Source organism: Virgisporangium aliadipatigenens (assembly GCF_016863615.1).
GTDB classification, from domain to species: Bacteria; Actinomycetota; Actinomycetes; order Mycobacteriales; family Micromonosporaceae; genus Virgisporangium; species Virgisporangium aliadipatigenens.
Map to the genome: position 1 here is coordinate 115,344 of NZ_BOPF01000020.1, position 57,671 is coordinate 173,014.

Consider the following 57,671-nt stretch of genomic DNA (forward strand, 5'->3'; position numbering starts at 1 on the left):
CCGGAGGCGGCCGGGCAGCGGTGGTTCCGGACGCTGGCCGCGGAACAAGCCCCGCCGGACGCCGCCGCGGCCCACCACGCGGCGCTGCTGCTCGCCGCGCCGATCGCCGCCGAGCGCACCGGCCGGCAGCGCACGGCCGAACGGGTGCGCGCCGCGGAGGCCGCACGGCAGCGGCAGTTCGCGCGGGAACGCTCGATCGACGAACTGTCGGCGCGGTTCGCGCTGGTGTGCGCGATGCTGGCGCTGGTGCCGCTGCTGGGCTACGTGGCCGCGCCGGCGGCGCTGTATCTGGGGTACCGCGGCCGGCGGGGCGGCGAGGTGGCGTCGTCGACCCTGACGTTCGCGCTCGCCGTGGTGGGCCTGGTCTGCAACGCCTTTTACGCCCGCGTTTACCTCGGCATAACGGCTGATTCCCTCTGACGACACGCCCATGTAAGCATCGAGACTCCTCAACGTGGAGGGATTTCGATGGACATCAGTCGTCGTATGTTCCTGGCCGGTGGGGCCGCCGCCACGGGTGGCACGCTCTTCGCCTCGGCCATCCTCTCCGGCATCGACTCCGCCGCCGCCGCGTCGACGCCCCCGCGCACCGGTGCCGACCCCGACGGCTACACCGGGGGCTACGGGCCGCTGCGGCCGGTCGCCGCGGCCGACGAGCCGGGCGCCGAGTACTTCGCCCTGCCGGCCGGGTTCAGCTACGTCGTGTTCGGCAAGACCGGCACGCCGATGGTCAGCGACCCGTCGCAACGCAACCCGAGCAGCCACGACGGGATGGCCGCGTTCCACGGGCCCGGGCCCACGATCCGGCTGACCCGCAACCAGGAGGACCGCAACGCACCCGGCGAGGGCACCGTCGGCGGGCCGTCCGCGACCCGGTACGACCCGCTCGCGGGCGGCGGCGTGACCGTGCTCGACTACGACCCGCGCACCCGCCGCGTGGTGCGCGACTTCATCGGCGTCAACGGCACCCACGTCAACTGCGCGGGCGGGATCGCCTGGCGGCACGCCGGCTGGCTCACCTGCGAGGAGACGGTCGCCGGCCCCGCCGACGGCTACGGCCGAAAACACGGCTACGTCTTCCTCGTCCCGATCGGCGCCCGCGCCACCGCCCGGGCCGAGCCGCTCACCGCCATGGGCCGCTTCTCGCACGAGGCCGTCGCGACCGACCGTCGCACCGGCGTCGTGTACCTCACCGAGGACGCCGGATCCGGTCGCGGCAGCGGCTTCTACCGGTTCCTGCCCAGGGACCCGGCCCGGCTCTCGCGCGGCGGACGGTTGCAGATCCTGTCGCTCAAGGGACGTCCCCGGACCGATCTGAGGGAACGCCAGAAGCCCGGCCGCTGGCTCCCCGTGGTGTGGCGGGACATCGACGACCCCGATCCGGATCCCGTCATCGAGGCCGAACTGCCCGGCGCCACAAGCGTCTTCGCGCAGGGCTGGGCGGCCGGCGGGGCCAAGTTCAACCGGCTGGAGGGCGTCTGGGCCGCCGAGCGCAGCTTCTTCATCGCCTCGACCAGCGGCGGCGACGCCAAGAACGGCGACGTCAACGCCGACGGGTACGCCGAGGGCTACGGCCAGATCTGGGAGTACGCGCCGGGCGAGCACGACGGCGACGGCGGGCAGTTGCGGCTGGCGTTCGAGTCGCCGGGCGGCTCGGTGCTCGACAGCCCGGACAACCTCACCGTCAGCCCCCAGGGCAACCTGCTGATCTGCGAGGACGACGCCGGCAGCGTGGACGGCGACACGCATCCGCTGGCGCCCGGGCTGGTCGACGTCAACCGGCTCATCGGGTTGACCCGCTCGGGGCGCACCTTCGAGTTCCTGGTCAACCGCTTCAGCACCAGCGAGCTGGCCGGTGCGTGCTTCAGCCCCGACGGCCAGACCCTGTTCGTGAACGTCTACGGCACCGCGGACGCGGGCAGCGGCTTCACGGCGGCGATCACCGGGCCGTGGCGGCGCGGCGTGCTGTGAACCCTCCCAGAAATCCGGCAGGGGGCACACAGCCGGCTCCCAGGTAGCGGGTCGAGCCTGACGGCATGGGACCACGTTACGAGGGGCGCCCCCTGCCCCGGCCGGATGCGGAACCGGTCGACCAGGGGCTGGCGTTCGATCTCGGCACCCTGGTCGACCGGCGGCGGGTGCTGCGGATGTTCGGGCTCGGCGTCGCCGTGGCGGGGCTCGCGGCGTGCACCGACGACCCCTCGGCGGGAGGCTCTTCTTCCGGCGGGTCCACCTCGGCTGCGGGCGAGATCCCCGAGGAGACGGCCGGCCCCTACCCCGGCGACGGGTCCAACGGGCCGGATGTGCTGGAGCGCAGCGGCATCATCCGCGGCGACATCCGGTCGAGCTTCGACGGCGCGCCGGGCACGGCCGAGGGGGTCCTCCTGACCCTCGAACTGTCCATTGTGGACATGGCGGGCGGGAAGCCGTTCGACGGAACGGCCGTGTATGTCTGGCACTGCGACCGCGAGGGCCGGTACTCGATGTACTCCGACGGCGTCCGGGACCGCAACTACCTGCGCGGCGTGCAGGTCGCGGACACCGCGGGGAAGGTCAGCTTCACCAGCGTCTTCCCGGGCTGCTACACCGGCCGCTGGCCGCACGTGCACTTCGAGGTGTACCCCGACGCGGCGAGCATCACCGACGCCACCAGGGCGATCGCGACGTCGCAGGTGGCGCTGCCGAAGGAGGCCTGCGACGCGGTCTACGCCCGGCCGGGCTACGAACGTTCCGGGCCGGCCCTGGCGCGGGTGAGCCTGGGCGGCGACGGCGTCTTCGGCGACGACGGCGGCGCGGCGCAGCTCGGCACGGCGACCGGTGACGTCGGCGGCGGGTACACGGTGGCGCTCACGGTGAACGTCGACACCCGCACCGCGCCCGGCCGAGGATGACTCCGCGTAGGTAAGTCCGGCTCTGACCAAATGGGCAGAGGACTTCTGTTCGCCGCGACACAACTTTTGTTCGCGGCGAACATGTCGTACGGTGGGCCAACCAATAGACGAATGCACATGAACGAAAGTCGCACTCCGGCGCATCCGCGTGGCCCGCCATCGACGCCGATCGCTCAACGCTGCCACGCGTCCGCGTCGTCCCAACCGACTGGAGGCAGTGCAGCATGGCCCAAGACCGTCAACCGTCCATGACCCGACGCGGGGTCCTCGCCGCGGGAGCCGCCACTGCCGCGGTGGCCGTGACCACCGCGTCTCCGGCCTCGGCCGGCGTTCCACAGCCCGACGGCGGACCGGGCGGCAATCCGCACCGGGTGCCGCGCGACAAGATCAGCGTTCAGCTGTACACCCTGCGCAACCAGCTGCAGATCGATCTCGACGGCAGCCTCCGCGAACTGCGCCGCATCGGCTACACCCGGGTCGAGCACGCCGGCTTCGTCGGCCGCACCGCGCAGCAGTTCCGCGCCGCGCTCGACGCCGCCGGGCTCAAGGCGACCTCCGGGCACGTCGGCATCCCGCAGCCGTTCGACGCCGCCACCTGGCAGCGCGCGCTCGAGGACGCCAACATCGTCGGCAACAAGTACATCGTGCACCCGTACTTCGGTACCGACGCCAACGGGCCGATCCGCAACGGCGCCGTCTACCGGGCGTTCGCCAAGGATCTCAACCGCGCCGGCGAACTGGCCCGCCGGGCCGGCCTCGACTTCGGCTACCACAACCACCACAACGAGTTCCTGCGCCAGGACGGCGGCAACCGCACCGGGTTCGACATCCTGACCGCCGAGACCGACCCGCGGTTCGTGCACCTGGAGGTGGACCTCTTCTGGGCGTGGCGCGGCACGGCCGACCCGGTGGACCTGATCCAGAAGCACCGCGGCCGGATCCGCCAGGTGCACGTCAAGGACTACGACACCAACGCGAGCTTCGCCGACCCGGGCTCGGGTCTGATCGACTTCGGCCGCATCTTCCGGCACGCGCGCGAGGCCGGCCTGGTCGAGTACATCGTCGAACGCGACGACGCGGGCAGCCCGCCACGCACCCCCGCACAGGCGCTGGAGACCGCCCAGAACGGTTTCCGCTACCTCGACACCCTGCGCTTCTAGGGGGTATCCGATGAGGCGTCTCGCGTTCCTCGCCGCCCTGTCCACTGTGGTCGGTTCGATCGTGGTGGCCACCCCCGCCGTGGCCGCACCGCAGGCGGACCCGCCCTCCGACGGCCAGTTCCAGAAGGTCACCCTCAACGACTTCCCCGGCGAGCCGATGAGCCTCGCCGTCCTGCCCGACCGGCGCGTGCTGCACACGGCGCGCACCGGCGAGGTCCGCATCCACGACCCGCGCACCGGCACCAACCGGCTCGCGGCCGACGTGCCCGTCTACGAGCACGACGAGGAGGGGCTGCAGGGCATCGCCATCGACCCGGACTTCGGGCGCAACCACTGGGTCTACCTGTACTACTCCCCGCCGCTGAACACGCCCACCGACGACCCGTCGACGCCGAACGTCAACGAGGGCGACGCGCCGCTCAACGGCACCGAGGCCGACTGGGCGCGCTTCCGGGGCTACCTCCAGCTGTCCCGCTTCAAGCTGCGCGGCGACACGCTCGACCTGACCAGCGAGCAGAAGATCATCCAGGTCGACACCGACCGCGGCATCTGCTGCCACGTCGGCGGCCAGATCGACTTCGACAGCAAGGGCAACCTGTACCTGTCGACCGGCGACGACAGCAACCCGTTCGCGTCGAACGGGTATGTGCCGATCGACGAGCGGCCGGACCGCAATCCCGCCTACGACGCCCAGCGCACCAGCGCCAACACGAACGACCTGCGCGGCAAGCTGCTGCGCATCACGGTCGGGCGGGACGGCGGCTACACGGTGCCCGAGGGCAACCTGTTCCGGCCGGGCGCCCCGAAGACCCGTCCCGAGATCTACGCGATGGGGCTGCGCAACCCGTTCCGCTTCGCGGTCGACCGGCGCACCGACACGGTGTACGTCGGCGACTACTCGCCGGACGCCAACGCTGCCAACCCGGCGCGCGGGCCGGCCGGCCACGGCCGCTGGCTCTCGATCGAACGCCCGGCAAACTACGGCTGGCCGTACTGCGTCAGCCCGTCGCAGCCGTACATCGACTACGACTTCGCGACCGGCACGTCGGGGGCGCCGTTCAACTGCGCGGCGCCGGTGAACAACTCGCCGCGCAACACCGGCCGGACCAACCTGCCGCCGGTGGCCGAGCCCGAGATCGCGTACACCTACGCGGCCTCGACGCAGTGGCCGGAGCTGGAGAGCGGTGGGATCGGCCCGATGGGCGGGCCGGCGTACCGGTTCGACCGGAACAACCCGTCGCCGACGAAGTGGCCCCAGTACTACGACGGCAAGCCGCTGTTCTACGAGTGGACGCGGGACTACGTGAAGGAGTTCCAGCTCGACCGGCGCGGTGACGTGAAGGCCATCCGGCCGGTGCTCGACTCGCTCGTCTTCGACAACCCGATGGACCTGGAGTTCGGCCCCGACGGTGCGCTCTACGTGCTCGAGTACGGCGACGGCTACTTCGCCGAGAACCCGGACGCGCAACTGTCCCGGTTCGACTTCGTGCGCGGCAACCGCACGCCGATCCCGAAGATCTCCGCGAACCCGACGATCGGCCTGGCCCCGCTGACGGTGCAGTTCTCCAGCGCCGGCACGACGGATCCGGACGGCGACCGGCTGCGCTACGCGTGGGACTTCGACTCCAACGGCACCGTCGACTCGCGCGATCCCAACCCGAGCTGGACGTACACCGCCAACGGCCGCTACACGCCGACGGTCAACGTCACGGACAGCACGGGCAGATCCGCGGCGGCGCAGATGCAGTTGCTCGTCGGGCCGCGCGCGCCGGTGGTGACGTTCGTCAGACCCGTTACGGGACAAGCGTTCCAGTTCGGTGACACGGTCCAGTTCGAGGTGCAGGTGGTCGACGACGAGCCGATCGACTGCGCGCGCGTCACGGTCACCTACATCCTGGGCCATGACGAGCACGGCCATCCGCTGTCCGAGGCGCACGGCTGCACCGGAAGCATCCCGACGTTCCTGGATCCGGGGCACGGCGGCGCGGACGACCTGACCGCGGTGTTCGTGGCGGAGTACACGGACGCGCCGAGCGATCCGGGCACGCCGCCGCAGAGCGGTCGGGCCGAAGTGGTGCTCGAACCGTCCGACGGCTGACCGACTGAGGCAGGCGCCTCCGGTCCGCACCAGGGACCGGAGGCGCTTCAGCGGCTCTGCGACTCGCGCAACGCGATCTGGTAGCCGAGCTGGAACGTGGTGTGCGCCCGGTAATCCTTCTTCAGCCGGGTGATCCGCTTGGCGAACGTGCGGTCGCTGATACCCAGCCGCCGCGCGATCACCCGCCCCGTCTCGCCGTCGACCAGCATCCGGATGATGAGCTTCTGCACCGGCGTCGTGATGTTCTGCGTGGCGTGCGGGAGGTAGGGATCGGCGCGCTGCCACGCGCGGTCGAACAGGTCGGCGAAATAGCCGACGAGCGCCGGATGCCGGATGTGCGCGACGGTGGGGCGTTCGGCGTCGACGGCGAGGAACGCCACGTCGCGGTCGACGACGATGAGCCGCCCGGGGAACTCGTCGATGGTGCGCACCTCGGCGCCGGCGGCGGTCGCCTCCTTGACGTACGCCGCGACGCCCTGGTCGTGCCGGGCGGTGTGCTGGTACAGGACCCGCGTCACGGCGCCGCGGCCCACGGTGCGCCCCGGAACGGGATCGTCGGCGCCGGGCATCGCGTCGGCCTGCGCGACGAGCACCTCCTTGCGGCAGCGCCGCACGGCTTCGTCGACGCGGCGGTCGCACATCGTTCCCTCGAAGATCTCGACGGTCGCCGGCTCCGCACCCGCGCCCGGACGCATCTCCGCCGGGAGCCGCCAGCCGGGCGGAGCGGCGGACGGGACCCGGCGGGAGCGCGGACGCACGTGCGGCAGCACTAATCCGATGTCGTCCTGGTCCGCGCCGTCGCCGCCCGGCCCACCGGGAGCGACCTGTCCACCTTGACCGACCACGAAAACCGTGCCCATCTGTTTCCCCCGTGTCATGGATATCAGTGCGCGGGTGCGCGATTGCGTGCGGCCGCACGGCCGCGGGGTCCGGCCGTCACGCCATGGCGACCAGGATTCGACGCGCTCCGGTAAAGGGCTGTCGCCCATGCGCCATCAACATGTTGTTGATAACCATGATGTCGCCAGGTTGCCACGGCAGCGCGAGACTGACCTCGTCGTAGACGGCCCCGATCTCCTTGATCACCTCGTCCGGGATGGGTGAACCGTCGGCGAGGTAGGCGTTGCGCGGCAGGTCCTCCTCGGCGTACAGCGCGGTGAGCGCCTCCCGCACCTCGGGTTCGAGGGCGGCGACGTGGAACAGGTTGGCCTGGTTGAACCACACTTCGGCGCCGGTGTGCGGCTCGGTGGCGAACGCCGGGCGCGGGTGGCGGGTGCGCAGCCCGTCCTCGGTCCACTCGAACCGGAAGCCGTGCGTGCGGCAGTACTCCTCGACGGCGGCCCGGTCCTCGGTCTGGAACGACTCCTGCCAGCTGAGCCCGAGCCCCTCGCGGAACGTGCGCGAATAGACGATCCCGGGCGCGAACAACTCACGCGTGCGGTCGGAGATCCGGCGCAACACCTGGCGGCTGTCGGCGATCGGCGTCGCCCCACCGGTCTGCGCGGCGGTGTGACAGAAGAAGAACAGCAGGTCCGGCCAGGCGCTGGCGTAGGAGTTCTCGTTGTGCATCGGAATGGACTGGTCGGCCGGATATTCGGTCGAGGTGTAGATGTTGCCGCTCAGCGCGGTGCGCGGCGTGGAGCGCTCGGTGTATTCGAGCGGATCGCCGCCCACGATGAGCACGATTTCCCGGAACGCGTCGACGTCGATCGGAAATCCGCGCAGCAGGTAGGCGCCGTGCTCCTCGAGCCCTTTCCGCAGCTCGGCCCGGTGTTCCCGGACCCATTCCTTCGAATCCTCACAGTTTTCCTTGAGGTCGAGAATTCGAATCGACGTGTAGCCATTTCCGGCCACGCGTTCGGGAACGCCGTCGAGAATTCGCGCAGCCTCCATCGAACCGGTCATCGAAAAGATTCCTCCCGTGTCGGCGAAGCGATCAAGCACGCTCCGCGACCACTGTAGCCACGGAGGGAGGCGTCGTCACCACTGTAAATATGCGGTCAAAATCGGGCACACTGCGCCGTCTCGCCGGAAAGTGCACGCCGGTCGCCGTTCTGACGGGACGGGACACTGAACCGCTAAATCGCAGGCCACCTAAATGGTTGGCAGCCCCGGATGTTAACTACGCGACACGCCACAAGCGGCCACGGGGGACAGGAAAGTGCACGTGCACAAAATTGACCCCTGTCCTTCTGTCGACGCTGCGCCAAAGCGGGTGGAACCATCGGGTCACCGCGCTGATCTTCCGCACCGGAACTTAACCGCGCGGTTCACCCGGAATCAGGGACCTCGGGTCCACGGGCATCCACACGCCCGTTTCCGCCGGTGAGCGGAGCCCGCTGGATCCACGGACAGGAACGGGGCAGCGTGAGACCACTTCTGATCATCGTCTACGACCTGGGCGCGGCCGGCCCGGCCGACCTGGTCGCGGCGGCGCGCGACGTGTGCGACGTCGTGTTCGTCGCCGACCCGCGCAGCCGGCACGTCGCCGACAACCTCGCCGTGCTGCGCGCCGCCGCACCGGTCGTCGAGGCGCCGCCCGACCCGCGCGCCGTCGCCGACGCGGTGAAGGTGCTGCGGCCGGCCGGCGTCACGACGTTCAGCGAGTCGCGGATCGGGCTCACCGCGGCAGTGGCCGACCTGCTCGGACTCCCCTACCACGCACCGGCCACCGCGGCGGCCCTCGCCGACAAGGCCGCGCAGCGCGAGGCGTTGGCGCGGGCGGGTGTGCCGAGCGCGCGGCACCGGGCGATCGCCGGCCGCGAGGGGTTCCTCGACGCGGTGGCGGCCGTCGGGTTGCCCGCCGTGCTCAAGCCCCGGCAGGGCGCGGGCAGCGTCGACGTGCGACGGCTGGACACCCTCCAGGACTGCACCCGGGCCGCGAACGACCTCGGCGCCGGGTACGTCCTGGAGGAGCTGCTCGTCGGCGATCCGACCGCCGCCGGACCCGGCTTCGGCGACTACGTCTCTGTCGAGTCGGTCGTGCACGACGGGGAGATCCGTCATGTGGCCGTCACCGGCAAGTTCCCGCTCGCGGCGGGGTTCCGGGAGACGGGGCAGTTCCTGCCCGCGACGCTCGCGCCGGCGCTCGCCGACCGGGTGACCGCCACGGCCGGGCACGCCCTGCGCGCGCTCGACGTGCGCGACGGCGTCACCCACACCGAGCTGAAGCTGACCCCGTCCGGGCCACGGATCATCGAGGTCAACGGCCGGGCCGGCGGCTACGTGTCGGACCTGCTGCGCCGCTGCACCGGCTACGACCTGCTGGGCGCCGCGATGCGCAGCGCGGTCGGCCGCGCGCCGGAGACGACGGTCGGGCCGCCGCGGCAGGTGGCCTTCCGCCGCTATCTCGCGGCACCGCCCGGGCGGGTGGTGCTGACCGCACTCGACGGGCCGGACCGGGTGGCCGCGCTGCCCGGGGTGACACACGTCGAGATCCGGGCCGGCATCGGCCAGGTGCTCGACTCCCGCAACGGCACCCAGGACTGCCTCGGCGTGGTGTACGGGCGGGCCACGGACCACGACGCGCTGCGGCGCCTGGTCGAGGAGATGGACGCACTGGTGGACGCGCGGTACGAGCACGTGTCCGCCCCGCTCCAGCCGACGGGGGTGTGAGCGTGGACGAGAACGTGACCCGCGGGATCCCCTTCGCCCACGCCCGCCGCCCCGAAGCGCCGGGCCGCCTTACCGGGACCCCGGCTCGGATCCGGATCGCCGCCGGGCTGCCGGAGGGGGCGGACGCCGACGCGGTGGCGCCCGCGCTCCTCGCTCTGCTGCGCAAGTACTCCGGCAACCCGACCGCCGAGATCGACTACGCCGGCCGCGGACCGCTGCGCGTCACCATGGCCCCGGAGCGGACCCTCGGCGCACACGCCGACGCCGTGGCCGACGCGATCCGCCGGGTCGCCGGCCCGGTCGGCGGCACGGGCATCGCCCTGTTCACCGGCCCGGCGCCGGCCGAAACGCCCGGCACACCGACCGCCGAGACGCCGGACCCGCCGACCGCCGGGCCCGGCGAGCCGGGTGCGCCGGCCGGCGACGCGGGCAGCACCGCCGGCTACGAGCTGGTGCTGCGCGTCGCGCACGGGGACGCCGGCCCGACGCTGCACCTCGACGCGGACGCGGGCGTTCTGGACCGGGCGGACGCCGCTCGGATCCGCGGGCATCTCCTGCACCTGATCCGGCTGCTGCGCACCGCCCCGGAGCTGCGGCTCGACGAGGTGGACCTGCTCAAGGCAGCCGAACGCAAGCAGATCGACGCCTGGTCGACCGGCACCGCGCGGCCCTACCCCAGGGACAGCGCCATCTACCCGCTCTTCGCCGAGCAGGTGGCCGCCCGGCCGGACGCGCCCGCCGTCGTGCACGGCGACACCGTGCTGACCTATCGGGAGTTGGACGCCCGCGCGACCGAACTCGCCGCCGCGCTCGCCGCGCACGGGGTGGTGCCGGGCGACCGGGTCGGGTTGATGTTCGGCAAGGTGCCGGAGTGGGTCGTGGCGACGCTGGCCGTCCTGCGCGCCGGGGCGGCGTACGTGCCGGTCGACCCGGACTTCCCCGCCGACCGACGGGAGTTCATCCTCGCCGACAGCGGGAGCCGGGTGCTGGTCACCGCCGACATGGTCGACGCGCGCACCACCGCCGCCGCCCCCGACGTCGCGACGCGCGCCACCGACGGCGCCTATGTCATGTACACCTCCGGCACGACGGGCCGGCCGAAGGGCGTTCTGATCAACCAGCGGGCCGTCGTGCGCCTCGTGAAGAACAGCACCTTCGCCACCCTGAACGCCGACACGAGGATCCTGCAGACCGGGGCGATCGGCTTCGACGCGGCGACGTTCGAGCTGTGGGGGGCGCTGCTCAACGGCGGCACGCTGGTCCTCGTCCCCGAATCCACCATCCTGGACGCCGCGAAGCTGGGCCACGCGATCGGGCACCACGGCATCACGTGCATGTGGCTGACCGCGCCGCTGTTCCACCAGCTGGTCGACCAGGACGCGACGGCGTTCCGAGGGCTGGCGGAGGTGCTGGTCGGCGGCGACGTGCTCTCCCACCCGCACATCGCGCGGGCGATGCGCGCCTGTCCCGGGCTGCGGGTGATCAACGGGTACGGGCCGACGGAGAACACCACCTTCTCGGCCACGCACCTGATCACCGCCCCACCGGTGGAGCGCATCCCGATCGGCACGCCGGTCACCAACTCCACCGCCTTCGTGCTCGACTGCGACGGCCGGCCGCAGCCCGTGGGCGTTCCCGGAGAACTGCTCGTGGGTGGCGACGGCCTGAGCGACGGCTACCTCAACCGCCCGGAACTCGAGGCAGAACGCTTCGTCACCCACGGGAACGGACGCCTGTACCGCACCGGCGACCTGGTGGCCTGGCGTCCCGACGGCACGCTCGACTTCCTCGGCCGGGTCGACCAGCAGGTGAAGATCCGCGGTTTCCGGGTGGAGCCGGGCGAGGTGGAGAACCACCTGATCGCCCTGCCCTACATCCGCGAGGCGGCCGTCCTGGCGCGGACCCGCCCGGACGGCGTGGAGAAGTACCTGTGCGCCTACGTCACCGCCGAGCGGAACCTGGCGCCGGGCGAGGTGGCCGGCGCGCTGCGCGCCCGCGTGCCGGCCTACCTGGTGCCGGCCGTGGTGGTGCAGGTGCCCGCGATGCCGTTGAACCGCAACGGAAAGGTCGACCGCGGTGTGCTCGCGGCGCTGCCGGAGACCGGCCCGCAGGCGCGCACCGATCTGGTGGCGCCGCGCGACGAGGTGGAGCGCGCGCTCGCCGACCTGTGGGAGCGGGTGCTCGGCGACACGGCCGTCGGCGTCACCGACGACATCGTGGAGCTGGGCGTGACGTCGCTGACCGCGGCGGTGTTCGCGGCCCGGGCGCAGCACCGTTTCGGCGCCTGGCTGGACACCGCGGAGGTGTTGACGCATCGCACGGTCGAGGCGCTGGCCCGCCGCATCGACGGGCACACCGGCGAGGACGAGGCGGCCCCGGCCCTCACGCCGGCGCCGCACCGGGCGCTGTACCCGATCACGCCGCAGCAGCACGGCATCTACGTCGAGCAGGTCAAGGATCCGGGGGCAACGCACTACAACATCCCCGTTCTGGTGGAGACGTCCGCACCGATCGACGCGGGCCGTCTCCAGCACGCCGTCGACGTTCTGGTCGAACGCCATGAGAGCCTGCGGACCACGTTCGTGCACCTGTCCGGGACGACCTATCAGCGGGTGCACGACGCGATGCCGGTGCCGGTCGAGGAGCTGCCGGCGGCGCTGCGCGACTTCGTGCGGCCGTTCGACCTGGTGGAGGGGCCGCTGCTGCGCGTCGGGCGGCGCGGCGGGCGGCTCATGCTGGACGTGCACCACATCGTGGCCGACGGCGTCGCCGTGGACGTTCTGCTCGACGAGCTGAGCACGGCGTACGACGGCGGCGCCCTGGATCCGGTCGCCGTGCGCTACCGGGACTACGCGGTGTGGCGCGTCGAGGCGGCCGACGCCTGGATCGAACGCCACCAGAAGCCCTTCTGGGCAAGGGATTTCGCCGCCGTGCGGCCGGACCTGCCGACCGACCTGCCCCGCCCGCCGTTGCGCGGCACCGCGGGTGCCCGGTGGGAGTTCGACGTCGGCGCCGGGCGCACGGCCGCCCTGAGCGAACTGGCCCGCCGCAGCGGCGCGACGCCGTTCCACGCGCTCGCCTCGGTGCACGCGCTCTTCCTCGCCGAGGCGACCGGTGGCGACGAGGTGTCGTTCGGGACGCCGGCCGGCGGGCGCACGCTGCCCGGCACCGAACGGGTCGTCGGCATGTTCGCCAACACCCTGTGCCTGTCGGTGCCGATCGTGCCGGCGGAGCCGTTCACCGAGCTGGTGCGCCGCGCCGGCGAACAGGTGCTCGGGGCGCTGCGCAACCAGGACCACCCGTTCGACCGCCTGGTGCAGGAGTCGAACGCACCACGCGACTACAGCCGCAATCCCCTGTTCGACGCGATGCTCGGCTTCCAGGACACGTCGGCCACCGATGCCCGGCAGGTCCTCGGCGGGCACGCGCGGGCGCTCGATTCCGCCAACCGGCACACCATGTTCGACCTGAACCTGCAGATCTACGACGACGGCGGGAGCTGGCGGGGGGTGTGGGCGTACCGCACCGACCTGTTCCTGGACGACACGGTGCGGGCGTTCGCGGATCGCCTGCTGGCGCTCATCGACGCCGTCGTCGCCGCACCCGACACACCCGTAGGCGAACTCATCGGCCGAACCCGGGTCTTCGCCACGACCGTTCCCATCGACTTCGACTTCGCCCACGAGAGCTGACGGAGCACACATGCGTACCCTCGGAGAACTGAAGTTCGAGGCGGCCCGCCGCCCACTGGAGACCGCGTACTGGCACAGCCGGTTCCCGAACGGCTGGACCCGCACGGGATTCCCGGCCGACCGCACGCCCGGCCCGGAGGCGCCGCCGCAACCGTCCACAGTGGACGGGACGGTGGAGCCGGCGACCACGAAGGCGCTGGCGGCGCTGAGCCGGGGCGCCGACGCCGCGCTGCACGCCCTGCTGACCGCCGGCGTCGTCGCCCTGCTGCACCGCTACACCGGTGCCGACTCGGTGGTGGTCGGCACCCCGGTCCTCGCGGCGAACACGGAGCCGCTCTCCCCGGCGCTGCCGCTGTCCGTGGAACCCGCGCCGGAGCGGACGTTCCAGCAACTGGCCCAGGGCGTGGCGGCGGCGGTGACGGAGGCGAACGCGCACGGCGACTACCCGCTGAAGGTCCTCGCCGACCAGCTCGGGCTGCCCGCCGACGCCGGCACCAACCCGTTCTTCGACGTGGCGGTGGCGCTCGACGGGCTGCACGCGGCCATCCCCTACGAGACCGTGCCGGTGCCGCTGACCTTCCGCTTCGCGCGCGACGGCGACGGGCTCACGCTGCGGCTGCGCTACGACGGCGGCCGCTTCGAACGGGCCACCGCCGACCGGCTGGTGCGCCACCTCCTGCTGGCGCTGAACCGGCTGGTTGCCGCGCCGGGTGCGCCGCTTGCCGACCTGTCGCTGCGGGACGCCTCGGACGACGCGTGGCTCGACAAGATCACCGACGCGGCGGTGCCGTTCGACGAGGAGGTGCGCCTGCACGAGCTCTTCGCCCGCAGGGCCGCCGCCCATCCGGACGCGGTCGCCGTGCGCACCCGCGACAAGAGCGTCACCTACCGGGAACTGGACGAGCGCAGCAACGCCCTGGCCCGCACGCTGCGCCGGCACGGGGTCGGATCGGACCGCCTCGTCGGTGTGCTGGCGGACCGCTCCTACGAGATGATCGTGGCCGTCCTGGCGATCCTGAAGGCGGGCGGCGGTTACGTGCCGGTCGACCCCGCCTACCCGGCCGCACGCGTCGCGTATCTGCTGACGGACAGCCGGGTTCCGGTCGTTCTCGGGCAGGCGCGTCACCTGACCGCGCTGCCGGACGGGATCGTCTGCCTCGACCTCGACGACGCCGGCAGCTACGACGCGGACGCACGCCCGGTGGAGGCGCCGGGCGCCGCGACCGACCTGGCGTACGTCATCTACACGTCGGGCTCCACCGGGCAGCCGAAGGGCGTCGCGGTCGAGCACCGCGCGGTCGTCAACCGGCTGACGTGGATGCAGCGCGCGTACCCGATCGGGCCGGACGACGTGATCCTGCAGAAGACCCCGATCTCCTTCGACGTCTCGGTGTGGGAGCTGTTCTGGTGGATGCTCGCCGACGCCGCGGTCTATCTGCTGGAACCGGGTGAGGAGCGCGACCCCGGCGCGATCGTGGCGGCGGTGGCGCGCGGCGGGGTGACGACGATGCACTTCGTCCCCTCGATGCTCAGCGTCTTCCTGGACTACGTGCGCAGCGCCGGCGTCAGCGACGCGCTCTGCGGGCTGCGGCAGGTGTTCGCCAGCGGCGAGGCGCTCAGCCCGGCGGTGGTGCGCCGCTTCCACGAACTGCTGCCCCGCCCGGCCGGCCCGCGGCTGGTCAACCTGTACGGCCCCACCGAGGCGACGGTCGACGTCTCCGTGCACGAGTGCGCGGACCCCGACCCGCAGCGGGTGCCGATCGGGCGGGCCATCGACAACATCCGCCTGTACGTGGTGGACGACCGCCTGCGCATCCAGCCCGTGGGCGTCCCCGGCGAACTGGTCATCGCCGGCGTCGGCCTGGCCCGCGGCTACCTGCACAACGATTCCCTGACCCGCTCGTCCTTCGTGCAGGAGCCGTTCCCGCGGGAGACCCGGGTGTACCGCACCGGCGACCTGGCCCGCTGGCTGGACGACGGCGCGATCGAGTACCTGGGCCGGATCGACCACCAGGTGAAGGTGCGCGGGTTCCGGATCGAACCGGGTGAGATCGAGGAGGCGCTGCGGGCGCACCCGGCCGTCACCGACGCCGTGGTGGTGGCGCGGGAGACGGCTCTGCTGGGATATGTGACCGCGTCGTCCACTGTGGACGAGGACGCGCTCACCGACCACCTGCGCGGCGCGCTGCCCGCGCACCTGGTGCCGTCGCGGATCGTCGTGCTGGACGCGATGCCGTTGACGCCCAGCGGGAAGCTGGACCGCAGGGCCCTGCCGGAGCCGCCGGCGCGCACGCACGACGGCACCGCCGCCCGCGCTGCGCACGAGGGCACCGAGGCGACCCTCGCCGCCATCTGGGCGGAGGCGCTCGGCAGCGCGGAGCCGATCGACCCGCGGGCGAACTTCTTCGCCGTCGGCGGCGACTCCATCCACTTCGTGGTGGTGCTGGCGAAGGCGCGCGACGCGGGCCTGAGCTTCACGTTCCAGGAGTTCTTCCAGCACCCGACGGTCGAGTCGCTGGCCGCCTACCTGGATGCCCGAACGCCGTCGGAGGATGCCGAGCAGAGCCAGCGCTTCGCGCCGTTCTCGCTGATCGGCGAGGCCGACCGGGCGCTGCTGCCGGCCGACGCGGAGGACGCGTACCCGCTGTCGATGCTGCAGAGCGGCCTCATCTTCCAGAGCGAGATCATGCGGGGTACCGCGCACTACCACGACATCATCAGCTACCTGATCAGCAGCCCGTTCGACGCGGAGACGTTCGCCGAGGCGGTGCGGATCCTGGTGCGGCGCAACCCGATCCTGCGCACCACGTACCACCTCGACGGGTACAGCGAGTACCTGCAGATCGTGCACCGGGACGTGCCGCTGCCGCTGAAGGTGGTCGACCTGCGCCACCTCGACGCCGACGCGCAGCAGCGCTGGTACGACACGTGGTTGGTGGAGGAGAAGAGCCGCGCGTTCGACTGGAGCCAGCCGGGCACGCTCATCTACCTCTACGTGCAGGTGCTCGGCGACAACCTGTACCGCTACAGCATCAGCCTGCACAACTCCACATTGGACGGTTGGAGCATCAACCTGGTGCACGCGGAGGTCTTCGACCTCTACTACCGGCTGCGCGCAGGGGGCGAACTGCCGCCCGAGCACGCCGACAACCAGTCGCGCAACTTCCTCGGCCTGGAGCAGCGCGCCCTGAACTCCCCGCAGAGCCGGGCCTTCTGGGCGGGCGTTCTGGACGAGCGGCCGCGCACCACGGTCCCGCGGTCGATGCCGGAGGGTTCGGAGTTCGACGTGGTGATGAGCCACTTCGACATCCCGCTGGAACTGTCGGACCGCATCGTGCGCCTCGCCGAGACGTTGCAGGTGCCGGTGAAGAACGTGCTCATGGCGGCGCACCAGCGCGTTCTCGGCCTGGTGAACGGCGACTCCGACGTGCTGACCGGCTACGAGCACAGCGGCCGGCCGGAGCTGGCCGGTGCCGACCGGGCCATCGGCATGTTCCTCAACACGGTGCCGTTCCGCACCAAGCTGGGTGAGGGCTCCTGGGCCGACCTGGTGCGCCAGGTGTACCGCGCCGAGATCGATTTCCTGCCGCACCGCCGCTATCCGATGGCGCGCATGAAGCAGGATCTGTCCACTCAGGACGGTCTGTTCACGACGACGTTCAACTTCACGCACTTCTACTCGTTGAAGGAACTCAAGCGGCTGCCCGAGTTCGAGCTGCTGAACGTCCAGGTGCAGGCCGAGACGGAGTTCGTGCTGCGGGCCGAGTGGTCCCGGCACTTCTTCCACGACAACGTGCGCCTCAGCCTGCACTACCACGCCGACCAGATCAGCGCGGAGCACGCCGAACGGCTCGGCCACTACTACCTGCGGGCGCTGGACCTGATGACCCGCGACCCGCGGGCGCACTACGGCGGCCAGACGCTGCTCGGCGAGGCCGAGTTCGGGCGGCTGACCGGCGGGTGGGCGACCGGTGCGGCGGCGCGGTACGCCGACGAGGGCGCCACCCGGGTGTACGTGCTGGACGGCTTCGGCCTGCCGGTCCCGACCGTCTCGGCGGGCGAGATCGTGCTGTCCCGCCCGGCCCGCGACGGTGAGCCGGCCGACCCGTGGCAGCCCGGGAACACGCTGCTGCGCACCGGCCGGCGCGGGCGCTTCACCACGGACGGCGCGCTGGAGGCGGTCGAGACCGCCGCACCGGAGGTCGTCGAGGAGGAGACCGGCTTCGTCGCGCCCCGCACCGCCACCGAGCGGGCGATCGCCGCCGCCTGGGCCGACATCCTGGGCGTCGACGCCGCCGGGATCAGCACCGGCGACAGCTTCTTCGCGCTCGGCGGCAACTCCCTCGCGGCGCTGCGCATCGTCATGGCGATGCGCGGGAGGACGCGGCTGATCGACGTGATGCGCCACCCGCGCCTGGCCGACCTGGCGGCCGTCATCGACGGCACCGACGGCGCGACGCGGGCCCCGGCCGAGAAGCACCTGCGGCGGCTGACCGAGCCGGCGACGCCGCCGCGGTTCACGATCGTCGCGTTCCCCTACGCGGCCGGCCACGCGATCAACTACCTGCCGCTGGCGGACGCGATCACGGCGAACGCGCCCGATGTGGCGTTCTACGCGGTCGAGCTGCCCGGGCACGACCCGCAGAAGCCGGACGAGGCGCTGGTGCCGGTGGACGTGGCGGCGGCCACCGTGGCCGAGGAGATCGCGTCCACAGTGGACGGTCCGGTGATCCTGTGGGGGCACTGCGGCGGCGCGAACCCGACCGTCGAGACGACCCGCCTGCTGCTGCGGCGCGGCGTCGACGTGCGGCACGTGTTCGTCGGCGCCAAGCTGTTCCTGCGCGAGGCGGACCTGCACGAGGTGATGGAACTGGCGCGCACCATGAGCGACGACGAGATCATCACCTGGCTCAGCGAACGGGCCGGCTTCACCGAGGCCGACGGGCTCGCACCGGACCAGATCTCGTTCATCGCCAAGCTGTTCCGGCACGACGTCGAGTTCGGGCACCGCTACAACCTGGACGCCTACACCCGCACCGATCGCGAGAAGATCACCGCACCGCTGACCGTCGTGGTGGCCGACGACGACATCGTCGTGCGCGAGTACCCCGAACGGTGGCACGCCTGGGACCGCGTGGCGGAGCGGGTGGCGCTGCACGCGTTCGACCACGGCGGGCACTACTTCGTCCGCACCCGGGCCGACGACGTCGTCGCGCTCGTCGACAGGGCGTTCCGGGAGTCCGAGGCTCCGGTGCGCACCGCACCATGACCGCCGCCCGACCCACACCAGCAGACCGACTCACACCAGCAGAGGAATCGCCCCGATGAGGGACTACTTCACCATCCTGCGCGACCATCGCGACTATCGCCTGATCTGGGGCGGCTCGGTCATCAACCTCCTCGGCGACGGCGCCACGTGGACCGCGCTCGCCTGGATGGCCATCACGCTCGGCGACGCGAAAGCGGTCGGCGTGCTCGCCATCTGCTACACGTTGCCGGTCATCATCGGCGGCACGTTCGTCGGGCCGATCATCGACCGGTTCTCGCGCCGGTTCCTGCTCGTCTCCGACAGCGTGCTGCGCGCCGTGGTCGTCGCGTCGGTGCCGCTGGCCGCCTGGGCCGACTCGGTGCACCTGTGGCACCTGTACATCGTGGCGGCGGTCTACGGCCTGCTGAAGATCGTGCCGTTGGGCGCGGTGCCGGCCGTGGTGCCGGACATCGTTCCCAAGGACAAGATCCACACCGCGGCGGCGCTGGAGTCGATCGCGTTCGACGCCGCCCAGATGATCGGGCCGGTCCTGGGTGGCGCGATGATCGCCGCCTGGGACGCCCCGGCCGTGCTGGTCTTCGACGCGCTGTCGTACCTGCTCTTCGCCGGCTGCATCCTGGCCATGAAGAACCGGCTGCCGCGCCCCGAACACGTCAAGGAGGGCCCCGGCGTTCTCGCCAACTTCGGCTGGGGGCCGGTCTTCCGGCTGCTGCGCAAGGACCTGGTGCTGCTGAGCATCACGCTGGCGTTCGCGTTGTTCAACGGCGCCATGGGCATGATGCGCGTCGTCCAACCGTGGCTCGCCTCGGACATTCTCGAGGGCGGCGCCACCACGCTCGGCATCATCCTCGGCGTCAACAACGGCGCGAGCCTCATCGGGTCGATCCTGGCCGGCGTGATCAAGCCGAAGGACAAGCAGATGCGCAACATCGGCCTGCTGCAGATCGTCTCCGGCGCGGCGCTGTTCCTGCTGTTCCTGCCGGGGCTGTGGCCGGTGCTGCTCGCCGTGGCCGTCAACAGCCTGTTCTCCGGGCCGATGACCGTCTCGTCGCAGGTGATCCGGGTCGCGCGGATCCCGGTCGAACTGCGCGGCCGGATGATGACGTTCATGCGGACGCTGATGAACAGCACATCGCCGGCCGGTGCGGCACTCGCCGGTCCGATGCTCGTCGCCGGGCTGTACCACCCGCTGATCGGCCTCATGGTGGCGCTCGCCGCCGGGCCGGGTGTGGTGATGGCGCTGGCGTTCCGCAACAAGTCGTTCACCGAGGAACTGGGCCTGAAGCCGAAGACGGCCGAGCCCGCTCCCGCGAACGCCTAGGAGGACGGACATGAGTGACATCGAAATCAACGGATGGACCCGGATCTCCGGGAACGGCACCGGCGGCACGGTCCTGGCGGTCGACTTCGACGGCAGCGGCCGCAAGGAGGCGACCTTCCGCGACCTGGTCCGGCTGCTCCCCGACGACCTCGACGTGTGGCACGCCGTGCCGCCGGCGGAGGCGGGCAAGCCGCAGGACTATCTGGACCGGTGGCGGACACCGCCGGGCGCGCCCGTACACGCGATCCTGGGCTACTGCGCCGGCAGCGTCTACGCCTGCGCGCTGGCCGACCTCGTCGAGGCCGACACCGGCACCCGGCCGCCCGTCGTGCTCTTCAACCCGGGACTGCCCACAGTGGACACTCTCGACCGCGACTTCGGCGGCATCGTCGAGGGGATGACCGTCCTCACCGACGAGGAACGCCAGGCGCTGCGCGACGGGGCCCGCGCCGCGCGGGAGGCGCACGGGGACGACTTCGACGCGGTCAGCGCGGAGTATCTCGCGATGTACCTGACGGCGTGCGACACCGCGTTCGAGCGGTACGGCATCCCGCCGGACGTCGGCGAGCAGCTCACCGGGCTGTTCCGGGCGTACGTCACCTACCTGAGCGCGGCCCGCGAGGTGGAGCTGCGTCCGGCGTGGGCGCACGCGTCCGCGCTCACCGCCCGGGAACAGGCCGGCCTCGGCTTCGTCCCCGGCGAGCGGGTCTTCCCGCTGACCCGCGCCGAACTGCTACGCGACAGGGAGGTCGCGACGATGGCCCTGGCACTGATCGCCACCGGAGACGGAGTCCCGCGATGACCACGCCCGACAGGTTCGAACAGCAGGCGGGCCGCACGCCGGACGCGCTCGCCGTGATCAGCGGTGCCACCCGGCTCACGTACCTCGGGCTGGACGTGCGCGCCAACCAGATCGCGCACCACCTGATCCGTACCGGGGTGGGGCCGGGGCAGTTCGTCGCGGTGCTCGTGGACCGAGAGACGGACCTCGTCGCGACGCTGCTGGCCGTGCTGAAGGCCGGCGCCGGCTACGTGCCGCTGGACGTGCAGGACCCGGCCGCCCGGGTCGCGCACGTGCTCGCCGACAGCGGCGCGTCCGTGCTGGTCACGTCCCGCGCGGACGCCCCGGCCGGCGGCGCCCGCGTGGTGCTGCTCGGCGACCGCGGGACGGAGACCGCGATGGCCGCCTGCCCGGTCACCGCGCCGACCGACGCCGACCGGCTGCGGCCGCTCGCGCAGGACGATCCGGCGTACGTCATCTACACGTCCGGTTCGAGCGGGCTGCCGAAGGGCGTCGTCGTGGACCACGCCGCCCTGGGCGTGTATCTCGACCACGTGGTGGCCAACTACCCGGGCATCTCGGGGACGGTGCTGCTGCACTCGTCGGTGTCGTTCGACATGGCGGTGACGAGTGTCTACGGACCGCTCGTCACCGGCGGGCGGATCGTCGTGGCGGACCTGCGCGCCGCCGCCTCGGGCGAGTCGGTCATCGACCCCGGGCTGCGCCCGACCCTGCTCAAGGTGACGCCGTCCCATCTGGCGATTCTGCGGGAACTCCCGGAGCACTACTCCCCCACCGGACAACTGGTGATCGGCGGCGAGGCCCTGCTCGGCCGGGCGGTGCAGCCGTGGCGGGAGAAGAACCCGTGGGTGACCGTCGTCAACGAGTACGGGCCGACCGAGGCGACCGTCGGCTGCTGCGTGTTCGAACTGGCACCCGGCGACCCGGTCGGCCCGGGCCCGGTGCCGATCGGCCGCCCCACGGCGGGCACCACGTTGTACGTGCTCGACGCGGACCTGCGCGAGGTCGAGGAAGGGGAGCTGTACATCGCCGGGGCCCAGCTGGCGCGGGGCTACCTGGGGCGGGACGACCTGACCGAGGCGCGGTTCGTGACGGGTCCCGACGGGACGCGCATGTACCGCACCGGCGACCGGGTCCGCCGCAACGCCGACGGCGACCTGGAATACCTGGGCCGCTTCGACGACCAGGTCAAGGTCAACGGCTACCGCATCGAACCGGGCGAGGTCGAGTCCGCGATCGTCGGCAGCGGCCGCGCCGCGCACGCCGTCGTGGTGGCCCGTCCGGACGGCCGCGGCAAGTCCCACCTGGTCGCCTATCTGGTGCCGGCCGGGGCGGGTGCGCCGGATCTCGACACGCTCCGCGCCCACCTCGCCGAACGCCTGCCGGAGTACATGATCCCGGCCGGCTTCGTCATCCTCGACGCCCTCCCGCTGACCGCCAACGGCAAGGTCGACCGGGCCGCGCTCCCCGAACGGGAGCTGGTCGGCGCGACGGCGGCGACGGCGGCCCGCGATCCCCGCGAGTCGGCGCTGTGCCGCATGATCGGCGAACTGACCGGAGCGTCGAGCGTCGGCATCGACGACGACTTCATCGCCCTCGGCGGCACCAGCATCGCCGCCGCGCGGCTGGTGAGCAGGTCGCGGCAGGACGGGTTCAACCTGACCCTGATGGACGTGCTGCGCAAGCGGACCGTCCGGGCGATGCTGGCGGGCTGAGCGGTGGACATCCTGATCCTCTCCGGCCGGGGCGCCGGAGGGGTCCGCCCCCTCGCCGAACTGGTCACGCAGCTCGGCGCGCGGCCGGTGCTGCTGTCGGAGTCGCCCGATGACCCGAACCGGGACGCGTGCGGCCTGCACCTCGTCGTCGACTGGGACACCGCCGTCCTCGACGACGTGGAGTCGACCCTCTCGGCGGCCGGCGTGACACCGGCGGCCGTGGTGAACATGGTCGAGTCGCTCGTGCCCTGGCAGGTCGCGGTGTCCAAGCACTACGGCCTGCCGGGCGCCGCGGAGGGCCGGGCGATCCTCGGCGACAAGGCGAAGGTGCGGGCGCTGCTGCGCGAGCTCGGCCGCTCCACGGTGCACGCCGTGGCCGGCCGGGCCGGTTCGCTCGACACGTCCGGCGTGACGGCGTTCCCGGTGATCGTGAAGCCGTCCCGCAAGTCCGGCGCGTCGCGCATGGTGCTGCGCGCCGACGATCCCGCGCAGCTGCGCGAACGGGTCGCCGCCCTGGCGGCCGCCGAGGGGGACGACTTCGACGTCATCGTGGAGGAGTACCTCGACGGGGTGGAGTTCTCCGTCGACGGGCCGGTCGTCGACGGCCGCTTCGTCGGGCTGTTCGCCGTCGAGAAACCGGACCACGACGAGGAACGCCACCACGACTCGGGACTGCTCGTGGCGCCGCCGCAGACCCCGCACGTGCGGCCGGCCGTCGCGACCCTGGTCGACATCATCGGCACGCTCTGCGGCGCGGTGGACCTGTCCGGCCTGTGGCTGCACGTCGAGGGGCGCGCACTCGCCGACGGCCGGGTCGAGGTGCTCGAGGTGAACGCCCGCCCGGGCGGCCGGCTCTACCGGGCGGCGATCCTGCGCTCCTGCGGGGTCGACCCGTTCTGGGAGACGCTCATGATGGCCCTCGACCGTTCGTACACAGTGGACTGTGCCGACGTCCGGCAGAGCGAACAGCTGTACGGGATGCGGCCGTTCGACCTGCACGAGACGGGCACCGTGGTCGACTCGTCCACAGTGGACGAATGGTTGGGCATCGAGGGCGTCGTGCTCGGCTACGTGCAGCCCGGCTTCGAGGTGACCACGCTGCACCGCGAGAACATCTACGCGGAGGCGCTGATCACCGCGCCGACGCTGGCGGAACTGCGCCGGATCGCGGGGCTCGTCGAGAAGACGTTCCACGTCCAGGTGGCGTAGGTCTACTCAGCGGGGTTGAGTATCCGTACGCATGCGTACGGATACTCGACCGGCGATGCTCGTGCGCATGACGCGCTGGTGGTCGGTGGTCGTCGCGGGTGCCGCGGTGACGCTGTTGTTCGTATGGTTGGGGCGCCTCGCCGGTGTCCCGGCGCAGACCCTCATCTCGGTCGGGGCCGCCCTGGCCGCGCTGATGTGGGCGGCCGTCCTCGTGACAGTTCCGTGGAACCTCTACTTCGCGGCGCGCGGCGTCGTCGCCGGCATGGCCCGTTCGCGGGAACGCGGGATCGACGTCCTGGCGAAGGACGAGGACGAGGCGCGCGTCATCGCCCGGCGCATGCTCGGCTTCGCGATCGCCGCGCACATGGTCAGCGCCGGCGTGACGGCCGTCGCCGCGCACATCGCCGGCGAGGTGGTCGGCCTGTACGTGGCGGGGCTGTTCCTGCTGAGCACCGCCGCGCGCCCGTCCGGCGCGTACTTCGCGCACCTGCGCGAACGCATCACCACGCTGGGCCGGGACAGCACGTTCCCGCACGACGACGTGGTCTCGCTGCGCGCCCAGGTGCATGGGCTCCAGACTCAACTGCAAAGCCTCGAGGCGGCCCGCGAGGCCGATGAGGACGCGGCGCGCCGCAGGGCCGAGGAGGTCGCGCAGCTGCGCCGGAGCATCGACCGGATGACGCGCCGCTTCGAGGACACCGTCGACGGTATGAGCAACCACCAGGAGCTGATCACCGGCCTCCGCGCGCTGGTGCGCATGATCCGCTCCGAGCCGGTGTAGCAGGTGGTGGGGCGAAAAGCTGGTCATGACGACGCTTTGACCGGCGCAACGCCCCACCACTCGAGCGCTGCTCAGGCGAACACGCGGTACTTCGTCGCCCACTCGGCGAGCGCGTCGGCCGGCAGCGGCCGGCACACGTGGTACCCCTGCGCGATCTCGCAGTGCAGCCCCGCCACCGTCGTCAGCGTCTCCTCGTCCTCGACGCCCTCCACGACCACGTCGAGCGAGAGCGCGTGCGCCAGTTCGACGATGGCGCCGACGATGGCCCGCCCGCTCGGCCCCGAACGCAGCTTCGCCGTGAACTGCCGGTCGATCTTCAGTTCGTCGAGCGGCATCGTCTGCAGGTAGCCCATCGACGAGTAGCCGGTGCCGAAGTCGTCGATGGACAGCCGCACGCCGAGCTCGCGCAGGGCGGACAGGGTCGCCGCGGCGCGGGCCGCGTCGGTCACCATCGCGCTCTCGGTGATCTCCACGGTCAGCTGGCCGGCCGTGACGGCGTACTCCCTCAGCAGCAGCGCCACCCGGTCCGGGAACCCGGGGTCGAGCAGGCAGGCGGCGCCGACGTTGACGGCGACGGGCAGCCGCAGGCCGTCGTTCAGCCACGCGCGGTGCTGCGCGAGCGCGGCCGCCAACACCGCCTCGGTCAGCGGCAGCATCAGGTCGCTCTGCTCCGCCACCGGGATGAACTTGTCCGGCCCCAGCAGTCCGCGCGTCGGGTGCCGCCAGCGCACCAGCGCCTCGACGCCGCACAGTTCGCGGGTGTGCGTGCGCACCTTCGGCTGGTAGTGCAGCTCCAGCTCGCCGGTCTCGATGGCGCGGCGCAGCTCGCCGAGCACGGAGAGGCGTTCGAAGCTGTGGTCGTCGGCCTCCGGGTTGTACATCGTGACGCCGAGGTGCCCGCGCTTGGCGGCGTACATGGCGATGTCGGCGTGCTGGAGGAGTTCGGTCGCCGAGGAGCTGACCCGCGGGTACAGCGAGGCGCCGATGCTGGCGCTCACGTCGACGGAGATGCCGTCGAGGTCGGCGATGCCGTTGAGGGCGGTGAGGAAGCGTTCGCCGATCGACATCAGGTCGGCCGTCGAGCCCACGTCCGGCAGGAGCACCGCGAACTCGTCGCCGCCGAGGCGGGCCACCACGTCGTCGGAGCGGGCCGCGCCGGTGAGGCGTTCGGCGACGACCTTCAGCAGCAGGTCGCCGTAGTGGTGCCCGAGGGTGTCGTTGACCTCCTTGAACCGGTTGAGGTCCAGCAGGAGCAGCCCGACGGTCCCGTCGCAGCGGTCGGCGGCGGCGATCATCGCGTCGGTGCGTTCGACCATCAGATCCCGGTTGGCGACGCCGGTCAGCCCGTCGTGCGAGGCGCGGTAACGGTTCTCGGCGGACTGGCGTTCGGTGCGCCGCTGGTACATCAGCAGCACCACCGCGCACAGCAGCACCAGGCCGAGGTCGACGGCGGAGAAGACCTCGACCGCGACGCGCAGCCGATCGGTGGTCCGCTGCGTGTCCTGGAGCACGGCGCCGATCTCCAGCCGCTTGCGGGCGACGCTCACCGCGGCCTGCTTGCGCAGCGCGGAGGCGCTCAGCCCGGCCTGTTCGGCGTCGCGCAGCACCTGCGCCCGGTCGCCCCGGTCGTCGGCGTCGACCAGGCGGCGCAGGGTGTAGCTGTAGCCGCCGTAGGTGTTCTGCAGTTCCTGTGCCCGTTGCACGTCGGCGGGGGTGCCGTGGGCGTTGAGCCAGCGGAGGTTCGCCTCCGCGGAGCCGATGGAGGCGATCAGGGGTTGCCGGCCGATGAGGCTGTCGGCGCGGACGAAGTCGACGAGGTTCTCGTACTCGATGCTGATCGCCAGGTAGACCTCGTTCCACTGCTGGCTGATCCGCTCGTTGGAGGCGATCCGTTCGGCGGCGCGGGCGGTGTTCTGCGTGCTCACGACCGCCAGCCCGGCGAGCACCGCCAGGCCGACCGCGAGCGCCGCGACCGCGGCACGCGCGACAGCGCGCGAGCGCAACCACGTGAACCGCATGGACACCCCCGATGACTCAGCGTGTCCATCGTCCGCGCGCGGGAGCAGTTGAGCCGTACCGGCCGCGGGAAGGTCTCACCCCGGCGCGCCCGGCTCCGATCACACAGTCGTGCGGATCCTCACGTCGGCGGCGATGGCGGTCATGGCCGTGGCCGGACTGTGCGGCATCTCGGGTGCCGCAGCGCCGCCGTTGCCGCACGCGCCCGTGGCCCTGCTCGCCGTCAACATGCGGCAGCCGTTCGTGCAGGAACTCGCCGAGGGCTTCGCCACCGGCGTCGAGGACATCGGCCGGACCGCGCACGTCCAGGAGGGGCCGGAGATCGGCGACCCGGGCCACCAGGTCGAGCTGCTGCGCGGCTATCGGACCGCGCCGCCGAGCGGGCTCGCCGTCTTCACCCAGAGCCCCGAGCTGCTCGCCGCGCCGCTCGCGGAGACGACAGCGGCCGGCGTCCCGGTCCTCGCCGTCGCCTGCGCGCCGGCCGTCGGATCCGGCGTCCGCCTTTTCGTGGGGAACGACAACTACCGGCTCGGCCGCCTCCTCGCCGGCCAGGTGGCGGCGCGGCTGCCGAGAGACACCTCCGGCGTCATCGTCCTCGGGGCCAACGTGCCCGGCATGCCCACCATCGACAAGCGCGTCAACGGCGTCCGCGACGAACTGCGCGAACGGTTCCCGAACGCGCGCGTCCTCGGCCCGTTCGACACGAAAATGGACCCGACCGCGAACCGGGAGGCGTGGGAGGTGCTCCTCGCCGCGAACCCGGACGCCGTCGCCTTTCTCGGCACCGGCGAGGCGGACGGCCGCAACCTCGCGGCACTGCGCCAGGAGCGCCACGCGACCTGGGTGGCCGGCTCGTTCGGCGTCGACATGCCGCTGCTGCTCGCCGTGCGCAGCGGCGACCTCTCCCTGGTCTCCCCCGAACACTTCCTGCAGGGCGCGATCGCCGGCCGGCTCCAGGCGCTGCAGGCCCGCGTCGGGGTGGCGCTGCCGCGCGGCTGGATCGAGGTGCCCGGCCTGGTCGTCGACCGGGGCAACGTGGACGCCGTGATCGACCGCCAGACCTGGCTCTTCTCCCGCCAGAACTGGTTCCGGCCGCAGGTCGACGACATCGTCACCGACCCGGGGCGGCACCTGCGGCCGCTCTCCGACGCGAGCGTCTGAGCGGCCGCACGGGGTTCAGTTGACGCCCAGGCTGGCGGCGAGCCGGCGGCCGGCGGCGACCGCGTCGTTCCACGCGGTGTCGGCGGGCTTGCCCTTCTCCTCGACGTTCACCAGCTCGTCCACGTACACCTGGTAGATGGCGGCGTCGGCGGGCGCCTCGTAGGCGAGCCGCGCCTGCTTGGCCGACGCGGCGAACACCTCGCTCGTCACCTGGCCGCCGAAGAACTCGTCGGGTGCCGTGAGCGCCGGCATCGAGTACGCCGAGGGCGCCGAGGGGAACAGCGCCGCCTCGGCGAAGCCGCGCGCCTGGTTCTCCGGGCTCAGGATCCACTTCACGATCTCGAACGCCTTCGCGTGGTCCGCGCCGGCGGCCGGGATGGCGAGGAACGAGCCGCCGACGTTCGCGCCCGCGGCGGGGCCGGCCGCCACCCGCCACAGCCCCTTGGTCTCCGGCGCCTGCTGCTCGATGTCGAGGGCGTGCCACGCCGCGCCGAGTTCGGAGGCGAGGAGCCCGTTGGCGACGGCCTTGGTCCAGGCGTCCGTGGTGTCGCCCTGGATCCGTGCGCTCACGCCGAGCGCGTGCGCGCGTACCGCCGTGTCCCAGGCGGCGCGGATGTGTGCGCCGTCGCCGACGAAGTGGTTGGTCGGGTCGACGAACCGGGTGTCGCCCTGGCCCAGGACGTTCGAGAAGACCTCCTTGGCGTTCTTGACCAGGCTGACCTCGGGCAGCGCGCGCCGCAGCTGCTCGCCGGCGCGCAGATAGGACTCCCAGTCCCGCAGGCGCGCCGAGACGTCGGCGGGCTCGGCCGGCAGGCCGGCCCGTTCGAAGAGGTCGCGCCGGTAGAAGAGCGCGGTCGGCCCGATGTCGATCGGGAACCCCACGAGGCGGTTGTCGATCGTGCTGCCCTGCTGCCACTTCCACTGCAGGTACTCGGTGGCGACGTCCTTCGCGCCGAGCGTGTTCAGGTCGACGAACCGGTCGGCGCGCGGCAGCAGTGACGCGATGTCCTCGCCCTTGACGCCGGCGATGTCCGGCACGTCCTTTCCGCTGGTGAGCACGTCCACGAGCTGCTGCTTGTAGTTGCCCTCGACGAGCCGCGGCTTGAGCCCCGCCGCGCCGCCGTACCGGCTCACCGCGTCGGCGACGACCTTCTCGCTGAGGCCGCCGCTCCAGTACCAGAGGGTTGTGGCGCGTGTGGGTTTTGTGGCGGCCGTGCATCCGGAGACACCCGCGGCGGCCGCCGCGAGGAGGCCGCACAAACGTCGCCGAGACAAACCCACGGGCCGAAGTTACCGCCCCAGGGTTTTATGTGGGGGTTTTTGGGGATACGGCCCCCACGTAGAGCTTCTTGTATATCTCCCACACGTGGGAGCCGTACGCCGGCTCGCGGCTGTTGTTGCGCTGGGCGACGCTCGTGACGATGTCCTCCTCGGTCGCCTTCGGGTCGGCCGCCACCGCAGCCTTCACCAGGCGGGTGTACTCCGGCAGGGCGAGCGCGGTGCCCTCGTCGGCCAGGGCGACGGACTCGATGCGCGGGCCGACGTCGTCCGGCATCGCGTTGACGGCGACCCGGTGCCAGGCGGCCTTGTGCTCGCCCCACTTCGTCGGCGTCTCGATGTACGCCTTCAGGCTCTTGTCGTCGATGCCCAGTTCGCTCGCGGCGGTCAGCTCGGCGCGGATCTTCGCCTTGCCCTTCTTGTCGGCCTTCAGGTACTCGGGCCGGATCTCGTTGATCTCGTTCTTCAGCTCCGCCGCCGCGAACATGGTGTGCACGTGCGCCTCGGTCAGCCCGGCCTGTTCGACCAGGGTGCCCTCCGCGACGAGGAACTCCGCGACGTCGGTGCCCTTCGCCACGGCCTTGCCGACGGCCGCGTGCAGCGCGTCGACGCCGTGACAGCGGTCGATCGCCTTCTTCAGCTCGGTCTTCGTCAGCGGCGGATCGGCGCGTTCGCGCAACGACGGAAAGCGGTTGATCAGATCGACGGCGAAGATCATGGTGGCCTGGACGGCGGACTTCATGCTCGCCTTCACCCCCGCGACGGTGTCCAATGTGGACTCCTTGGGCGCGGGGGCGTCGCCGCCCCGGTTGGTCTCCCAGATGCCGATGGCGAACACGATCCGCTCGGCGAGCGTCGCCGGGTCCGGCGTGGCCTGTTGAGCCGTCGCGGCCTGCGCCCCCGCGGCCTGCCCCAGCAGTGCGAGCAGCGCCGGATCGCCCGACTGGCGCAGCGCGGCCAACTGGGCCGGGTCGGTGAGCTGGGGCAGCAGCTGCGCCATTTCTCGGTTGGGCACCTCCGGGGCGGGCGGCGCGGGACGCCGCTGCGGGTCCTGCTGCTCCTCGGTAGCCAGGTCGCGTTCCAGCCGCGCGTTGCCGCCCATCGGGCGACTGTACGCCACGGCAGGGTGAACCAGGTTTACCCGCGAACGCACCGGGTAGCTGCGTCCGCCACGCGCGAGGCATTCGGAGGCGACGATGGCGCAGCAGGAGTCCGACCATCCACAGTGGAGCTTCCGCGACCTCGCGGTCCGGCTCGCGCGCGGCGGCGGCGCCCGCACCGACCCGTGGGTCGCCCGACTCCGCGACGGCCACGCCACCCCGCACCGTGCCGACGGTGACGCAACGGATCGCGGCATTGCCCCCGGCCCACGGCATCGGCCCGACGACCGCCGCGGTTAGCCGGCACGATCGTCCGCGGCGCCGGGGCTCAGGAAGTGAGCAGGGCCGTCAGGTCACGCAGGTCGCGCAGGGGGATGTCGGCCGCTACGCCCTTCAGGCCGGCCGTCCTGGCGCCCGCGGCCCGGCCGGCCGCCACGCCGACGGCGGCGTCCTCGACGACGAGACAGCGCCCGGGGGCGACGCCCAGCAGGTCCGCGGCGTGCCGGTAGCCCTCCGGGTCCGGTTTGCCGGCGCGCACGTCGTCGACGGTGACGAGCACCGGCGCGTCGATGCCCGCGGCGGCCAGCCGGGCCTTGGCCAGACGGGTGTCCGCGCTGGTCACCACGGCCCAGGGCAGCTCGAGGCGGTCCAGCGTCGCCAGTAGGTGCCGCGCGCCGGCGGTGGCCGTGACGTCGGAGAGATCGTCGTACTGCAGCGCGAGTTGGCGCGCCGCGGACGCCGCGACGGCCGCGTCGTCGAGGTGCGGCAGCAGCCGGTGGATCGTGCGTTCGGCCGGGCTGCCGTGGGCGACGGCGATCACCGCTTCCGGGTCGAGGCCGTGCTCGGCGGACCAGACGTGCCACGCGCGTTCGACGGCGGCGTCGGAGTCGACCAGTGTGCCGTCCATGTCGAAGAGCACCGCGTCGATGTCCATCGTGCGCCCACCTGCCCTCGTTCCATGATTATCCTCGTGACACGAGCATAATCCAGGGAGGTCGCACCGTGGCAAGTGCTTCCCGGTGGCACGCCGTCGCGCAGGTGCTGGCGGCGTTGCTCCGGCGGCCGGACGCCACCCGGGCCGAGATCGCGCGGGAACTGGGGCTGACGAGCGGGTTCGCGACCGAGCTCACGGCCCGCATGCGCGAGCTGCGGCTGATCACCGAGGTGCGGGCACCGGTGCACGGGCGCGGCCGGCCGACCACCGTGCTGGCGCCGCATCCGGAGGGACCCGTGGTGCTCGCCGTCGAACTGCGGCACGCCGACTACGCCGTGTCGGTCGCCACGGTCGACGGGCGGCTGCACGGGACGCGTCGCCGACCCCACCGGCAACGCCGCCCGGAGGCCGTCGTTCAGGCGCTGCGGCGTACGGTCGGGCGGGCGCGGGACCGCTACGGGCACCGGCTGCGCGCCGTGTCGATCGCCGTCGCCGCAACGGTCCACGACGGCCGCGTCGTCCAGGCGAGCACGCTCGGCTGGGGTGAGGTCGACCTCACCGCGGTGCTCCAGGACCCGCCCGCGGGCGTTCGGGACCTGGCGTTCCTGGTGGGCAACGATGCGACCCTCGCCGGGGTGGCCGAGGCGCGGACCGGGGCGGCGACCGGGGCCGGGACGGCGTTGCACCTGATCGTGGAGGTCGGCATCGGGGGCTGCCTGACCGTCGACGGGTTTCCGTTGACGGGTGCGCACGGGGCCGCCGGCGAGTACGGGCACCTGCCGTTCGGGAGCCGCGGCCGGCGGTGTCCCTGCGGCGCGCGTGGATGCTGGGATCTCGACGTCGACGGGCGTGCGCTCGCCCGCCATCTCGGCGAGCCCTCCCCCGCGGACCCGTACGGCTACGCCGTCGAGGTGTTGCGGCGGGCCGCGGACGATGTTCGGGCGCGTCGTGCGGTGGGTGCCGTGGCGCGGGCGCTCGCCGGGGGGATCGCGGGGCTGGTGAACGTTCATGATCCCGGCGTGGTCACGCTCGGGGGGCTCGGTCCGGCGATCCGGCTCGGGGCGGCGGAGGCGTTCGCGCGGGCGTATGCCGACGGGCTCATCGCGTACCGGCGGGTCGCGCCGCCGCCGGTCGTGGATGCCGCGCACGCCGAGTGGGGGCCGCTGCGGGGGGCGGCGATCGTGGGGCTCGACCGTGCGCTCGGCGAGGAGTTCCTCGGCGCGTGGGCGGCGCGCTGATCCCGGCCGCGGGCGTGGCAGCGGAGTGGTCGATCACGCGGAGCGGATCGACCCGGAGCGGTGCGGCCCGGGAGGCAGCGGTCGTGCCCACGGCGGACCCGCGAAAAGGAAGCTCTAGGTGGCGAGGTGGAGGTCGGACCAGGAACGCCCGGCGGAACTCCACCGGGACAGCAGGTCGCGGGCGGTCGACAGCGGCGCGGCGAGCAGGCAGCGCTGCGTGCCGGCGAGGGCGAGCGGCGGCGACTCCACCGACCCGGTGCTGCAACAGGCGCAGAGCACCTGCCCGTTGGCGAGCGGCTCGAAGCCGAGTTCCCGTTCGCCGAACAGGTCGGCGAGCGCCTCCAGGTCGGCCGGCTCGGCGGCGCGCACCGTGACCGACAGCGTCGGCAGGTCCGACGGCTCGAAGAGCACCAGCTCGTCGAAGACCGAGAAGGTGCGCTCGCCGACGACCCGCTGACCGGTCGGCTCCCCGTCGTGCACGACGATCTCGCCGAAGCGGCGCGACGTGTCGAACGGGACGTTGAGCACCCGGCCCCGGGTCGGGCAGAGCCGCTGGATCCACACCACCTCCTGGCCCTCGACGCCGGTCAGGCGCACGCAGGCGCGCCCGTAGCCGTCCATGATCGGGCCCTCGCCGGGCGCGACCGGGATGCCGAACCCGCCCCACGCCGCGCGCGCCGTCGGCCAGTCGCGCTGGATCGTGGCGGCGATGCCGAGGTTCCAGTAGGCGGGGTCCTGCGTGCCGGCGGGCGTGTGCGCGACGGCGTGCCTGCCGAGCCGGTGCGCCTCCGGCCAGTTCCGCAGGAACTTCTGGGCCAGCGCGGCGTCGTACCACCAGTCGGCGACGCGGGGGTCGGTCGGGTGTTCGGTGGCGAGGCGTTCGTAGAGGTGCGTCGCGCGGGGCCAGTCGTGCGCGTCGAACGCCGCCTTCGCCGCGACGATCAGGTGATCCATCAGGTCCTCCCCCGGGCGGTGATCAGCAGGGCCTGGGCGCCCCGGCCGACCTGGCCCGCCGCGTCGAACAGCCGGCTCGCCGCCAGCCCCACCCCGCCCGGGTCCACCGTCGTGGACGCCTCGATGCAGAGCCACTCGCCGACCGGTTCGCGGTGCAGGTGCACGGTCAGGTCGGTGTTGATGAAGACGTGCGAGGCGATGTCGTAGACGCGGCTCAGGCCGTTGCCGCAGTCGGCGAGCAGCATCAGGCGCTGCGTGCCGGACGGCTCCTCCCCCGCGACGAGCGGCATCGACCGGCACGCCCACACCACGGCCGGCCCGACCGAGTCGAACCCGCCGCTGACCGGCCGCCACCGCATCGCACGCACGAATCCGCCGCCGAGCCCGCCGCCGTGATGGCCGTCCTCGTCCGGGAAGGCGGGCGGCGGCGGTGCGGCACCGAGGCCGTCGCCCGGCAGGTCCACGGCCGCGGTGCGGATGCGCCACGCGCGGGCCCGCATGAACGCCCGCCCGCCGGCCGACAGCTCGGCGTCGAGGAGTTCGACGCTGCGGCCGGGGCGGGAGACGGTGGCGCTCACGCGCACCGGGGCCACCGGCACGGGGCCGAGAATGTCGACCGTGATCCTGGCCAGTCTCGACGGGCCGGGAACGGAGCTGTCGAGGCGTTCCATCGCACGCACCAGAAGCGCGGACGGCGGGCCGCCGTGCTGCGCCTCCGGACCCCACGGACCGGCGGTATGCACCGTCGCCTCCAGGATGTCCGGATCGCCGGTCGGAATGTAGAACGCCACGAGGCACCCTCTCACACGCACCCTCACACGGTGGGGCTGTGCACTGGCCCGCATGACCGACTTTGAAGCGATCAAGAAGAACCAGCGGGCCGGTTGGGAGACCGGGGACTACCCGCGGGTGGGCAACACACTGCAGATCATCGCGGAACGGTTGCTCGAGGCCGCGGACGTCCGCGCCGGGCAGAAGGTGCTCGACGTGGCCTGCGGGCAGGGCAACGCCGCGCTGGCGGCCGCGCGCCGGTTCGCCCGCGCGACCGGTGTCGACTACGCCGTGAACCTCCTCGCGCAGGGGCGCGAACGGGCCGCCGCCGAGCACCTGGAGGTCAGGTTCGTCGAGGGCGACGCCGAGCGGCTGCCGTGCGACGACGGCCAGTGGGACCTGACGGTGAGCACCGTCGGGGTGATGTTCGCGCCGGACCATCAGCGCGCCGCCGACGAACTGGTGCGCGTGACCGCCGTCGGCGGCCGCATCGCGCTGGCGAGCTGGACCCCGCAGGGGATGATCGGTGAACTGTTCCGCACCGTGGCCAAGTGGGCGCCGCCGCCGGCGGGTGTGCGGCCGGCGACGCTGTGGGGCGCCACGGATCACCTCGACGCCCTCTTCGGCGAACGCGTCGAGTGGATCAGCCGCGAGCCGCGCCACTACGTGTTCCGCTACCTGTCGCCGGAACACTTCTCGTCGTGGTTCCGGGAGTTCTACGGGCCGATGACGCGGCTGGCGGGCACGCTCTCCGGCGACGAACTCGCCCGCTTCGCCGACGACGTGGCGGCGGTGGCGCGGCAGTTCAACCGGGCGGAGGACGGGACCGTCGCCGCCCCGGCCGAATACCTGGAAGTCGTGGGCGTTCGCCGGTGATGATGGGACATGCTCACGATCCGGCTGCTCGGGCCGCCGTCCGTCGCGCGCGACGGGCGGCCGCTCCCGCCGCCGCGTGGCCGCAAGGCGTGGGCGCTGCTGGCCTACCTGTTGCTGACCGACCGGCCGCCGTCCCGCAAACAGTTGGCGGGCCTGCTGTTCGGCGATGCCGCGGACCCACTCGGCGCGCTGCGCTGGACGCTGGCGGAACTACGGCGCGCGCTGCAGGACACCACCCTCTTCCGCGGCGATCCGATCGACCCGCGCCTCCCCGCATCGTCCACTGTGGACATCGATAGCGGGTCCGGGGAGCTGTTGGAGGGCGCGGATCCGGCCGCCGGTGCGGCGTTCGAGTCGTGGTTGCTGGTGCAGCGGCACAGCGTCGCCGGCCGGGTCGAGGCCCGCCTGCGCCAGGAAGCGGTCGCCCTGCTGGCCGCCGGGCGGGCGGCCGACGCGGTGGCCGTCGCCGAGCGGGTGGTGGCCCGCAACCCGTTGGCGGAAGGGAATCACGAGCTGCTGGTGCGGTGTCTCGCCATGGCCGGCGATCGGGCGGCCGCGCTGCGCCAGGTCGCCGTCGCCGAGGACACGTTGCGGCGGGAGCTCTCCGCGGCGGCCACGCCCGCCCTGCGCGACGCGGCCGCCGCCGAACCCGACACGGGCATGCTCGCCCCGTTCGGCGGCCGCGCGGCGGCCCTCAGCCAGCTCGAGGCGGGACGTGCGGCCATCGCGGCCGGCGCCGTCGACGCCGGGCTGCAGTGCCTGCGCCGCGCGGTCAGCGAAGCCGGCCGCTGCCGGGACACCGCCGTGCGGGCGCGCGCGTTGGCGGCGCTCGGTTCGGCGCTGGTGCACGCCGTGCGCGGGCGCGACGAGGAGGGCGCCGTGCTGCTGCAGGAGGCGGCGCGGCACGCGGTTTCGGTCGGCGACGCCGCCACCGCCGCGGCCGCGTACCGGGAGTTGGGGTTCGTCGAGGTGCAGGCCGGGCGGCGGCACACCGCCGAGGAGTGGCTGGCCCGCGCGAGCGACATCGCCGCGTCCGACGCCGAGCACGCCGCCATCCTCGGGGTCCGCGGCATGAACGCCTCCGACACCGCGGACTATCCGGCCGCGTTCGGGTTCCTCGCGGAGTCGGTGGCGCGGGCCGCGCGGGCCGGCGACGTTCGACAGCAGGCGTTCTCTCTGGCCCTCGCCGGCCGTGCCCACCTGCTCCGCGCCGAGCGCAGCCAGGCCGCCGCCGCTCTTTCGCATTCGATGGAACTGGTGGAGCAGCAGCGGTGGATCGCATTCGCACCGTTCCCCCAGATCCTGAAGGCGGAACTGGACATGGCGGCCGGGGATCTCGACGGCGCCGCCGACCGACTCGAACGCTCCTGGACGACCGCCTGCCAGCTGGACGACCCCTGCTGGGAGGGGCTGGCGGCGCGCGCCCTCGGCCTGCTGAACACCGGCCGCGGCGACCGGACGGCGGCCGACCGCTGGCTCGCCGAGGCGCGGCTGCGCAGCAACCGGGTCCCCGACCGGTACCAGTGGATCCACGCGCACGTCCTCGACACGGCGGCGGGGGTGGCGCTGGATCGCGACGAACACGGGGCCGCGGCGCGCCTCACCGCCGACCTGGGCGCACTGGCCGCACGGGCCGACATGCGCGAACTGGTCGTGCGCGCCCAGCTGCACCGGTATCGGCTGGGGGACTCCGCGGCGCTGGAGGCGGCGCGTTTGTTGGCGGCGGACATCGACAATCCGGCGCTGCAGGCGCTGCTCACGGCTTAGCGCGAGGGCGGCGCTGCTCGCTCGATGGCCGAGCTTTGGACATCGCGTGGCGCGGCGTTGCTCGCTCCGTGGCCGAGCGTTGATCAGCGCGCGGCGCGGCGGTCGCCCGTCGCCGGGCGTCCGCTCCGCGCTGCGTTGCTGGCCCTCGGCGGCGTAGCCGCGAGTCTGATCGGAGGGTGCGGCGTGCCGCACCGCCTACAGCATCCTAGGAGGCTAGGCTGAGTCCGCCTGGGTGGGCCCACTTGGCGGAGGGACCGGCAGTCCCTGACCGCCGGCGGTCAGCCCGACATGGCGGTCGCCTCGCGATCGGCGGCGCGGCCGTCGGCGACGGTGCCGGCTGGGTCGGCGGTCGACGCACCCGCCGGCGCGCGTCAGGTAGTGGCCCGAAACGCAGGTTATGGCGGCTCGATAACCTGCGTTTGGGGCCACTACCTGACGGCCTCCTGGAGAGAGCCGACGACGGCGGCCACCGCCGGGTGGTCGGACGCGCCGCGGCGGTAGCCGATCCGCGTTCGTCTGCGGGTGGGGGCGTCGAGCAGGCGCACGCCGTCGGGGAGTGTGGCGGTGGCGAGTTCGGGGACGAGGGCGACGCCCTGTCCGGCCGCTACGAGCGCGAGCACCGCGTCGAAGTCGTCCACGTGATGGCGCGCCCGCGGGGCGAAGCCGGCGTTCCGGGTGACCCGCAGCGCCACCTCGTGGCAGAGCGTGCCCGGCCCCGCCAGGATCCAGTCGACCTCGCGGGTGTCGGCGAACGTGTCGAACGGCGCGTCCGCCGCAACGGCCACATGCACGGCCTCCTCCAGCAGCGGCACGGACTCGACGGCCGGGTCGATCACGGCCGGCACGACGTCGTAGTCGTGCAGCAGCCCCACGTCCAGCCGCCGGTCGGACAGCGCACGGGGCACCGCGACCGGGTCGAGTTCGCTGACGGACAGTTCGAGCGCGGGATGGTCCCGTCCGAGCGCCACGAGCGCGGCGGGCAGCACGGTCCGCACCGCCGTCGGGAACGCCCCGATGCGCACGGTCCCGGCCGGCCCCTCCCGCACGGCGGCCAGCGCGGCGGTGGTCTCCTCCAGCGCCGCGAACACCGTGGCGGCCCGCCGTACCAGCACCCGCCCGGCGCCGGTGAACTCCACCCGCCGGCCGCTTCGCCGCAGCAGCGCGACGCCGGCCTCACGTTCGAGGGCGGCGAGTTGTTGGGAGACGGCCGACGGCGTGTAGGAGTGCACGGCCGCGACGGCGGCGATGGTGCCGAGGCGTTCGAGGTCGCTGAGCAGTCGGAGGCGGCGCACGTCGAGCATCAGCTCACCTTACGGCTTTGCCTAGAAACAAGAAGTAGACCTGGCGGGTTTTGGCGAGCAGGGTAAGTGCATGGGTGTGCACGTTCCGTTGATCACTCCGTTCGACGCGGCGGGGGCGGTGGCGCTCGACGCGTTGGAGGCGTTGGCGCACGAGGTGTTGGACGAGGGCGCGAGCGGTCTGGTGGCGCTCGGCACCACGGCCGAACCGGGCGCGTTGCGCGTCGACGAGCGGGCGGCCGTCCTCGACGTGGTGCACGGCGTGTGCGCCGCGCGGAAGGTGCCGCTGACGGTGGGGACCGAGGACCCGTCGACGCTGTCCCGGTATCCGGCCGCGACGGCGGCGCTGTGCCTGGTGCCGCCTTTCGTGCGGGCGGGTGAGGACGGCGTGCTCGCCTACTTCGAGGCGTTGGCGGCGCGGAGCCCGGTGCCGGTGCTCGTGTACCACGTGCCGCTGCGCACCGGCCAGGAACTGTCGACCGCCGCGCTGCGCCGGCTCGCGGCCGTCGACGGGATCACCGGCGTCAAGTACGCGCCGACGGTGATCGACGCCGACGCGGTGGACCTGCTCACCGCGCCGCCGCCCGGGTGGGCCGTGCTGGCCGCCACGGATCCACTGCTCGCCCCGATGCTCGCGCTGGGCGCGCACGGCGCGATCCTCGCCTCCGCCCTCGTTGACACGGCGTCCTACGCCGCCCTCACCGCCGGCGCCGCACCCGGCCTGCGGGGCGGCGCCGTGTTCGACCGGGCGGAGGCGCACCGGCTGGCGCGGCTGTCGACGGCACTCTTCGCCGAGCCGAACCCCACCGTCATCAAGGGCGTGCTGCACGCCCAGGGCCGCATCCCCACCCCGTCGGTGCGGCTCCCGCTCCTCCCCGCCGCCCGTTCACGGGTCGACGCCGCGCTGACCCTCGCCGATCTTGCAGTTGTGGTGGGCGCATAACGCCACCAACCGGATACTCCGGGCGCCACAACTGCAAGATCGACGCAGCGGCGCAGCGGCGTGGGAGAGCTACGCGGCCGCGCGCGTGGCCAGTTCGCCGAAGGTGGCCGACGCCGCCGCCGACCGTGGGCCGTCGGGCAGGACGCGCTTGTCGACCAGCACCGCCTGACCGATGAACGGTTCGACGATGCCCGCCATCCGGATCGGCGCCGCGATCAGCAGCTGGAACCCGAACTCGTGGAACACTCCCAGCGCCTGCGCCGCGAACGTCTCGTCGGACTTGCTGAACGCCTCGTCGAGCATCAACGGCGCGAACGCCGGCACCCCGTCCCCGTCGGCCAGGTTGTAGCTGAGCGCCGCCGCCAGGCAGAACGCCACGAGCTTCTCCTGCTCGCCGCCGGAGTTCGCGGAGGTGTTGCTGAACGTCGCCACCGTCGAGCCGTCCGCGATCAACTCCTCCCGCCCGTAGAACGTGAAGCTGTTGCGCACGTCCAGGACGTTCTCGCGCCATTGCCTGGCCTCCGCCGTGTCGGCCGTGAAGCGGGCCATCAGCGCACGCACCCGCTTGAACTGCGCCCGGGAGGCCTCGGCGTCGCGGCGGGCGTTCGGGGCGTGGCGCAGCAGGGCGTCGACGGCTGCGCGGAACGAGCGAGCGTCGTCGGAGGAGCCGGAGGCAGAGGAGGCGGAGGAGGACGAGGAGGACGAGGAGGCGACCGACCGGTGCGCGATCTGCAGCCGCGTACCGGTGTTGAACTCGACCCGCGTGAGGCCCTCGTTCACCATGGCGACGCGCTTGCGGATCTCCGTCGAGGCGTTCTCGATCTCGCGCTGCAGCACACTGATCGAGGGCACCATGTCCTCGGCGATCATTTGCTGGAAGCGGTTCATCGCCTCGGGGAGGCGCCGCTCGGCGATGTCCTCGTAGAGCGCGGCGAAGTCGGCGCCGCTGCGTTCGGCGTCGGCGCTGGTGTCCGGGGCGGCGTCGCGCCACTGCTCGATGAACGCGCGCATCGCGGCCTCGAGGCGGGTCTGCGCGACGCGGCGTTCGCTGTCGGCGGCATCGCGGCGCGCGACCAGTTCGCGGCGCAACGCGTTCTCCACCAACGCGAACGTGTCGGGTGAGACCGGCACGCCGGTGGCCGCCAGGACGTCGTCCAGGAACACCCGATCGCCGTCATCCGCCAGGCGATGCAGTTGGTCGCCCAGTTCCTTCTGCAGGTCCACGAGCACCGGCATCCGGTCGGTCAGCTGCCTGATCTCGTTGCGCGTCGCGGCGCACGCCTCCTCGGCGTCCTTGTAGCGGCGCTCCGCGTCGACCCGCTGCTGCTCCAGGTCCAGCAGGTTGCGGTTGTCCGTGCGCACGGCGGCGATGCGCTCGTCGAGTTCGCGGATGCGGCCGCCGGAGGCCCACCGGTCGATCGCGGCCCACGACGGGTAGGCGTCCAGTTCGCCGGCCGCCGCGAGGCTCTCCTGCGCCGCGCGCAGGCGGGACTGATGGTTGTCCGCCGCCGCGGTGGCCTCGCGTTCGGCCCGGTGCAACGCGTCGACCTCGGACTGGAGCGCGTCGCGTTTGGTGCCGGTGTCGGCGCCGAGAATGTAGTTCGCCGGGTTGGCGGTCTCGTCGCGGTCGTCCTTGCGGTAGTGGTTGCCGGGCAGCTTGACGGTGCCGCGCAGGGTCACGCCGATGCGGTGCCGGTCCAACTCCTCGGCGTTCTCCACGCAGGCGTGGTCGAATCGGCGCGCCAGCTCCGCCCGGAGCCACTCGGAGAAGGGATGCGTGTCGTCGACGACGAGCTTCGCGGCCAGCGTGCCGTCCACCGCCCGGCTCGGATCGGCGGTTGATCCCACAACGCTGTAGTCGACCACGCCCTTGATGCGGTGGTGGTCGATGTAGTTCCGGACCGCGTCGGCGTGTTTGCGGGGAACGAGAAGACGCAGTCCGAACCCGCGCAACACCCGCTCGGCGGCGGGGCGCCAGCGTTCCTCGTCGTCGGCGATGTCGATCAGCTCGGCCGCGTAGGGCAGGTCGGCGACGGCGATGCCGGCCCCGTCCGCGATCGCCTGCCGGCGTGCCTGGTCCCGCGCGGGGATGAGGGTGCGCGCGGACTGCAGGGCCGTCAGTTCGGCCCTCTTCTCCTTGTGCGCACGGCGCGCGTCGGCCATCGCGTCGAGAACGGCGTGCCCGTCGGCCCGAAGGGACGCCTCTGCCGAAAGTGCCTCGGCGCGGATGGCAGGCAGCGCCTCGCGCAGGGCGGAGAAGGAAGCGAGGTCCGTGGGAACCGGGCGTCGCAGCCGCGTCACGATCGCGCTGAAGGCGCGGTACGCCGCCTGCACCGGCCCGTGTTCGGCGGTGGCCAGCCGGTGCTGCATCTCCAGGTCGTGCAGGTGCCGGGCGTCCTGGCGCCACTGCGCCTCCAGGGCGGTGTACGCCGCGAACGCCCGGTCCCGCAGGTCGTTGTGCGCGCCCAGCGTCTCGTCCAGGGCCTCCAACCGGCGGTCGATCCGTTCGATCTCGGCCTCGACCGCGCGCAGGCGCACGCCGCGCAGGTACGTCTCCGCCGGTTCCCCCAGCAGGGAACGGGCTCGATCGGTGGACTCCCGCGACTCGCTGAACCGCTTCCACAGCCCGGGAACGTCCTTCAGCACCCGCTCCTGCCGGTGTGCCCGTTCGGCGGTCTCGTAGGCCTCGTTGAGCGGCGTGAACGCGGCGACCATGCGCGCCGCCGCGTCGAAGGTCACCGGCCGGTCGAGCATGTTGTCGCGGATGAACATGTTCAGGTCGCCCACGTTCTTGAGCGCCTTCGCCTTGCCCAGCAACGACACGGCCGTGCGCGACGCGCCGAGCCCCACCCGCCGCGCGAGGTCCCGCAGGTACGCCGCCTGCGTGACGGGATACTCCGCCGGGTAGGTCGCCTTGAACCACCGGCTGTCGAAGCGCCGCGCCGCCCACTCCTCCAGCAGCTGCACCGAGAACTGCCCGTCGTGCAGCTGGTACATGGATTTCAGCGAGGCGCCGTCGGTCTCCGTGCCGGCGAACCACTTCACGACCACCGCCGTGGTGACCGAACCGAGCCCGTTGTCGTACGTGGCACCGATCGCGGACCAGGTCGGCTTTCCGCCGCGCAGGTACCGCACGTGGGCCTGGTCGTTCTCGTCGCGGTTCTCCGACCAGGCGCCGCGCACGTAGTCCGCGACGGAACGGGTGCTCTGCTTGGCGCCGCGCGCGGTCAGGTCGGCGGAGGCGTTGAACCGCTGGTCGGTCGTGGGCAGCAGCACCGTGGAGTGCGCGTCCATGAGCGAGGACTTCCCCGAGCCGGAGCGCCCGGTGAGCAGCAGCCCACGCTCGTCCACCGCAACGTCCTTGTACCCGCAGAAGGCGCCCCAGTTGACCACCTGCAGGCGGGTGAGCCGGAACTGGCCGAGGCGCAAGGTGCGCTCACTCATCGTCGTCCACCCCGCTCTCGGGCGCCTCGCCGCGCGCGACCGCCAGATAGCGTTCCCGCAGCGAATCCACCTGCTCGGGCGTCAACAGCGAGGTGATGACGCCGTAGACGACGTAACGGGAAGTGCCCTTGATCGGCTTGATGATCGCGGCGTCGTCCAGCGACCGGATCGCGGTCAGGACCTTCTTGTGGAACGCCGCCTCGTCCGTGTCGCCGGGTCGCTTGTACGCGAGCATGTGGTCCAACATGTCGGCCGTGTCGACGACCGGATCGTCCGGCGCGAGCAGGTACTGCTGGAGCAGGTACAGCGTCAGCGCGCTCGCGGCGAGGCTGAGCGTGCGCGCCCGCAGCACGGTCCGGCTCATCGGCCCGGGGTCGTCCGCCTGCCGGGTGAACGCGTGCCCGTGCTCACGGTTGATCTCCAGGATGAGGCCGAGTTCGGAGAGGCGGCTGCGCAGGATCTCCTCGTACTGCGTCACAACGGCCCAGTGGCGGCGGGACTTGTCGCTGATGTGCGGCGCGGCGACGAGTTCCTGGAGGGTCCAGCAGACCTCGGCGGGCAGCCGGCCGGTGTCCCCGTCGAAGCGCGGCCGCGGCGCCTCGGCGAGCACACCGCCCACGGCCGAACCGTCGGAGTCCGCGAACAGCGCCGCCGGATCCAGCGCCGGCCCGGTGGGCGTGGGCTCCTCAAAGAGTTCGGACATCGTGCAACTCCTCCAACAGATTGCCACCCGTCGCGGGCCGGTGCGGCTTGCCGACGTCGGGGATCGGCGCGCCGAACACCAGCCGCGGCACGGTCAGCGCACGCCCGCCGGTACGCGTGCGCACGCCGACGGTCTCGACCGCGCCCGGGTCGACCTCGCCGTAGCGGGAAGCCAGCGACCACAACGCGAGCACGTCTCCGGTCCGCGCGGAAGGCAGGCGCAGCAACACGTCCGCGAGCGTGGCGGGACCGTCCCGCAACGAGGCGTTGACCGCCGTCCGCAGGGCGGCCCAGTCGATCGACTCCGTCCCGGCCGCGGCCGCCACGTCGACCGCGAAGTCGTCGTCGGCGGAGGACGCGAGCGGGTCCGGCAGCGACGCCGTTCCGGGGTGCAGCCGCAGCCGCCCGACCGAGGCGACCTCGACCCCGCCGGTCGGCAACACGAACCCGATGTCCCGCCCGCCGTGCAGCTTCCCGAACGCCTCCGCCGCGGCCGCCTGCGCCTCGCTGATCCGCAGCCGCATGCTCCGGTAGTGCAGCACGTCCCCGCCGCGCACGAACGTGCTGATCCGCCGGAACGCCACCGCCCGGATCTCCTCGACCTCCTGCACCCGTTGCCACACCGCGTCGATGAAGCCCTCGAGCGCCTCGGCGAGGTGCCCGGGCAGCGGGTCGAGGCGTTCGACGACGGCGGCGATGTCGGCCTCCAGGCGGGTGCGCTGGGAGGGCCGCGCGATGACCGTCGCGAACGCCCGGAACGCCTGCCCCTCCGCCGATTCGGCGATGACGTCGTGCCCGTCGAACATGCGCTGCAACGAGTCGGCGAACTCGGCCGGGTCGTCGGTGAGGCTCTGCCGCAGCAGCGTCGCCGCGTTGTCGTGCATGAGTTCGCCGTAGCGGGCCACGTCGGCGGGGATGCGCTCGACCAGTTGCACCACGGCGGTGAGCCGGTCGACGAGTTCGCGGTTGCTGACGGTGGGCAGTTCGCCGCGGTCGAGCGCGTCGCGCTGCGCGACGAGTGCGGCGATCCGGTCGTCGATGGCGTCGCGCCGGGCCCGCGGGTCGGGATCCGCGTCGGTGGCGATCTGGCGGATCTCGTCCATGAGCATGGTCAGCGCCGACTCGGTGGCGAGCGAGCTGTGCCGCTGGAGGTTGCGCATCTGCCGCACCGCCTGGTGCGCACCGGTGGACAGCTGGTAACGCTCGACCCGCGTCTCGGGGTCGACGGTGCGGTGCAGCCAGCCCCGGCGGGTCCACCGGTTCAGCAGGTAGTCGGCGTCCGGGACGGCCTCTTCCGACTCGTCGTCCCAGACGTAGCCGCGCAGCAGGGCCGGCAGGTCGGCGTCGATGAGCGCGGCCAGCGTCTGCCCGTCGACGACCTGGCCGTCACCCAGGTGGGCGGCCATCAGCGCGGTGTTGAGCAGCGCGTGCCGGGACCGCAGCAGCGACATCGTGACGTCGGCGGCGGAGTTGCCGCGGAACTCGTGCAGCAACTGCTCGGCCGTCTTGCCTGCCAACTCGCCTCCTCCGCGTCCCACCGCGGAGCCGGTGCCGGGCAGGTACAAACCCGTCGACCGTACACGGCCCGCCCGGAGCGGGTATTAATGCAGGTGATGCGACACGTGCTATTCCCCGGTCGGCACCATGTGCTGACCCGGTTCCAAGCGGAGTACCTGGCGGGTCTGGCGAACAGTGACAGCACAGTCGTCTGGGCGGTGACGTCGGCGAACCACGAGAACACTCGGCGTAATCCGGTGCCCTATCACCGGCGGGAGGCCGCGATCGAGCGGTTCAGCGTCATGACCGGGTTGCGCTCCGTCGTGGTGCCGGTCTTCGACACCGCGCCGACGGAGCGGTTCGCCGAGGTGACGGTGAAGACGATCGCGGTCGCCACCGGGCTGGAGCTGACGCCGGCGGACACGGTGGTCGCGTGTTCGACCCCCGAGGTCGCCGCGCTCTATGCCGCGCTCGGCTTCCCCCTCGTCGGAGTCGAGGCCGATCAGGAGCATCCGGTCGAACGTCCATGGGACGTCCTGCTCCGCCTCGCCGACGGCGACGAGACGTGGCGTGTCCTGGCGCACCCGGCGACGGTGGACGTGTTCGACCGGTACGGGCTGACGGAGACGGTGCGTTCGGTGGTGAACGACCCGGTCGTCGGCGACGAGGGCGGTCTGACGGCCACCCGGGACTACCGCACCTACGTGGAGGCGTTCGCGGGCAGCGCCGCGCGCAAGTGGGAGCTGGTGCGCGGGCACGTGCGGCCGGGGCGCATCGTCGACATCGGCTGCGGCGCCGGTGCCGTGCTCGAACTGGCCGACCGCGAGCCGACCCTGCGCGAGAGCGACCTGATCGGGGTCGAGGTCGCCCGGCACCTGTACGAGGAGTGCGTGCACAAGAAGGCGCAGGGTGCCTTCGCCAACCCGAACGTCTTCTTCTACCGCCGCAACGTGCTGGGCGGCGCGGTCTTCCGGCCCCGGTCGGTCGACACGACGCTCACGTTCGCGCTGACGCACGAGATCTGGTCCTACGGCGAGCAGTGGAAGTCCCTGCGTCGTTTCGCCGAGGCGATCTACGCGCACACCGTTCCCGGCGGAATCTGGATCAACAGCGATGTCTGCGGCCCGGACGGGCGCGACGTGCCGGTGCGGCTGCGGCTCGCGGACAGCGACGGGCGCAACCCGGAACGCCCCCGCGACGACCTCGCCCGCCTCGGTCCCGCGGCCGCCGGCGAGTACGTTGCCGGCCTGTCCACGCGGGCCCGGCTGGACCAGTTCGCGGTCGACTTCGCGTTCCCGTTCGCCTACGAGGCGCACGACGACGGCTCGGTGACGCTGCCGCTCGGCGCCGCGATGGACTACCTGACCCGCAAGGACTACGTGGAGAACTGGCTCTCCGAGACGCGGGAACAGTTCTGCGGGCTGGAGTTCGCGGACTGGAAGGCGCTGCTGGGCGACGTCGGCTTCGTGCTCGAACCGGCCTCCACCGGCACCCGCAACGACTGGATCGTGGCCAACCGGCTGGCCCCCGTGGCGGCGCTGGAACATCTCGACGGCCGGCCGATGGAGTGGCCGGTGACGCACGTGCTGCTCGTCGCCCGGCGGCCGCACACCGCGATGGCATAGCGTGGGGGCATGCGGGTTCTGTTCATCGGCGGCACGGGCATCATCTCCACGGCGTGCACGCGGCTCGCCGTCGCGCGCGGCATCGACCTGTATCTGCTGAAGAGAAGTGCGTCCCCGGTCGAGGGCGCCACCGTGCTGCGGGGCGACATCCGCGACCCCGCCTCGGTCAAGGAGGCGCTGGGCGACCTGGAGTTCGACGCCGTCGTCGACTGGGTGGCGTTCACCCCGGAGCACGTGCGGACCGACGTCGACCTGTTCCGCGGGCGCACCGGGCAGTACGTCTTCATCAGCTCCGCCTCGGCCTACCAGACGCCGCCGGCCCGGATCCCGGTCGTCGAGTCGACGCCGCTGCGCAACCCGTTCTGGCAGTACTCGCGAAACAAGATCGCGTGTGAGGACCTGCTGACGCGCGCCTACCGGGAGGACGGCTTCCCGGCGACGATCGTGCGCCCGTCGCACACGTACGGGCCGACGCTGGTGCCGTTCGACGGCGGCTGGACCGTGCTCGGGCGGATGCGCGCCGGCAAGGAGATCATCGTGCACGGCGACGGCACCTCGCTGTGGACGCTCACGCATCACGACGACTTCGCGAAGGGCTTCGTGCCGCTGCTCGGGCACGGGCGCACGCTCGGCGAGGCGTTCCACATCACCTCCGACGACGTGCTCACGTGGAACCAGATCGCCCACGCGCTCGCCGCGGCGCTGGGGGTCGAACCCCGGATCGTGCACGTGCCCTCGGACGCCGTCGCCGCGGCCGACCCGGAGTGGGGCGCCGGGCTGCTCGGCGACAAGGCCCACTCGATGATCTTCGACAACAGCAAGCTGCGCTCGGTGGTGCCCGACTACGTGGCGACGATTCCGTTCGAGCGCGGGGCGCGGGAGATCGTCGCCTGGCACCTCGCCGATCCGGCCCGGCAGGTCGCCGACGAACGCCTCGACGCCGTCATGGACCGCCTCGCCGACACGTACCGCAGCGCCGTGGCTTAGGGCGTGCCTCGTGGATCAGGGCGAGCCTCCGGGCCCGGCGGTGGCCGGCATGATCCGCGAGGCATGCCCTAACGTGGGGGCCATGCGGGTTCTGTTCATCGGCGGTACCGGAGTCATCTCCTCGGCGTGTGCCCGGCTGGCGCTGGAGCGCGGCATCGAGCTGTCCGTGCTCAACCGCAGCGGCTCGGCCGTCCCGGGCGCCACCGCGCTGCGGGGCGACATCCGCGACGCCGCGTCGGCCCGCGCGGCGCTGGGCGACCGGGAGTTCGACGCCGTCGTCGAGTTCGTGGCGTTCACCCCGGAACACGTCCGGGCCGACGTCGACCTGTTCCGCGGGCGCACCGGGCAGTACGTCTTCATCAGCTCCGCCTCGGCCTACCAGAAGCCGGTGGCGCGGCTGCCGATCACCGAGTCGACGCCGCTGCGCAACCCGTTCTGGCAGTACTCGCGGGACAAGATCGCGTGTGAGGACCTGCTGACGCGGGCCTACCGGGAGGACGGCTTCCCGGTGACGATCGTGCGCCCGTCGCACACCTACGACCGGACCCGCATCCCGTTCCAGGGGCGCTGGACGTGGCTCGACCGGCTGCGCCAGGGCCGCGAGGTCATCGTGCACGGCGACGGCACCTCGCTGTGGACGATCACGCACCAGGACGACTTCGCGAAGGGGTTCGTGCCCCTGCTCGGACACGGGCGCACGCTCGGTGAGGCGTTCCACATCACCTCCGACGAGGCGCTCACCTGGGACCAGATCGCCCGCACCTTCGCCGCCGTCCTGCGGGTCGAGCCGCGCATCGTGCACGTGACGTCGGACGCCATCGCCGCGGCCGACCCCGAGTGGGGCGAGAAGCTGCTCGGCGACAAGGCGCACTCGACCGTCCTGGACAACAGCAAGCTGCGCTCGGTCGTGCCGGACTTCGTGGCGACGATCCCGTTCGAGCAGGGGGCGCGGGAGATCGTCGAGTGGTACCTCGCGGACTCGGCCCGGCAGGTCGTCGACGAGAAGTTCGACGCGCTGATGGATCGCCTCATCGCAGCATCACGCTCAGTGAGCGTCTGATCGTCGGGCGGCCGGGGTCGGCTTCCGGCCGTCCGACCCGTGGGCAGCGGCACTGACCTGCGATAAAACCTCTGCATGCGTAAAGCTCTGACGGTAGCGGCCTGCGCCGCGGCGTTCCTGATGGCGGCTCCGGCTACTGCCGGTCACGCGGCCGACACGACGCCCTCCCCCTCGTCCGCCTCCCCATACGACGCGGTCATCGGCACGGGCACGCTCGGCCAGTTCGGTACGCCGACCGCTTACCTCGGCGCCACCGGCACCCGGATCGGCGACCTCGGCGCGTACACCATCACCTACCCGGACGGCACGTACGCCATCGGTTCGATCACCTGCGTCGCCGTGGAGAGCAACGTCGCCTACGTCACCGGCCGGGTGGCGCTGTCCGGCGGCCCGCGCAAGACGACGAACAACTGGAACAAGGGCACGTTCATCGTCATCGGGGTCGAGGACAACGGCAACGGCGGCGCGACCGAGGCGCCCGACCGGCTGAACTTCTCGAAGGGGCTCGCCACCGACCCGGGCTGCGCGCCGAACCTGCTTGCGCGGCCGGACTTCCAGATCGTCAAGGGCAACTACTGGGTCCGCGACGGCGGCTGATCCCGGGCGACGAAATCGTGCCGCCGCGGCCCACTGTGATCGCGGCGGCACGTTTCGTGTTGCCGGATTCCGGCAATGCTGAAGAGGTTGATTCAGCCTGCCGCCGACCTGTCGCGTCGCCGGCCCGACCGGACATCCTCGACGGAGACCGGTTACCCGACGGGGAGGAGAGGTCGATGGAAGCCTTCATGGCCGGGCGCGCGAACGCGCCCGGCCGACTCAAGCGGATCATCTTCGGCGTGCTGGGAACCCTGGCGTTCGCCTTCTGCGCACTGGCGGTCGTGGTCACCGCCCTCGGCTAGGCCCTAGACCAGTCCCCCCATGGCGGGGTCGCTGATGCTCTCCGCGCCGTCCTCCAGGTGCCCCGCGTAGCGGAACAGCTCGTCGGCGGCCGTCAGCGTCAGGTCGTACCAGCCCTTCACCCGGGCCGTGGAGAAGCGTTCGGTGCGGGTCCCGCCGGGGCGCAGCGGGACGCGGGTGGTCCGCGACGTGTAACGGTCCACAATGGACACCTCGACGCGCTTCCCGCTGCGGTTGCGGATCTCCAGGACCACGTCGCGGCGCTCGTAGCGGGCCCGCACCTCGATCGTCGCGCGGGACACGAACCGGCGGTGGAAGCCGTTCGGGCCGTAGACGGAGAGGTCCCCGTCGAAGGTGTCGCGCAGGCGCCTGCCCGGCTCGACGGTGTAGGTGCGCGGCGGCCCGGCGGAACGGACGTGGAAGACCGCGGCGGCCGTTCCGGAGTTGGCCAGTTCCAGGGTGAACGCGCCGTCGGCGTGCAGCGTGTACGGGAGCGCGCGGGCGGGCCGGACGCCCTTCTCCTGTGCGGGCAGCCGCGGGTCGGCCGGCGGAACGGGCACCTCGTCGGGCCGGCGGGTCAGGTCGGCGGGTTTCAGGTCGTCGGTGTCGGGCAGCCGCACCGGATGCGCCCGGTTGGGGGTGCGGAAGTCGAACGCGCTCGTCAGGTCGCCGACGACGGCGCGGCGCCACGGGGTGATGTTCGACTCGACGAGGTCCGGCCGCCCGGTGGCGAACCGCGCCTCCAGGAAGCGGATCAGCGACGTGTGGTCGAACACCTGCGAGTTGACGTAGCCGCCCCGGGTCCACGGCGAGACGACGATCATCGGCACCCGAACACCCAGACCGTACGGCCCGGCGGAGTGCGCGGCGTCACCGGGGAAGATCTCGTCCGTGGTGTCCACTGTGGACAGGCCCTGGGCGCGCGAGCGCGGCGGGGTCGGCGGCACCAGATGGTCGAAGAAGCCGCCCTCCTCGTCGTACGTGACGAACAGCGCCATCCGGCTCCACACCGCCGGGTTCGACGCGAGGATGTCGACGACCTGCGACAGATACCAGGCGCCGTAGCCGGGCTCCCAGTTCGGGTGCTCGGTGTAGGCCTCCGGCGCGACGATCCACGAGACCGCGGGGAGTCTGCCGGCGGCCACGTCGGCGCGGAAATCGGCGAGCAGCCGTTCCGGGGCGCGGCCCTGCGTGTTCACCTCGGTGCCGGTCTTCGCGCGGTCGGCGAGCGGCTGACCGGCGACGGCGTTCCGGTACTGATGGAAGTAGAGCAGCGAGTTGTCGCCGTAGTTGCCGATGAACGGGTCCCGCGTCCAGCCCCAGGAGCCCTGTGCCGTCAGGCCGAGGCCCACGTCCTGGTAGATCTTCCAGGGGATGCCGGCGCGTTCGAGGCGTTCGGGGTAGGTGGACCAGTCGTAGCCGGCCTCGGCGTTGGTGATGACCGGGCCGCCGCCGGTGCCGTCGTTGCCGACCCAGCCGCTCCACATGTGGTACCGGTTGGGGTCGGTCGGGCCGAGCAGCGAGCAGAAGTAGTTGTCGCAGACGGTGAACGCGTCGGCCAGCGCGAAGTGGTACGGCAGGTCGCGACGCGTGTGGTGGGTCATCGTCGTGACGCCCTTGTTCGGCACCCAGCGGTCGTGGTTGCCGTCGTTCCACGCGGCGTGCGTGTCGTTCCAGCCGTGCGGCGGGTCCGGGAGGAACGTCTGCCCCAGATCCCGGACCGGCGGCCGGAACGGCAGGACGCCGTCCTGGTGCCACACGCTCTGCCCGGACGGGAGCGTCACCGGGTGCGGGTCGGCGAAGCCGCGCACGCCACGCATGGTGCCGAAGTAGTGGTCGAACGACCGGTTCTCCTGCATGAGGAAGACGACGTGCTCGACGTCGCGGATCGAGCCGGAACGGTTGTTCGCCGGGATCGCCAGCGCCCTGTCCAGGTCGGGCAGGGCACCGGCGACCGCCGGCACACCGAGCATCTGCAGAAAGGCGCGGCGGTCGATATTCGTCACGGCTGCGGACTCTAGGCCCGCGACGTTAGGGCAGGCGGAACAGTTGGTAGCGCCCCACCGTCTCGAAGCCGACCCTCCGGTACACGGGTTCGCCCTCGCTGCCCGCCTGCAGGGTGGCGAGGCGCCGGCCGGACTCCCGGGTGATCCGCAGCGCCTCGAGCACGAGCGTGGTCGCGATGCCGCGCCGCCGGTGCTCCCGGGCGGTGGCGATGTTGTACAGCCCTCCGACGTCGGTGCGCAGCGACAGCAGGCAGGCGCCGACGATGCGGCCGTCGACCACGCCGGCGAGGCGCACGAAGTCCGGGCCGTCCAGTTCCAGTTCGCGCTCGACGATGGGCCGCTGATCGCCGGTGAAGCCCATCTGGGTGGAGACCAGGGCGACGAACTCCTCCGTCTGGGCGCGGCCTTCCACCCGCTGGATCTTCAGGTCGTCGGGCGGCGCGGAGGGCGCGGACGGCGCGGCGTTCGTCACGTCGATGCCCATGATCGACATGTAGGTGAGGTGCTCGGCGCCGTGCGCCAGCAGGCCCTCGGCGGTGCCCGGGTCGCTGTCGGCGGCGACCCACCAGGCCCAGCGCGCGCCGTCGAGCCGCCGCTTCGCCTCCCCGATCGCCTCCGGGAGCGGCCGGTCGCGGAGGCGCAGCACGCCGTTGAACAGGGGTTGGGTGATGCCGGTGCGGTAGATCGGCAGCGCCGAGTCGGGACCGACGCCGGACCGGTCCCAGGAGGCCCAGTAGTGGCGGTTCGCCGCGAGGTGCGGTTCGAGATCGTGCAGGTTCATGCCCTCAGGACACGCGCCGGTCGGTGGAAGTTCGGTCGGCGTAGATGAGGCGTACGTCACGCACCAGGCCGTCCCGCTCGCGCAGCAGCCACGTGGCGGCGGGCGGGCAGTGCTCGGGATCCTCGGGCGGGTTGACGAAGTCGTTCTCCCAGACGGTCACGTCGGGGCCGACCACGACGCCGGTCACCCGGTAGGTGACGCCGTCGGCGTAGTCGAGCGCGGCGGCCCCCAGCAGGGCGCCGATGCCGCGCGTGCGCCGCCCGCCGGACCAGTCCATGGCCACGTCGTCGGCCCAGCGGTCGTAGACGGTCGGGTCCGGGCCGAGCCCGGAAAGGACCGACGCGGCCTCCGCGTACCGTTCGCTCGCGAGGGCCCCCGCGCAGCCGTACCGGTCGTTCTCCGTTTCCGGGAGAACATCCGTGAGCTGCCGCCGCGCTTCACTGAGTCGACTGCGCACGGTACCCACCGGGATGCCGCACAGTGCGGCGATCTGCTCGTAGGAGTTGCGTTCGGTGAACCAGCGCAGCATCGCCACCTGGCGCACGGCCGGCGACAGCCGGCCCACGGCGTGCCGGATCCAGTCCCGCTGGACGCTGCGCTCGATGCGTTCGGCCGGCCCGTCGTGCGGGTCCTCGAGGGCCGCGAAGTCCAGGCCGGACGGGACGGCGGGCCGCTTGCGGAGGCTGTTGCGGCAGGTGTTGCGCACGATGGCGTGCAGCCACGGCCGAACGGCCGCCGGGTCGCGCAGCTCGCCGATGCGCGTGAGCGCGACGACCGCGGCGTCCTGGCAGGCGTCCTCGGCGTCCGGGCCGTGGCCGAGGATCCCGTGCGCCACGGCGCGCATGCCCGCGTAGTGCTGGGCGAACAGCAGCGCGAAGCCGTGCGGGTCGCCGTTCTGGGCGGCGCGGGTCTCGTCGACGAGCAGCATGACCGAAGGCTACCCAGGGGCGGCCGGGATGCCGGCGGGGCGTTCGCTCAGGCGGGGATGCCGTCGCGGAGAAAACCGGCGGCGTGCTCGTTGCCGTGCTCGGCGAAGAAGTCCGCGATGTCGCCGATCGCCTCGGCACCGTCGCGTTCGACCGCCATGCGCAGGTGGTCGGCGGCCTGGCCGGTGTCGCCGCGTTCGTGCAGCAGCGCCGCCAACAGCGCGTGCGCGACGTCGACCCCGCCGTCGATGGCCTGCCGGCAGTCCTCCTCCGCCTCCTCCAGTTCGCCGCGCCGGGCGTGCAGCAGGCCGAGGCTGCCCAGCGCGTCCACGTGGCCCGCGTCGACGGCCCGACGGAAGAGCCCCTCGGCGCGCTCCAGGTCACCCGACTCGAACGTCAGCTCCCCGAGCCCCACCAGCGCCCCGGTGTCACCGGAACGGATCGCGCGCCGGTACCAGTCCGCGGCCTCGCGGGTGTGCCCGCCGATCCACTCGCGCAGCCCCAGCAGGCCCATCGCGTCGGTGTTGCCGGCGTCGGCCGCGCGCCGGTACAGCGCCTCGGCGGCCGCCGTCTCGCCGCGTTCGGCCAGCAGCATGCCGAGCGTGACCATCGCGCCGTCGTCGCCGGCGTCGACCGCGCGGCGGTAGCACTCCTCGGCGCGTTCGAGCTCGCCGAGATCGGCGTGCAGGGAGCCGAGCGGGAGCAGGCCGCTGCGGTGGCCGTGTTCGATCGCCAGCTGGTACGCCGTCTGCGCGCCCGGCACGTCCCCGCTCGCGGCCCGCACGTGCCCCACGTCCAGCCACGCCTCGGTGCAACCGGCGCCGGCCGCCTGCCGGTACAGCGTCTCCGCCTCGTGCAGCGCGCCGGCCGTCTCCAGGTTGTACGCCCGGCTGATCCACACGTTGATCGCGCGCGCGGTCAGGTCGGTCCCGCCGGGCGGTTCCGGCCCGACGGCGGCGGTCGGCTCGGCGACGTCCTCCTCGGCGGCGTGCTCCAGCAGAAGATCGGCCAGGTCGAGCGAGTGGGTGCGCCAGTTCAGGGCGGGGCCCTTGCGCATCTCGTCGAGGTGCAGCCGGCGGGCCGCCTCGACCACCCCGTCGGCGTCCAGCAGCCGCGACAGCGCCGGTGCGCCGGCGACGTCCAGGCACAGCACCCCGTGTTCGGCGCGCGACGCGTGGGCCCACGGCACCCGCTCCTGGAACCGCTCGACGGTCCCCCACCGCGCGATGACGGTGGGCAGGTCGACGTGCACGGTGATCGGCGTGCGGGCGGCGTCCCCGTCGGCCGCACCCACCCGCAGCGTCTCCGTCGCGTGCACCGAGACGCTCAGCAGGTCCGGTCCGGTGCCCACGGTCCAGTAGTGCAGCTCCGTGCGCCGCGGGAACGGGATGGTGCCCAGCACGTAGCGCCGCAGCACCGGCACCAGTCCGGCGAGGTCCGGGCGGCCGTCCTCGGCACCGGTGTGCACCGGCGGCGCGGAGGCGAGCCAGCGCTCCTGTTCGACCGGTGGGACGAGGTGGTCGAAGTCGCTCGCGCCCAGCCGGCCGGCGGCGTGCACCACGTGGCGCAGCCGCAGGTCGCCGTCCTCGAGCCGCCGGATCAGGGCGCGTTCGGCCTCGTCCAACTCCGCGCGCGGCACCCGCCAGAACAGCACCTCGACGATGTCGGCGTAGGTGTCGCGATGCGCGGCGAACCGCACCACCACATCGACGGCCTGGCCCACGTAGTACTCGCCGTCGGCGAAGACGAGCACGTAGATCCCGCACCGCCCGCGGCTCCTCGACACCAGGTGCGCGAGGGTGCGCAGGCCGCCGACGGCGAGCCGTTCGACCGTCGCGCCGGGATCGAGCGCGGTGATCTCCCGGATGACGTCAGAGGTGCTCGAACACGCCGGTTCCGCCATGACGCGACACTAGCCACGGCTCCGGCGGGGCCGGTTCATTCCACGCCGTTTGCACCCGAACGGCGCGAGCGCCGGCACCCGTGGGGGTGACCGACGCTCGCGCATCCGGGGAGGAGGGTGATCAGAACGTGGTGATGTTGAGCAGCTTGTTCGGCGAGCCCTTCGGGTCCGTCACCTTCCCGGCGGTGGCGCCGTTGACGAGGGCGTCGCGCACCTGGGCCGGGGTGGCGGTCGGGTGGCCCGACAGGTACACGGCGATCGCGCCGGCGACGTGCGGGGTGGCCATCGAGGTGCCGGACATCTTGCCGGTGGAGGTGGTGGAGTTCCTGGTCGAGGAGAGGATGCCCACGCCGGGGGCGAACAGGTCGACGCACGAGCCGTAGTTGGAGAACGAGGCGCGGCGGTCGGCGCTGTCGGTGGCGCCCACGGTGATCGCCTCGGCGGTGCGGGCCGGGGAGACGGTGCAGGCGTTCTTGTTCTCGTTGCCGGCGGCGACGGCGTAGGTGATCCCGGCCGCGATCGACTTCTTGACGGCCGCGTCGAGGGCGGCGGAGGTGGTGCCGCCGAGGGACATGTTCACGACGGCCGGCTTCTTGGCGTTCTTGGTGACCCAGTCGACCCCGGCGATGATGGCCGAGTAGGAGCCCGAACCCTGGCAGTTCAGCACCCGCACGGCGACGATCTTCGCGGCCTTCGCCACGCCGTAGGTGCTGCCGGCGACGGTTCCGGCGACGTGGGTGCCGTGGCCCTGGCAGTCGCCGGCGTCGGCGTCCTTGTCGATGAAGTCGTAGCCGCTGGTGGCGCGGCCGGCGAACTCCGCGTGGTTGAGGCGCACGCCGGTGTCGACGACGTAGGCGGTCACGTTCGCGGCGGTGTTCGGGTAGGTGTAGGCGCCGGTCAGGGGCAGGTTCGGCTGGTCGATGCGGTCCAGGCCCCAGGTGGCGCCGGCCTGGGTGGCGGCGGCGGTCAGGGCCACCTGGCGGTCCTGCTCGACACCGGCGACGGCCGGATCGGCGGCCAGCCGCTTCGCGGCCTTCTCCGACAGGGTGGCGGTGAAGCCGGTGGCCAGCTCGGTGTCGACCGTGGCGCCGAAGCGGGCGGCCAACGCGCGGCCGCCGGTGACGCCGTCCTTCAGCGTCACGATGTAGGAGTCCTTGATGGCGCCTGCCGCGTTGGCGTTCGCGATCGCACCCTCGGCCGGGGCGGCCTGTGCGGCGCCGGCGCCCACGAACAGGGCGACGATCGCGGCGGTGCCGGCGACGACGAGGGACTTGACGGCGAGGTGTGCGGCAGAGGTACGCATGCCGAGAAGATTGCGGAGGCTCGAGAGCGCCCCCGGGACCCGACCGGTTGCCGCCCGGTAGCCCACCCCCCGAAGACCCCACACAACCGCTCTGAGCTGCGAAAACAGTCCGGTTGCCGGTCGGTTGCGGCACTCGCGCAGCCGGGGGGTGGATCTTGACGGGCGGTAGCTCATGCGGGTTTTTCCGCCCGCTGACCTACATACCCGACCGCCCGTCAAGATCGCCGATCCACTCCCAGCCGGTCGAACATGCGTCCTATCGGCGCGGGTTGTGCACGGTAGGATCGGTGGATCGGGCGACACGCCGAAGACCGGCCCGGTCGATCATGGCGGCTGTCCTACTCTTCGACGGGAGGAGGTGCCATGTCCAACGTGCACGATGTCGCCGCCGCCGTGCTTCAACGCCTGGGTCCGATGACCGCGATGAAGCTGGAGAAGCTGGTCTATTACTGCCAGTGCTGGCACCTCGCGCACCATCGCACCCGTCTGTTTCCGGAAACCATCGAGGCGTGGCGGCAGGGGCCCGTTGTGCCGGAGCTGTACCGCCGGCATCGGGGTCAGTACTCGATTTCCACGTGGCCGCAGGGCAGCCAGGAGACATTGGCGGCGGACGAGGTAGCCACCGTCGACTGGGTCGTCGCGCGGTACGGCGATTTCACGCCGGTCGAGCTGTCCCGCATGACGCACAACGAGTTGCCGTGGCGGGCCGCTCGCGGGGCGTTGCCGGACAGTGCCGGTAGCGACGAGCCGATCCGCACCGACATCATCGAGATGTTCTACTCGCGGCAGGTCGCCGACGTCGAAACCGCCGTCGCGCACGCGGTGTCCAATGCGGCGCTGGAAGGTGCAGACTTCGACGCGGACTGGCAGGAGCGGCTGCGGGACGTGGCTTCCGGAGAAAAGAGCGCCGACGAGCTCGTCGCCGAAGAGATCGCGCGCTTCAAGAGCTGAGTCGTGACCGATCCCTACTGCTGGCCCGGTAGTACGTGCCTGCGAAATCGCCTCGGCATCCGCGACTCCGGCAGCCTTGCCGCGGTGGAGTTGCGGATCGTCGCCGTGCGCGACGTCGAGATCGCCCGCACGACCGTCCCGGGTGACTACAACCTGGCCCACTACAAGGCATTCCACCGGTTCCTGTTTCGTGACGTGTACGAGTGGGCGGGCGAGTCACGGACGGTGGACATCGCCAAACCGGGATCGATGTTCTGCCACTGGCGATACGTCGACGACGAGGTGAGTTCCGTGCTCGCGCAATTGATGCGCGACGGACACCTCATCGGGTACAGCCTCGAGGGCTTTCTGGAGCGCCTCGCCAACTACTACGGCGAACTCAACGCCCGGCATGCGTTCCGGGAGGGCAACGGCCGGGCGACGCGCGCGTTTCTGAGGCAGCTCGCCGCCGCGGCCGGTTTCCTCCTCGATTGGTCGGAGCTCGACCCGGACGCCAACATCGAGGCGTGTCGGGTCAACCTGGCGACGGCGGAGACGGCACCGCTCATCAAGGTGTTGCGACCCGTCGTACGTCGGATCTAGCAGGGGCGACGACGCGGTGGGCGGGACCGCGCGGGCCGGCGGTGGTCAGTCGAGGAGCCAGGTCTGCAGCTGCCCGCCGTACGGGCTCAGCAGGAGCACCGCGACGGCCGCGCATCCC

44 protein-coding genes (2 of these 44 cut by a window edge) are annotated in these 57,671 nt (G+C 72.3%); 26 read left to right on the forward strand and 18 right to left on the reverse strand.

Annotated features, from left to right (window positions below; genetic code table 11):
• The 5 genes from Val02_RS26100 to Val02_RS26120 form a co-directional block, all read left to right on the forward strand.
• On the forward strand, nucleotides 1-420 hold the end of the coding sequence (locus Val02_RS26100) for a serine/threonine-protein kinase (protein WP_203901848.1). Its footprint begins 1,314 nt before the window's first position; 420 of the gene's 1,734 nt are visible here — the last part of the coding sequence; its start codon lies beyond the left edge, outside the window; it ends in the stop codon at nucleotides 418-420.
• Between the two features lie 48 nt (nucleotides 421-468).
• The gene (locus tag Val02_RS26105) at nucleotides 469-1,971 is read left to right on the forward strand and encodes an alkaline phosphatase PhoX (RefSeq protein ID WP_203901849.1); all 1,503 of its coding nucleotides are present in this window, start codon (nucleotides 469-471) and stop codon (nucleotides 1,969-1,971) included.
• Nucleotides 1,972-2,036: 65 nt separating this feature from the next.
• Nucleotides 2,037-2,891, forward strand: coding sequence for a dioxygenase family protein (locus tag Val02_RS26110; protein WP_203901850.1), 855 nt, complete (start codon nucleotides 2,037-2,039; stop codon nucleotides 2,889-2,891).
• 248 nt (nucleotides 2,892-3,139) lie between these two features.
• Nucleotides 3,140-4,051 (forward strand): sugar phosphate isomerase/epimerase family protein, encoded by a 912-nt coding sequence (locus Val02_RS26115; protein ID WP_203901851.1) that lies wholly within the window; start codon nucleotides 3,140-3,142, stop codon nucleotides 4,049-4,051.
• 10 nt (nucleotides 4,052-4,061) lie between these two features.
• Entirely contained in the window at nucleotides 4,062-6,149 is a 2,088-nt protein-coding gene (locus tag Val02_RS26120) for a PQQ-dependent sugar dehydrogenase (RefSeq protein ID WP_203901852.1), read from the forward strand.
• 47 nt (nucleotides 6,150-6,196) lie between these two features.
• Here Val02_RS26120 and Val02_RS26125 read toward each other — a convergent pair whose 3' ends face one another.
• Together Val02_RS26125 and Val02_RS26130 are read right to left on the reverse strand one after the other, a co-directional pair.
• On the reverse strand, nucleotides 6,197-7,009 hold the full coding sequence (locus Val02_RS26125) for a helix-turn-helix domain-containing protein (protein ID WP_203901853.1): 813 nt from the start codon (nucleotides 7,007-7,009) through the stop codon (nucleotides 6,197-6,199).
• A gap of 76 nt (nucleotides 7,010-7,085) precedes the next feature.
• Complete coding sequence (locus tag Val02_RS26130; RefSeq protein WP_239153331.1) at nucleotides 7,086-8,054, reverse strand: TauD/TfdA family dioxygenase; 969 nt, start codon at nucleotides 8,052-8,054, stop codon at nucleotides 7,086-7,088.
• Nucleotides 8,055-8,516: 462 nt separating this feature from the next.
• Here Val02_RS26130 and Val02_RS26135 point away from each other — a divergent pair, with 462 nt between their 5' ends.
• The 8 genes from Val02_RS26135 to Val02_RS26170 all read left to right on the forward strand — a co-directional run bounded on the left by Val02_RS26135 (nucleotide 8,517) and on the right by Val02_RS26170 (nucleotide 24,553).
• Nucleotides 8,517-9,764: an ATP-grasp domain-containing protein gene (locus Val02_RS26135; RefSeq protein ID WP_203901854.1), complete on the forward strand. Its 1,248-nt coding sequence runs from the start codon at nucleotides 8,517-8,519 to the stop codon at nucleotides 9,762-9,764.
• Nucleotides 9,765-9,766: 2 nt separating this feature from the next.
• Nucleotides 9,767-13,456, forward strand: a complete 3,690-nt coding sequence (locus tag Val02_RS26140; RefSeq protein ID WP_203901855.1) for a non-ribosomal peptide synthetase — start codon at nucleotides 9,767-9,769, stop codon at nucleotides 13,454-13,456.
• A gap of 10 nt (nucleotides 13,457-13,466) precedes the next feature.
• On the forward strand, nucleotides 13,467-18,725 hold the full coding sequence (locus Val02_RS26145; RefSeq protein WP_203901856.1) for a non-ribosomal peptide synthetase: 5,259 nt from the start codon (nucleotides 13,467-13,469) through the stop codon (nucleotides 18,723-18,725).
• 55 nt (nucleotides 18,726-18,780) lie between these two features.
• Entirely contained in the window at nucleotides 18,781-20,046 is a 1,266-nt protein-coding gene (locus tag Val02_RS26150) for an MFS transporter (RefSeq protein ID WP_203901857.1), read from the forward strand.
• A 10-nt stretch (nucleotides 20,047-20,056) separates the two neighbouring features.
• The gene (locus Val02_RS26155) at nucleotides 20,057-20,848 is read left to right on the forward strand and encodes a hypothetical protein (protein WP_203901858.1); all 792 of its coding nucleotides are present in this window, start codon (nucleotides 20,057-20,059) and stop codon (nucleotides 20,846-20,848) included.
• A complete protein-coding gene (locus Val02_RS26160; RefSeq protein WP_203901859.1) occupies nucleotides 20,845-22,563 on the forward strand; it encodes a non-ribosomal peptide synthetase in 1,719 nt (572 codons plus the stop codon). Before Val02_RS26155 ends, Val02_RS26160 begins: the two co-directional genes overlap by 4 nt.
• A 3-nt stretch (nucleotides 22,564-22,566) precedes the next feature.
• Nucleotides 22,567-23,772, forward strand: a complete 1,206-nt coding sequence (locus Val02_RS26165) for an ATP-grasp domain-containing protein (protein WP_203901860.1) — start codon at nucleotides 22,567-22,569, stop codon at nucleotides 23,770-23,772.
• A gap of 67 nt (nucleotides 23,773-23,839) precedes the next feature.
• The gene (locus tag Val02_RS26170; RefSeq protein ID WP_203901861.1) at nucleotides 23,840-24,553 is read left to right on the forward strand and encodes a hypothetical protein; all 714 of its coding nucleotides are present in this window, start codon (nucleotides 23,840-23,842) and stop codon (nucleotides 24,551-24,553) included.
• A 71-nt stretch (nucleotides 24,554-24,624) separates the two neighbouring features.
• On the opposite strand, the gene Val02_RS26175 is transcribed toward Val02_RS26170, so the two are convergent.
• The gene (locus Val02_RS26175) at nucleotides 24,625-26,571 is read right to left on the reverse strand and encodes a putative bifunctional diguanylate cyclase/phosphodiesterase (RefSeq protein ID WP_203901862.1); all 1,947 of its coding nucleotides are present in this window, start codon (nucleotides 26,569-26,571) and stop codon (nucleotides 24,625-24,627) included.
• A 109-nt stretch (nucleotides 26,572-26,680) separates the two neighbouring features.
• Here Val02_RS26175 and Val02_RS26180 point away from each other — a divergent pair, with 109 nt between their 5' ends.
• Entirely contained in the window at nucleotides 26,681-27,730 is a 1,050-nt protein-coding gene (locus tag Val02_RS26180; protein ID WP_203901863.1) for a sugar ABC transporter substrate-binding protein, read from the forward strand.
• A gap of 15 nt (nucleotides 27,731-27,745) precedes the next feature.
• Here Val02_RS26180 and Val02_RS26185 read toward each other — a convergent pair whose 3' ends face one another.
• Nucleotides 27,746-29,011: an ABC transporter substrate-binding protein gene (locus Val02_RS26185; RefSeq protein WP_203901864.1), complete on the reverse strand. Its 1,266-nt coding sequence runs from the start codon at nucleotides 29,009-29,011 to the stop codon at nucleotides 27,746-27,748.
• A 25-nt stretch (nucleotides 29,012-29,036) separates the two neighbouring features.
• Complete coding sequence (locus Val02_RS26190) at nucleotides 29,037-30,110, reverse strand: hypothetical protein (protein ID WP_203901865.1); 1,074 nt, start codon at nucleotides 30,108-30,110, stop codon at nucleotides 29,037-29,039.
• Nucleotides 30,111-30,204: 94 nt separating this feature from the next.
• Here Val02_RS26190 and Val02_RS26195 point away from each other — a divergent pair, with 94 nt between their 5' ends.
• Nucleotides 30,205-30,408 (forward strand): hypothetical protein, encoded by a 204-nt coding sequence (locus tag Val02_RS26195; RefSeq protein WP_203901866.1) that lies wholly within the window; start codon nucleotides 30,205-30,207, stop codon nucleotides 30,406-30,408.
• 28 nt (nucleotides 30,409-30,436) lie between these two features.
• Here Val02_RS26195 and Val02_RS26200 read toward each other — a convergent pair whose 3' ends face one another.
• Nucleotides 30,437-31,042 carry an HAD-IA family hydrolase gene (locus tag Val02_RS26200; protein ID WP_203901867.1) on the reverse strand — a complete coding sequence of 202 codons (606 nt, stop codon included), beginning with the start codon at nucleotides 31,040-31,042 and terminating at the stop codon, nucleotides 30,437-30,439.
• 68 nt (nucleotides 31,043-31,110) lie between these two features.
• Between Val02_RS26200 and Val02_RS26205 the strand changes: the two genes are divergently transcribed.
• Nucleotides 31,111-32,280 carry an ROK family transcriptional regulator gene (locus Val02_RS26205; protein WP_239153332.1) on the forward strand — a complete coding sequence of 390 codons (1,170 nt, stop codon included), beginning with the start codon at nucleotides 31,111-31,113 and terminating at the stop codon, nucleotides 32,278-32,280.
• 114 nt (nucleotides 32,281-32,394) lie between these two features.
• Here the strand turns inward: Val02_RS26205 and Val02_RS26210 are convergent, their stop codons facing one another.
• On the reverse strand, nucleotides 32,395-33,234 hold the full coding sequence (locus Val02_RS26210) for a tetratricopeptide repeat protein (protein ID WP_203901868.1): 840 nt from the start codon (nucleotides 33,232-33,234) through the stop codon (nucleotides 32,395-32,397).
• The gene (locus Val02_RS26215) at nucleotides 33,234-34,025 is read right to left on the reverse strand and encodes a thioesterase family protein (RefSeq protein ID WP_239153333.1); all 792 of its coding nucleotides are present in this window, start codon (nucleotides 34,023-34,025) and stop codon (nucleotides 33,234-33,236) included. Before Val02_RS26215 ends, Val02_RS26210 begins: the two co-directional genes overlap by 1 nt.
• Nucleotides 34,026-34,077: 52 nt before the next feature.
• On the opposite strand from Val02_RS26215, the gene Val02_RS26220 reads away from it, so the two are divergent.
• Both Val02_RS26220 and Val02_RS26225 read left to right on the forward strand, forming a co-directional pair.
• The gene (locus Val02_RS26220; RefSeq protein ID WP_203901870.1) at nucleotides 34,078-34,881 is read left to right on the forward strand and encodes a class I SAM-dependent methyltransferase; all 804 of its coding nucleotides are present in this window, start codon (nucleotides 34,078-34,080) and stop codon (nucleotides 34,879-34,881) included.
• Between the two features lie 9 nt (nucleotides 34,882-34,890).
• Nucleotides 34,891-36,648, forward strand: coding sequence for an AfsR/SARP family transcriptional regulator (locus Val02_RS26225; RefSeq protein ID WP_203901871.1), 1,758 nt, complete (start codon nucleotides 34,891-34,893; stop codon nucleotides 36,646-36,648).
• 428 nt (nucleotides 36,649-37,076) lie between these two features.
• Here the strand turns inward: Val02_RS26225 and Val02_RS26230 are convergent, their stop codons facing one another.
• Entirely contained in the window at nucleotides 37,077-37,949 is an 873-nt protein-coding gene (locus Val02_RS26230; protein ID WP_203901872.1) for a LysR substrate-binding domain-containing protein, read from the reverse strand.
• A 70-nt stretch (nucleotides 37,950-38,019) separates the two neighbouring features.
• Between Val02_RS26230 and Val02_RS26235 the strand changes: the two genes are divergently transcribed.
• Nucleotides 38,020-38,889 (forward strand): dihydrodipicolinate synthase family protein, encoded by an 870-nt coding sequence (locus tag Val02_RS26235; protein ID WP_203901873.1) that lies wholly within the window; start codon nucleotides 38,020-38,022, stop codon nucleotides 38,887-38,889.
• Nucleotides 38,890-38,958: 69 nt separating this feature from the next.
• Here the strand turns inward: Val02_RS26235 and Val02_RS26240 are convergent, their stop codons facing one another.
• The 3 genes from Val02_RS26240 to Val02_RS26250 are packed head-to-tail and all read right to left on the reverse strand — an operon-like array spanning nucleotide 38,959 to nucleotide 44,552.
• Entirely contained in the window at nucleotides 38,959-42,333 is a 3,375-nt protein-coding gene (locus Val02_RS26240) for an ATP-binding protein (protein ID WP_203901874.1), read from the reverse strand.
• Complete coding sequence (locus Val02_RS26245) at nucleotides 42,326-43,036, reverse strand: DUF4194 domain-containing protein (protein ID WP_203901875.1); 711 nt, start codon at nucleotides 43,034-43,036, stop codon at nucleotides 42,326-42,328. The genes Val02_RS26240 and Val02_RS26245 overlap by 8 nt, the downstream gene beginning before the upstream one ends.
• Entirely contained in the window at nucleotides 43,020-44,552 is a 1,533-nt protein-coding gene (locus Val02_RS26250; RefSeq protein WP_203901876.1) for a DUF3375 family protein, read from the reverse strand. Before Val02_RS26250 ends, Val02_RS26245 begins: the two co-directional genes overlap by 17 nt.
• Before the next feature lie 96 nt (nucleotides 44,553-44,648).
• Between Val02_RS26250 and Val02_RS26255 the strand changes: the two genes are divergently transcribed.
• The 5 genes from Val02_RS26255 (at nucleotide 44,649) to Val02_RS48280 (ending at nucleotide 49,103) form a co-directional block, all read left to right on the forward strand.
• Entirely contained in the window at nucleotides 44,649-46,157 is a 1,509-nt protein-coding gene (locus Val02_RS26255) for a class I SAM-dependent methyltransferase (protein ID WP_239153334.1), read from the forward strand.
• 9 nt (nucleotides 46,158-46,166) lie between these two features.
• Entirely contained in the window at nucleotides 46,167-47,144 is a 978-nt protein-coding gene (locus tag Val02_RS26260; RefSeq protein ID WP_203901878.1) for an SDR family oxidoreductase, read from the forward strand.
• An 82-nt stretch (nucleotides 47,145-47,226) separates the two neighbouring features.
• Nucleotides 47,227-48,204 (forward strand): SDR family oxidoreductase, encoded by a 978-nt coding sequence (locus Val02_RS26265; protein ID WP_203901879.1) that lies wholly within the window; start codon nucleotides 47,227-47,229, stop codon nucleotides 48,202-48,204.
• A 75-nt stretch (nucleotides 48,205-48,279) separates the two neighbouring features.
• Nucleotides 48,280-48,801 carry a hypothetical protein gene (locus Val02_RS26270; RefSeq protein ID WP_203901880.1) on the forward strand — a complete coding sequence of 174 codons (522 nt, stop codon included), beginning with the start codon at nucleotides 48,280-48,282 and terminating at the stop codon, nucleotides 48,799-48,801.
• A 176-nt stretch (nucleotides 48,802-48,977) separates the two neighbouring features.
• Nucleotides 48,978-49,103 carry a hypothetical protein gene (locus tag Val02_RS48280; RefSeq protein ID WP_275415612.1) on the forward strand — a complete coding sequence of 42 codons (126 nt, stop codon included), beginning with the start codon at nucleotides 48,978-48,980 and terminating at the stop codon, nucleotides 49,101-49,103.
• A 3-nt stretch (nucleotides 49,104-49,106) separates the two neighbouring features.
• On the opposite strand, the gene Val02_RS26275 is transcribed toward Val02_RS48280, so the two are convergent.
• From Val02_RS26275 to Val02_RS26295, 5 genes are all read right to left on the reverse strand, one after another.
• Nucleotides 49,107-51,107 carry a phosphocholine-specific phospholipase C gene (locus Val02_RS26275; RefSeq protein ID WP_203901881.1) on the reverse strand — a complete coding sequence of 667 codons (2,001 nt, stop codon included), beginning with the start codon at nucleotides 51,105-51,107 and terminating at the stop codon, nucleotides 49,107-49,109.
• Nucleotides 51,108-51,132: 25 nt separating this feature from the next.
• A complete protein-coding gene (locus Val02_RS26280; protein ID WP_203901882.1) occupies nucleotides 51,133-51,888 on the reverse strand; it encodes a GNAT family N-acetyltransferase in 756 nt (251 codons plus the stop codon).
• 4 nt (nucleotides 51,889-51,892) lie between these two features.
• On the reverse strand, nucleotides 51,893-52,816 hold the full coding sequence (locus tag Val02_RS26285; protein WP_203901883.1) for an RNA polymerase sigma factor: 924 nt from the start codon (nucleotides 52,814-52,816) through the stop codon (nucleotides 51,893-51,895).
• Between the two features lie 47 nt (nucleotides 52,817-52,863).
• Nucleotides 52,864-54,717, reverse strand: a complete 1,854-nt coding sequence (locus Val02_RS26290) for a tetratricopeptide repeat protein (RefSeq protein WP_203901884.1) — start codon at nucleotides 54,715-54,717, stop codon at nucleotides 52,864-52,866.
• Nucleotides 54,718-54,838: 121 nt separating this feature from the next.
• Nucleotides 54,839-56,020, reverse strand: coding sequence for a S8 family peptidase (locus Val02_RS26295; protein ID WP_203901885.1), 1,182 nt, complete (start codon nucleotides 56,018-56,020; stop codon nucleotides 54,839-54,841).
• A 363-nt stretch (nucleotides 56,021-56,383) separates the two neighbouring features.
• Between Val02_RS26295 and Val02_RS26300 the strand changes: the two genes are divergently transcribed.
• Nucleotides 56,384-56,971: a type II toxin-antitoxin system antitoxin SocA domain-containing protein gene (locus Val02_RS26300; protein ID WP_203901886.1), complete on the forward strand. Its 588-nt coding sequence runs from the start codon at nucleotides 56,384-56,386 to the stop codon at nucleotides 56,969-56,971.
• A gap of 84 nt (nucleotides 56,972-57,055) precedes the next feature.
• Nucleotides 57,056-57,553 carry a Fic/DOC family protein gene (locus Val02_RS26305; protein ID WP_203901887.1) on the forward strand — a complete coding sequence of 166 codons (498 nt, stop codon included), beginning with the start codon at nucleotides 57,056-57,058 and terminating at the stop codon, nucleotides 57,551-57,553.
• A 45-nt stretch (nucleotides 57,554-57,598) separates the two neighbouring features.
• On the opposite strand, the gene Val02_RS26310 is transcribed toward Val02_RS26305, so the two are convergent.
• Nucleotides 57,599-57,671, reverse strand: partial view of a hypothetical protein gene (locus Val02_RS26310; RefSeq protein WP_203901888.1) — the 3' end only. Its footprint extends 365 nt past the window's final position; the window shows 73 of its 438 coding nt (coding positions 366-438); its start codon lies off the right edge, out of view — the gene reads right to left on this strand; its stop codon occupies nucleotides 57,599-57,601.

Excerpts from the sequence above, each read along its gene's own strand:
- Val02_RS26120 (WP_203901852.1), top strand. The coding sequence starts at position 4,062 with ATGAGGCGTCTCGCGTTCCTCGCCGCCCTGTCCACTGTGGTCGGTTCG.
- Val02_RS26270 (WP_203901880.1), top strand. The coding sequence starts at position 48,280 with ATGCGTAAAGCTCTGACGGTAGCGGCCTGCGCCGCGGCGTTCCTGATG.
- Val02_RS26175 (WP_203901862.1), bottom strand. The coding sequence starts at position 26,571 with ATGCGGTTCACGTGGTTGCGCTCGCGCGCTGTCGCGCGTGCCGCGGTC.
- Val02_RS26150 (WP_203901857.1), top strand. The coding sequence starts at position 18,781 with ATGAGGGACTACTTCACCATCCTGCGCGACCATCGCGACTATCGCCTG.
- Val02_RS26285 (WP_203901883.1), bottom strand. The coding sequence starts at position 52,816 with ATGCTGCTCGTCGACGAGACCCGCGCCGCCCAGAACGGCGACCCGCAC.
- Val02_RS26210 (WP_203901868.1), bottom strand. The coding sequence starts at position 33,234 with ATGGATCACCTGATCGTCGCGGCGAAGGCGGCGTTCGACGCGCACGAC.
- Val02_RS26115 (WP_203901851.1), top strand. The coding sequence starts at position 3,140 with ATGACCCGACGCGGGGTCCTCGCCGCGGGAGCCGCCACTGCCGCGGTG.
- Val02_RS48280 (WP_275415612.1), top strand. The coding sequence starts at position 48,978 with ATGGAAGCCTTCATGGCCGGGCGCGCGAACGCGCCCGGCCGACTCAAG.
- Val02_RS26170 (WP_203901861.1), top strand. The coding sequence starts at position 23,840 with ATGACGCGCTGGTGGTCGGTGGTCGTCGCGGGTGCCGCGGTGACGCTG.
- Val02_RS26105 (WP_203901849.1), top strand. The coding sequence starts at position 469 with ATGGACATCAGTCGTCGTATGTTCCTGGCCGGTGGGGCCGCCGCCACG.
- Val02_RS26290 (WP_203901884.1), bottom strand. The coding sequence starts at position 54,717 with ATGGCGGAACCGGCGTGTTCGAGCACCTCTGACGTCATCCGGGAGATC.
- Val02_RS26130 (WP_239153331.1), bottom strand. The coding sequence starts at position 8,054 with ATGACCGGTTCGATGGAGGCTGCGCGAATTCTCGACGGCGTTCCCGAA.
- Val02_RS26265 (WP_203901879.1), top strand. The coding sequence starts at position 47,227 with ATGCGGGTTCTGTTCATCGGCGGTACCGGAGTCATCTCCTCGGCGTGT.
- Val02_RS26240 (WP_203901874.1), bottom strand. The coding sequence starts at position 42,333 with ATGAGTGAGCGCACCTTGCGCCTCGGCCAGTTCCGGCTCACCCGCCTG.
- Val02_RS26145 (WP_203901856.1), top strand. The coding sequence starts at position 13,467 with ATGCGTACCCTCGGAGAACTGAAGTTCGAGGCGGCCCGCCGCCCACTG.
- Val02_RS26200 (WP_203901867.1), bottom strand. The coding sequence starts at position 31,042 with ATGGACATCGACGCGGTGCTCTTCGACATGGACGGCACACTGGTCGAC.
- Val02_RS26110 (WP_203901850.1), top strand. The coding sequence starts at position 2,037 with ATGGGACCACGTTACGAGGGGCGCCCCCTGCCCCGGCCGGATGCGGAA.
- Val02_RS26245 (WP_203901875.1), bottom strand. The coding sequence starts at position 43,036 with ATGTCCGAACTCTTTGAGGAGCCCACGCCCACCGGGCCGGCGCTGGAT.
- Val02_RS26230 (WP_203901872.1), bottom strand. The coding sequence starts at position 37,949 with ATGCTCGACGTGCGCCGCCTCCGACTGCTCAGCGACCTCGAACGCCTC.
- Val02_RS26125 (WP_203901853.1), bottom strand. The coding sequence starts at position 7,009 with ATGGGCACGGTTTTCGTGGTCGGTCAAGGTGGACAGGTCGCTCCCGGT.
- Val02_RS26195 (WP_203901866.1), top strand. The coding sequence starts at position 30,205 with ATGGCGCAGCAGGAGTCCGACCATCCACAGTGGAGCTTCCGCGACCTC.
- Val02_RS26295 (WP_203901885.1), bottom strand. The coding sequence starts at position 56,020 with ATGCGTACCTCTGCCGCACACCTCGCCGTCAAGTCCCTCGTCGTCGCC.
- Val02_RS26220 (WP_203901870.1), top strand. The coding sequence starts at position 34,078 with ATGACCGACTTTGAAGCGATCAAGAAGAACCAGCGGGCCGGTTGGGAG.
- Val02_RS26300 (WP_203901886.1), top strand. The coding sequence starts at position 56,384 with ATGTCCAACGTGCACGATGTCGCCGCCGCCGTGCTTCAACGCCTGGGT.
- Val02_RS26260 (WP_203901878.1), top strand. The coding sequence starts at position 46,167 with ATGCGGGTTCTGTTCATCGGCGGCACGGGCATCATCTCCACGGCGTGC.
- Val02_RS26155 (WP_203901858.1), top strand. The coding sequence starts at position 20,057 with ATGAGTGACATCGAAATCAACGGATGGACCCGGATCTCCGGGAACGGC.
- Val02_RS26225 (WP_203901871.1), top strand. The coding sequence starts at position 34,891 with ATGCTCACGATCCGGCTGCTCGGGCCGCCGTCCGTCGCGCGCGACGGG.
- Val02_RS26255 (WP_239153334.1), top strand. The coding sequence starts at position 44,649 with ATGCGACACGTGCTATTCCCCGGTCGGCACCATGTGCTGACCCGGTTC.
- Val02_RS26160 (WP_203901859.1), top strand. The coding sequence starts at position 20,845 with ATGACCACGCCCGACAGGTTCGAACAGCAGGCGGGCCGCACGCCGGAC.
- Val02_RS26280 (WP_203901882.1), bottom strand. The coding sequence starts at position 51,888 with ATGAACCTGCACGATCTCGAACCGCACCTCGCGGCGAACCGCCACTAC.
- Val02_RS26190 (WP_203901865.1), bottom strand. The coding sequence starts at position 30,110 with ATGGGCGGCAACGCGCGGCTGGAACGCGACCTGGCTACCGAGGAGCAG.
- Val02_RS26235 (WP_203901873.1), top strand. The coding sequence starts at position 38,020 with ATGGGTGTGCACGTTCCGTTGATCACTCCGTTCGACGCGGCGGGGGCG.